Below are 43,025 nucleotides of genomic sequence, written 5' to 3'. Positions count from 1 at the left end.
CTGTGCTTGACTCTTGTGGTTAAAAACAGGACATTTTAAATGGTTTATCGCATAGACATTTTAATTGGTGAATAACAACAAATATAACTCCAAATAGATCTGGTTGCGCTGCTCAAGCAACTTATATTTTTAAAGCACTTCAAACTCAATCCGGCGATTTTTCTTGCGACCTTCAGCTGTTGTGTTGTCTGCTACGGGTTTACTTGCACCTAAACCTTCGGTATTCAACAATTGTGCTGGAATATTTTTTTCGATTAAATAAGCTTTCACTGTTTCTGCACGTTGCTGGCTCAGCACAAGATTTTTATTGGCATCACCCGAACTATCCGTATGTCCAATAATTCGGACTTTTTTGCCTCCCACCTTATTTAAGGCAATTACCATTTCATCCAGAATCTGTGCACCTGAAACAGCCAATACCGCACTGCCAGATTCAAACTCGATAATCCGGTTCTTCAATGCGGCATCAATAATTTGCTGCGAAGCCTGATTAACTGAAAGCTGTGTATTTAAACGATAATTTGCAGGCGTTAAACCCTGAAATTTTGCAGTTGTCTGCTGAAGCTGTTCGGGATTTGATACTTTACCTATCAGCTGAATATCAGCACCTTTTACTGTTAATTTTCCCTGTTTTACCTTTTTCAGGTCTTCATTAATTACATTGCTGACGGTATTTGACCAGCCTGCTGATGCCGTAACCTGACGGATCTGGATGCGATCTACTACATTTTCCTGTCCATAAGTTGTATATAATTTACTCAATATTTCCTGTTTAGTGTTTTCGTTTGGTACAGCACCTTCGATAATGACCGGTTGTGCATATACAGAAAAACTCACTAATAAGTATGATATTGTATTGATTTTTATAAGTTTTTTTAATTTTAAATTCTTGATTTTTATATTCATTTTATATTTCTACAAATGTCTGTTTAAATAATTTGATGCCTCGAGCCAGACTCATCTGACGCTCACTTAAGGACTGTTCCAGTGTTGCCAGGCCTGCATTATTTTCCAGGTATTGATCAATCCAGGTTGCATTGATAAGTGATACCCAATGCTGACTATCCAGATTTTCCGTGAAAATGTCGCTCAAAGCCTGTATGTCTGCACCTTTAAAGCCAAATAACAAGATTGGCTTTTCTTGATGCAATACACCAATCAATAGTTCTGTATGATGATGTTTCACAAACTGACTGATTAAACTGACCCAAAATGCTGCAATTTCATAGCAATAACTGATGTTATGAATGGGTAAAATCAGTACCTTATTCAAACGACTTGTGCCTTGCTGAATAACCGGTTGCAGCAATAATCCCAATCCAATCAGGCTTTGCGACAGCTGATACGCACTAAGATTCATCAGTCTAGCAAAGGAATGAATAGTATGAGGTTCATAAAATATCTGTGCCTCTTCATAGCTGGATACCATAATCTGGTTACTAAGCTTATTCAGTTTATCCAGCAAAATATCGCTATCTCGTATTGAACGCATTACACGATTGCACTGATAAAGCTCAACCAGTGCTGACTTATAACACAAGGGTGAATACACGATATTTTCAAATGGCTGTTCATGCTCAATCAGATGACTGACTACCATGGGAAACTGCCGGCCTGAGCTGTCTTCACTGGAAATCAGATTCGCTACCAGAAATAGCCTTGCCTTCGGATTGGCAATAAAGAAATCCAGCGATGGTAATTGCGCATAGGCCTGTTTGAACTCTGTCTTTTGCATGGCAAATTCCAATGCTTCCGTAATCCATTGATCAATCAGCTGAATCAGCTGATATTGTCCTCGTGACTTGAGAAAATCGCCACGAGCTGGACATTTACCATAATAAAGTGGTGTAGTTTTTAACTCATACATTACTCACCTCCACCATTTTCTTCAGTTTGAGTTGAATCCTCATCATGGTACAGCTGCTCCTGTATTGGCGAATGCCGTAGTCGGACCTGCTTGGCCTGAGCTTTGCTGAGGAGATATAGAAACACTTTGCGCAGCGACGACACGCACCGATTTATTGGAAACTACCTGATCTACCAGTTGCAGGTTGGCATAGTTCGGCTGGCCACCAATTGAATTGCTATTCTGGCCGCTAACCAGCCGGAAGTTTACTTTTACTGAAAGTTCCGGATTCTCCTTGCTCTTCCAGATCATTTCAAAGTTATTGCCTTTTTGGGTACGCTGGGCACTTTCAATCAGGCGGTTAATTCCATATTCACCTGGTTCATCAAAAATGGTGTGGGTCTTCCCTTCCAGATCCACCACGGTAATACGCGCACCCGGAATCGATCCCGGATTTGGCCAGACAAAGTTCACCCATTGTTGTACCCCATTTTCAAAAAGCATACGCTGCCCATCGATATCAAAGGTATAGGCTAAAAGTTTTGGATTTTCCAATGGGTAGAACTGGAAATTGGACTGGTTTACAGCCGGTACTATACGCTGCCCCTGATTCAATTCACCTGTTGCTACGCCATGACTAGGTGCTACATAGGTCTGGAAATTCGCTACAAAAGTTGGATTAAGGCTGATCCCCAGATCCTGCCAGCTTTTTGAAGTTAAGGTATAACCACGACGGATCACCAAAGGATCCAGATGCTCTTTTACAAAACGTGCAATACTGCCACTTTCACCAAAAATCTGATTAATTTCATTAGAAGTAGCTTGTAAATTTGCCTGACTGCTAAATGGATACTTCTGAGCCAGACTCTGGGTAAATGGCTGGTACGACTGCATGGTCCAAAGCTTGTTGATTTCTGCCTGTGCAGGAACAATCAGGCTTTCAAAAGACTGGATTAAGGGTGCAATCAGCAGGTTTTGCAGTAGCTGCTGATCCAGCTCTGTAGTGCCAGCCGACATTTTCTCGGCCACAAATTTATGGGTGGTGTTGAAAATGGAATTCTGCTCATGAATAGTTTGTTTTACTAAGGCCATACTTGCAGGACCAATATCACCAGAGCTTTTCAGGTCATTGAATTGACTGCGGATTTTGGAAATCGAAAGCATGTAGCCATCTAGCAGGGATTGATTCTGCAGATCATCCCGATGACGCGCCATCTGGTAGAATACCTGAAATTCACGTGCAATCACGCCATGGCCTAACTGGTTACTCGCCAGTTGTGCTTGTTTTTCTGCATCACGATTGAGCACTTTACGTTTGAACCAGGCAATAAAGCCTTTTTGTGGCACAGCCAGTTCTGCTTGAACCACCGGATTATCCCAGCTGGTTTCTTTGGCCACATGCTGGATCAACGTCCTGATTGGAGAATTTTCAGGTTCACCCAGGATATCAATCTGTTTGATTTGCTGGTTAAAATCACCTGCCTTGGCATAATGAACCGCATTCAGAAACTTACGCCATTCGGCAATATATTCCTTTTTATACAACTCAGTCAGCTGGCGACGGATCTGTTCAGGACTACCACTAAAGCTTAAGTCATCTGATTGTGTGGTATTCAACACCCAGTCTCGACTATCCGTTGAACTGGTTGCTGCCTGTTCAATCGCTTGCTGCACATAATCTTTCCAAGCCTGATAGGTATAAACTCCTGGCAAAGCATAGCTGCCCAGCATGACATTCTGGTTAGTTTCCCCCAGAATCTGTTTTACCGTAATTGCCGGGAAACGCACCGCAGCACGCATCTTGATTTCGTTATAAACGCGATCACGTGCAGAAACACCGGTGTTAATCGCTGTTAAGATCTGACGGGTCTGATCAACCAGTACCGCATCAGAATTCATCTGAGGGAAACCATTATGTCCTGACAATGTAATGGCATAGCTTAAAATCTGTTCAGCTTTCTGGATCATTTCTCCACGCGGCATTTCACCCCGGTTTTGCTCCAGCCATGTACGCCAGAAACGCGTCATCTGATCACTTAGGTGACTGGAATCCATATATTGAGGATTACTCAACATGAGATAGGTTTTCAGGGCATTGTAGGCATCTTGAGAATTTTGATCAGAAGGTTCTGAAGCAATCTGACGTCCTTGCGCCACATGGGTGATTTTCACCCGGATATGATTTTCTTTTAGAACTGCTTCATTGGCTTTAACCCGTTGCAGGTACTGTGCAATCTGTTGCTGGGTTGGCTGAAGAACCAGATGCTCAATGCCTTTCAGATATTCAGTTTGCAGTTTTTCCCGAATCTGATTACCTTGATACAAACTGAAACTGTATTTCAATGGCCGGTTTTGATCAAATTGATCCAGTTGCTGTAAATGACCTTGTAAAATCAGCAAGCTATCCAGTTGATGAGTGAGTGAAGGATTTGCCTGTACTTGCATCTTTACTACTTTATTAAGATCAGCCTGAACTTCAGCAATCAACTGCTGGTTATTACGGTAGGACCATAGCCATAAACTAAGAACAATTGATATGCTAAGAATCGCTCCTGTGAAGGCCATAAAGCGCTGGCGTTTTTTCGCAGGGTTAATATGCTGACGCACCAAATGCTTATCTTTTAGGATGACCTCAGAAAACAGATTTTTCAGAAAATAACCATGATCCTGAGAAATAGACTGTTTCGGCAGACCAATTTCACTATCATCACTGCGGATCAGATGAAAATCATCAGCGATCTGTTCCGTCATCGGACTTTCAATTACGCCGTCCTGCAAGGCACTGGTAAAGTAAAAGCCTCGGAAAATCGGTTTAAACTGGTAAGGATTTTCCTGAAATAGTGTAGAAATGAAGGTTTTTAGAACCGGTTTTAAGCTCTTAAACTCCAGCGGAAAAGTCATGACACTTGGAGAAATATGCTGTGAATGGCGACGGCTCAGATGTATTGTACTGACACTTTTCAGACCATCGTATAAAATGTTGTAATGTTGCTCGAATAATTCTACCGCCTGCTCGCTAGAATTGGCTGCATACGGTAAGGTTGCCCCCCAGACCTGATCAAATTCCTGTGCATCATAACAGTCAAAGAATTCAGTAAATCCTGCGATCAGGTCCATTTTAGAAAAGACTAGATATACAGGAGCAAAAACTTCCAGACGTTCGGTTAAATCCTGAATACGGGCACGAAGGTTTTTGGCTAATTTTATAGATTTTTCCGGACTTTGGCTGACCAGTTCAGCAATACTGACAATGACAATCAGGCCATTTACAGGTGTCTTAGAACGATTTTTCTTAAGAATGCTCAGGAAACCGAGCCATTCAGAATGATCTTCCGTATAGACTGAATAACGTCCTGCAGTATCCAGCAGAACACCTTCAGTTGAGAAAAACCAGTCACAGTTACGGGTTCCACTTAAGCCAGAAGACACCATTTTCTGGTGATGTTCTTCAAATGGAAAGCGCAGCCCTGAATGATAAATGGCAGAGCTTTTCCCAGCTGCCGGATTGCCAATCACCATATACCAGGGCAACTCATATAGCGCAGCATTGCCCTTACGATCTCCAAGTCTGGACTTGCGGATCAGTTGAATTGACTCCTTCATCTGCTGTTGGATCAGCTGTAACTCTTCCTTATTCTTATGCTTGTACTGTTCAGCTTCAGTGGTACTAGCAATCGCCTCGTAAATTTCTTCACCTTTTTTTGCATGTCGATAATGCTGGATGAATGCATAAATACCCCAGATCACCAGCATCAGGCTATAAACCGCCACCAGAATCCAGAACACACGCTCGGATACGGTATTTTTCATGGAAAAAATCACCACGAAAAATGACAATGCCATAATCGCTTTTGGATTGGTCACATACTGCCAGACATATCCCAAGATCGTATAAAATAATGTATTCACTGTAATCTCTTATATTTCTTTATTATTTTTCAGATTTTTAAAATTTTTCAGGCTGCGTTCTGTTCAAGTTCCTCAACCATACTGACGGGTTGATAGACAAAAAATGTCTGAGGATGCTGTACTGAATAAGCCAATGTAATGACATCTTCATTCATTTGCATACACAGCAATATTCCAAATAGTGCTTTCATCTCTGTTGCACCGCCTAGATAAGCATAACAATACAGGCCGTGATGCAGTTCTATTCCAAATTTACCCAGATACTGTTGAACCTTCTTTGCTGTGCTGATCTGTAAGGGATCATCCAGAAAAAGTATAAATGCAGCTTCCTGCTGTAGCTGATCAGCAAAGTTTGGACTTTTTTTCTTCAAATATTCACTAATATTTTTGACATGCTTAACGAATTTTATTGTTTTTATTTCTGTCAAATCTTCAATGCTTAACTGTAGTGAAGACAGGCATATACTCGCTGCATATTCTCCCGGCAGATATTGTTCCGACTGCCATAACTGCTGTTCCAGCCACTCCTGGTCAATTTCAGACTGTACAGCAATCACCAGACTGACCAGTTCATTTTGCTGCTGAATATCATTGAGCAGGTTCATCCAGAGTGAATAGGCATTGTTATGATCGACATAATGAAACTCGACATGAATCTGGCTCTGCACAATTTCATATTGCTGTTCTAGCTGTTCAATCAGCTTCTGTTGGGTTTCATCTGGCCAGAGATGAATTAAGGTTGCCGGCAGCAGAATATGCAGATTCAATTTATTTAATCGTGCAACCTGTTCAACTGGAATATCCGTTTCTTTCTCTTCATCAAACTGTTCATTGATCCAGCCCGGATGCATACGATATTGATAAGCTGTCTCTGCATCATAGAACATAGCTGACTTTCTAAGATGTGTAGCAATGTGATACAGGCTTTCACTATGTTGCTCCATCTGCTGCTGAATCAGTAAATTTATACGTTGCACTCGCATGCTGTGCAGGGTGTCATTCTCTTCTGCTTCGGGTAATAGCTCGTCCAGACTCCGAATACGATAAGACAGGATGGGCAGTCCATAGTGATTGGCCAAGGTTTCATCCAGTTCCGGGCTTTTAAACGCCTGCAAAGCATCAACAATGTCCTGATTTTCACCAAAGCTGTGGATTGCCGCAGATGAATAGACTTTTAGCGTCAGTTCTTCGACCGGTTTCTCCTTGTTTTTCTCTAGTTCACTTTGCTGTTGCAGATGTTGCTCTTTATTTTTAGCAGCTTCTAACTTTTGTGCTTTCCCTGTCTGATAAGCTTTTAGTGATGTGTAAATCAGCCATGGAGAAAGCAATAACAAGCCAGCACAAACCGGCAGCAGAATAAAGAATTGCAGCATATCCATGCCGGTTGGATCGTATTGCACATCACGCCAGTAGTAGATGACTAGACTACTTGTAATCAGGATCAACGCCAGAATAGTAGAGACAATGACCTTAATCATGCTGCTCTCCCCATCAGGCTATAACAGGTTTCCTGATTATCAGCAGATGCTTGTGGCATCAGAAAAGCGCCCTGTCCTAGCCCTACACTTTCATCACCAAGCCGGATGGGACGGATTTCTTCCTTGTTTAATATCAGCCGCAGATCCACCATCAAGGTCGGGCTGCACCAGGTTGCAATGATCTGTTTGAGTTTTTCGCTCTGCTTTTGTTGCGGAAGAAAGCTTAGATAGTCTTGCCGGTTTAATGGGCCAATTACGATTTCAATTTTTTCATCAATCTGGGTCAGCAATTCACCACAAAAACTATTGATTCCCAATAAAGCGGGAGTAGATCCACCCAAGGAAGATTTTTGAAAATCTTCCAGCTTGAACTGTTCTGGTAAATACTCCCTGATCTTCACCTTATGCTTGAACATGCAACTCAGCATGGTTTTCAGCACATAAGCACTATTATTTTGCCCCTGCATTAAGCCGGAAAATTCAGCAAAATAATCATCCAGATGATTCTGCTGATGCTGTTCACGCACATAGCCATTTAGCGCATGTAAAATTTCCAGATAATAATTGTCCTGTTCAATTTCATAGCGCAGTGGCAAATGATAGTTAACTGAAGCATCAATATATTGCGCGGTGAGTTTATGATTAAACAACCCGAGAAAATGCAGGGTTTCCTCACGCTGTTGACGTGGACTTTGCTTAATACGATAGGTATAGGCATAAGGCAATACTCCCTGTATACCGGTCAAGCCAATCATCGCGCTGGTCAGCTGAATTTTCCGATCTTTCCATTCCAGACATTCAATCTCGGATTTTGCAAAATTCAGGTTCAGTGAACTCGTAAAACTAAATCCCCTCTTCCAGTCCTGTAATTGATTTTGCTCAGGATAATGACGCAACAAACGAGTCGCCTGCACCAGTTCAAAGCGGGTTGGCTGCTGATACAGCTGCTCCACTACAGAAGTTTTTTGCCACCAACGTTCTGCACGCATTGGTATACCTCCTGTTCTGTTGCAGCATCAATTACAACCATTTCCACATAACTGTTCATTTGTACTTTCAGGTTAAAAATATGATTAAGCAATTGGACAAAGACATACAGACTTGATCCGCGAAATGCTTCGTTATTCATCTTGACCTTTGCACTTACACCACGGACAAACAGTGGAAAAGGTTTATGGTCCAATAATTTCTGGCTCAATGAAAAATCAATCGATTGAATTGCTTCAATCATCTGCTGATTTTCTTTGGAAGCTGGCAGGTTATACAGTTCCAGCAATTCCTTAAGATGCGTGACTGCATCGCCTTTCATCAAGGAGAGATTATTCAGGCAAAGATGGGAAATAATACGCCATTGTTCTTTTTGGCTCTGCTTGAATATATAAGGTAAAGATGGGCGCTTTAACAACACTCCACGTCGAGCCAGCTGACTGTCATTTAAGCTGAGTGCATTCTGATCCTTGTTATAGCTTTCATAAGGCAGATCGCGGTTACAGCACAGCAGCCGAGTACTGATAAAATCAGAGAAGGTATTCTGTGGCTCCAGGCTTTTGGAAATTAAAGAAAATTTCAGGTCATTCTTTTGCGTACTGGCAATTTCTGGCTGCAGATGATAGTAAAATTGCGCGCCGTCATGTCGATAATAGCTCATAGCAAAAAAAGGCAAAACTTGTTGAGTAACCTGTTCTTTATCACTCTTTTCACGAATCAGGTTCATCTCGGAGACCGAATACACTTGATAATATTCAGGATGATGCGCATCTGAAATGAGTGGATATTCCAGTCGCTGATGATTGATTTTCTGTGGTTCGGCCTGTTTCTCAAATAGATTAATGACTGGCGTAGTGAACAGCTTGAAATTGGCAAGATCCAGTTCTGAATAATTACGAATCGCGGCCTGATCATTCAGGTTCATTTTAAAGTGAACATGCAGCTCAAAATTTGACGTATCGGGTTCGACCTGATTGAGAAAATCCAGATTCAGGTTCAGGAAACTGAACTTGTCTGGAAAGCAAAAGTATTCAAGTAATAATCGATAGGCATGATGAGTATGCTGATCCACCGGCAGTAAACTCTCCTCCTCAGTAAAACCTAACAATTCAAATGGATTAGGAATTTTAAATTCTTGATCATGTATCTTGATTGAAAATTGGGTTTCAGACTTAAAGATCTGATCCATAACCTGTAAAGGAAAACTTGAAATTGCATCCAGATAAATGGGTAGCTGGTGCTGTTGCAGTAATTTCAGCTGATGATTAAAGATTTCAAAATCCAAAATCAGTGTGGCATTACGGTTTAAGTGAATATGCGCCGAAGGATGAGTTTTGAAATTGACAGCTTTCAATGCAATGGGGAGTAAAGTCACATTCTGCACAGTCCGGTATTCACATTGTACGCCGCGTACACTTTTAGACTTTAAAGATGTATTTTTAGGAATCAGATATGCATTACTTAGCTGTTTGATTTTATTGACATCTTCAAAACTAACAATAGAACATGCTGGAAACGGCTTTAAATACTGGGGAAACATCACCTCAAAAATTGATCGGGTGAAAATTTGATAGCTGTCATTCAGCTTTTTATCAATGCGTGCCGAGATCAGTGAAAATGCCTGAATCAGGCGTTCAATATGCGGATCGTCAATCTGCTCCTGATTTAAGGACAGACGCTGGGCAATTTTAGGATATTTATTGGCAAATTCTCGGGACTGCTGGCTAAATTCCTGCAGCTGTTTTTCGTAATAAGGTAATACTTCTTCAATCGCGCTCATTCTAATTATAATCTTGGCAAAATAACGTATTGTTGTGTGGTCGGCTTCAGTAAAGCATCAAAAACTACAGGTTCATATAAAGGATGGATATTTAAATAGGCATGAATGCTAAGGCAGAGACTACCCATATTGTTTTCATCCAGTAGCATTTCTACCCGTACATGCTTAAGCCGTGGTTCATGTGCTGAAATAGATGCTTCTATTGAGCGACAAATTTTGTCGCGATCCATTGGGTTTGCGGTTGATAAACCGACAAAATCAATAATGCCAAATTGCAGGATGGACTGTTTTACCCAAGCATAGTCATCAATAATATGATCCAGTTTGGCCAGGCGGCTATTTAATAAATCTTCCAGATCTGCCGCCACGGCTTCACGCAATTTCTGAATCGACTGGCCTTGTGTACTGACATCATCTTGTGGCAACAGTCGGTCAAACAAGGTTGGACGGAATCCATAAGGATAAAGCTGATCCAGATTCATGCGTTTCCATCATCCATTTGGAATATTCAAATTTCAGCTAGAGACTTGCATATGCAAGCCTCTAAACACAGAAGAATTAAGCTGCATAAGATGCGGTATTATTCGATAATGACCATTTTTTGGTTATGGCACCTTTCTGTGTTCCGTTAATATCTTGCTGGTTATAAGTCCACTCAACCGCAGCATATTTCAGACCAAATGCTTCAGTCGGTACACCTTCTTCATTCACGCTTGGCGTTACTTGAGAAACCAGCACGTGTTTCAGTTTGATCTGAAGGTATTTGATACGCTTGTCGCCGTTGGCACGATAGAAGTCAATTTGCACTTCATCAAAGGTATAACCAGCAGAGCAGGCTTCCCAAAGTTTGGGGCTGGTTGCATCCAGGTCTTTAACAAAAATCATGTCAGAATGTTCTACACGCTCAGCGGTATGGCCACCAACGCTAGAAGAAGTTGCAGATTTTGGCTGACGAATATTATGTGACCAGGAATTTACTTCTAGCCAGCTTTTATGTTCAGAATCGCGTGATTCACCATCTACTTTATATTTACCGCGAAATTGGACGTATATATCTTTCATTGTTATTTTTAACCTGTTTTATTATAAATAATAGAAAACACAACCGGCTTAGCTGCTCGATTGCGGCAATTCAGTGACCAGCCGCAGGGATACTGACAACTCATCAAGCTGGAAATGTGGTCGCAAGAAGACCACTGATTTGTAGTGACCAGGTTCAGCTGGACTTTCTACAACTTTGATTGACGCTTCACGTAATGGATACTGCGCCTTGGATTCCTGAGAAGCACCGTCATCCAAGAGCACATATTGTGATAACCAGTCATTCAGGAAGGCTTCAACATTACCAGCTGAAGCAAAACTACCGACTTTGTCACGCATCATCGCTTTCAAATAATGCGCAATACGCGAAACTGCCATAATGTATTGGATCTGACTTGATAAAGCTGAGTTGGCATTGGCTGCATCATTGTCATATTTTTTTGGTTTCTGGGTCGATTGCGCACCAAAGAACGCTGCATAATCTGTATTTTTGCAATGCACCAGCGGAATAAAACCCAAGTCGCTGAGTTCTTTTTCACGTCGGTCGGTAATGGCAATTTCAGTTGGACATTTGAATATTACATCACCATCATTGGTCTTGAACGTATGTACAGGTAGGCCTTCTACCACACCACCCCCTTCTACACCACGGATCGCTGCGCACCAGCCATGCATGTCAAATGCATTGGTCAAACGGGTACCGAAGGCATAAGCTGCATTCATCCATAGATATTCGTTATGATCTTCACCAGAAACCTCTTCAACGTAGTTAAACCCTTCAGTTGCAGTACCTTCTTTTGGATGATATGGCAGACGACCCAATACACGTGGCATGGTCAATGCGACATAACGTGCATCATCACTTTCACGGAAGGAACGCCATTGCACATATTCAGCGGTTTCAAAAATCTTGGAAACATCGCGTGGACGATCAATATCAGTAAATGATTCAAGACCAAACATGCTTGGACTAGCTGCCGAAATAAATGGTGCATGTGCTGCTGCTGCCACATGTGAAATCTGTTCCAGTAGAAACATATCTGATGGCGTACGATCAAACTCAAAATCACCAATCAAGGTCGCATAAGGTGCACCACCGAAAGAACCATATTCTTCTTCATAAATCTTTTTAAATAAGGTACTTTGGTCAAAATCAGTCGCACTTTGGAAGTCCTTGATCAATTCCTTTTTAGTGGTATTCAACATCCGGATTTTAATCAAGGAATTGGATGGCGTTTCCTGACAGAAATAATATAAACCACACCAAGTCGATTCAATTTTCTGAAATTGTTTATGATGCATGATTTTGCTGAGTTGGGTTGAAATCAGTGCATCGATTTCGGCAATACGTTTATCCAATGCCAGGATCATGTTGTCAGATACGGTGATTGTCCCTGCCATGACTTCGCGTGCCAGTTCACCAATCAGGCTTTTGGCACGATCATGCTCTTCATCAGTACGCGCGATACGACTACGCTCAACGATAGAGTCAAGTAATGAGTATTCTTCTACATTCGTATTTTCAGCAGTTGCTGCATTTAAATTACTCATTTTCAGCCTCCACACTCATCTTGCGAATCTGATCCGTACTTTTCAGCACTTCATCAAGAAGATCTTCCAGACGTTCATTATTGGAAATTTTGTTGCGTAAATCCGTTAAACGTTCACGTGCCTCAACCAGCCGACGTAATGGTTTAACCTGCTGTACCACCTGTTCTGGCTTAAAGTCACCCATGGAATTGAAAGTCAGATCTACAGACATCTTGCCACCCTCTTCAGTCAGCGTGTTCTCAACCTGAAAGTTGGCACGTGGCGCCAGTGATTCCATGACTTCATCAATATTGTCTAAATCCACATTGATAAATTTCTTGTCTTTTAGTTTGGTTTTTTCCAATTCGGATGCTGCTGAAAAATCTCCAAGTACCCCAACCACAAAAGGTAATTCTTTCACTTCACGTGCATCACCGACTTCTACATCGTAAGTTAATTGAACCCGCGGTGGACGAATCCGCTGTAATTTCTTCTGTACACTTTCACGCTTAGCCATGATGCTGATTCCTATATTATTTTTTATTAATTATTACGAAGTGCGCCAAATGGATTGGAGGTAGGCGGAACATTACGGGTGACGACAGGCTCATTTTTCTTGGCGACAACATTACTGGTAGATGTTTCTTTTGCTTTAGTCGGAGCACTTGGACGTGACTTGGTCGAGCTGGATTTTTTGCTCGAACTTGCCACAGTTTGTTTCTTGGTGCTTGAATTCTTCTCTGCACGTAGAGGCATTACAGTGACGGGTTGAGATAGACGCACATTATCGTTGAAGACTTTGGTAATGGCATAGGTTTCTTCAGTCAGCGGACGAATTTCGGTGCTGCGCATATAATTCACAGCTTTATTTGAAATCGCCACACTAGAAAAGAATGTGATATCTGTTAATTGACGTGTTGTATAATTTTCACGATTTAACTGATCTACAGCTTGAAGTGCCTTCAGATGCAGACCACGATCCAGATAAAGTTGTGCAATATTGGCTTTAATTTCACGCTGCAAATTAAGATCTTTCTGAGTTGGCTTGGCACAAAGCTGTTCATACTGTTGCAGTATTTCTGGATCAGTATCTCCGTTAGCCAATGGATACGCTTTAAGACATGATTTTTTCAGGGTTGCAGCATGCGTCTGCATCAAACTCATCGTGCAGACAGCCATCATCAGCACGAGTATGGAACTCATATTTTTTTTCAAAATAAGCCTCAATTTTTTCTTTTTCTGGTTGTTGATTTTTTTACTTGAAATGATTTTTCTGTATTTATTGTTCAAAAATCATCTTGCGAATTTAACAAAAAATGATCACACTAAGTCAACAACAAAAATTGACTTTTGTAAAATATTTTTTAACAGTCTTTCAAATAATGTTAAAGATTATATGACTTTGATCATTTTATTCTGTTAGAAAATATGCAACAACATGATCAAATAGATCAGTAAAAATGATTGGCTTGCAGTCATTCAAATAAATAATAAGAACAGCACAGTGGTATTTTTTAATTTTTAAAGACATTATGCCTTGCAAGAATAAATAATGAGAAACACATGAATAACCTAAAAATTTTAATTACTAAATTATCTGATCATGCACGCTTATGTCTTGAGAAATCTGCCAACACCTGTATTAACCAGCAAAACCACGAAATCGAAATTGAACATTTTTTCCTGGAATTGCTGTCGCATGAACAGCTAAATGATGTCCAGTTTCTGCTTAAAAATTACAAGCTCTCCAAAGATGCCCTGCTGGATGATCTAAAGGAAAGTTTACTCCAGCTTAACAAAGGAAACTCACGCACCCCTATTTTTGCCAAGTCAATTATCCGTTTACTTGAGCAAGCTTGGCTATTGGCATCTGCTGAAAAAGAACCTGTCATCCGTAGTGGACACCTACTGGTAGCTTTACTGACTGCTTCCGATCTGTATCAGATTGCGATGCGTTCATCCTGTATTTTTGAACTGATTCCGATCGATACAATGAAGCATCAGTTTCTGGCTTTATGTCAGGACAGTATCGAAAATGTGTCAACTCAAACTCATCCTTCTCTGCCAGTAAAAACTCCAAACTCTCAAACTTTACTCAAAAAAACACCAGCACTGGATCAATACACGATCAACCTGACCCATAAAGCTGTTGAAGGAAAAATTGATCCAGTGATTGGGCGTGAATTTGAAATTCGCTTAATGCTGGATATTTTAATGCGCCGTCGTCAGAATAATCCAATTTTGACGGGTGAACCGGGTGTCGGCAAAACTGCGGTGGTTGAGGGTTTGGCACTAAAAATTGCCCAGCAACAGGTACCTGACGCTCTGAAGAATGTGCAATTACATGTGCTGGACATGGGGCTGTTACAGGCCGGTGCCAGTGTCAAAGGTGAATTTGAGAACCGCCTGAAACAGGTGATCCAGGAAGTACAAAGTTCTTCTCATCCAATCATCCTGTTTATTGATGAAGCACACACCTTAATTGGCGCAGGTGGTCAGGCAGGCCAGAATGATGCTGCTAATTTACTCAAACCGGCACTTGCACGGGGGGAATTACGTACTATTGCAGCAACCACCTGGGCAGAATACAAACAGTATTTTGAAAAAGATGCAGCTCTCAGCCGCCGTTTTCAGGTCGTTAAAGTTGAGGAACCGACTGAAGCGGTCGCGATTGACATGCTGCGTGGCATGATTCCGGTGATGGCCCAACACTTTAATTTACAGATTGATGATGAAGCGATTATCGCTGCTGTATATAGTTCACATCGTTATATCAGTGGACGTCAGTTACCAGATAAAGCGATTAGTGTTCTGGATACTGCAGCTGCTCGTGTTGCACTGACTCAAAATGCGCAGCCGGCACAACTCGATCAACTACAAGCACAACTGCATAATCTGGAATTGGAACACAAGCTATTAACCCAGGAAAACCAGAACCTGCCAATTCATCATGCCAGACTAAATGATCTTTCTAAAAAAATCTCAGATCTAAAACAGGATATCCAGTGTCTTAAAGAGCAATGGCAACGTGAATTGCAGATTGTTCAGCAGATCCGGGATATTCAGGCACAAGAACATAATGAAAAATCCAGTCAAAAAATTGCAAAATTACGCTTAGAACTAATTGAAGTACAGCAAAAAAAACCACTGGTCTTTGAACGGGTCAATACCAGCATCATTCATGAAATCATTTCGGATTGGACAGGTATTCCAGTGGGCAAGATGGTCAATGATGAAATCCGGCAAGTATTACAACTTGAAGATCGTCTGGCTCAGCGCGTGATGGGACAGGATTATGCCCTGCAACAACTGGTGCAAGGCATTAAAACGTCTAAAGCCAAATTGGAAGATCCTAACAAACCACAAGGTGTTTTCTTATTAGTGGGACCAAGTGGGGTTGGTAAAACTGAAACTGCCCTCGCCCTCGCCAATGAACTGCACGGGGGCGAATCACATCTAATCACGATTAATATGTCTGAATATCAGGAAGCACATACCGTTTCTTCATTAAAAGGCGCACCGCCAGGTTATGTCGGTTATGGGCAAGGTGGCGTACTGACTGAAGCTGTTCGCCGTAATCCATATAGTGTGGTTCTGCTGGATGAAATTGAAAAAGCACATAGTGATGTGCAGGAACTGTTTTATCAGGTCTTTGATAAAGGCATGCTGGAAGATGGTGAAGGTCGTTTGATTGATTTTAAAAACACTACAATTTTGCTGACTTCAAATGCAGGATCATCTGCGATTATGCAGGTCTGTCTCAATCAGGAACCTGAAAACTGGCCAAGTGCACATGAACTTATTGAACAGATTAAGCCAAGTTTATATAAACAGTTCAAGCCGGCGTTCTTGGGGCGTATGCAGATCGTACCGTACTTCCCGCTGCATGATGATCTGCTGATCAGAATCATTGAACATAAACTTGGCAAAATTATTCAGCGTGTTCAGGCACAATACAAGACAGAAGTTACTTATAGCGATGATCTGCTAGAACTAATCCTAAGCCGTTGTTCAGAAGTTGATAGTGGTGCCCGTAATGTTGACCATATTCTCAATGCCAGCGTATTACCGGCTTTAGCGACTGAAATTTTGATGGCGTTGAGTGAGGAAAAAGTTCCTGAAAAAATTAAGATTGATGTTGAAAATGATGAAATCATTTATCACTTAGATCCACAGCAATTTAAAGCGAAAACTAAACGCATCCGGAAACAGAAAACGGATGCTGTATAAAGCTATATTTTAAAAGATAAAGAATTAAATAAGAAGAACAAGTTTCAGGTGAAGAATGATTCTAGATATTGAACAACTGCTTGCCCCAATCTCTGATCATCAGCCAGGTGGTGAGGATTGCTCGTTTTCAAATGACTTTCATGCCATTAAAAAGGCCAAAACTCAGGATGATCCTCTGTTAGATCAAGGCGACTGGATCTCTGAGCCACGTCAGGCAGACTGGCAGTTTGTGTTGAATAAATCAGTTGAGTTGTTAAGTGATAAAACCAAAGATCTGCGTCTTTATATCTGGTTAGCTGAAGCTTGGGCAAGAACTCACGGATTTGAAGGGGTTGCACGCGGCTTGGAACTGAGCCATCGCAGTATTCAGCAATATTGGCAGGACATGCATCCTTTAATTGAGGATGATGATCTGGATCAGCGCCTGGGTTTGCTACAAGGCTTAATCAACCAGATTCCAGCTTTGATGAAACAGGTTCCCCTGGTCAGTCAGGCGCCGTTTTATCATTTAGGAAATTATGAGGCATTTTTACATCAGAAAAATGTCCGGATACGCCGTAATCAGCAGGATGAAGATGGCGAATCTTCAAGTAGCAACGATGAGCTACAAAAGTTCGAGCAATTGCTACAGGCTACTTCCCACTCTGTAATAATAGAAAACTACCAGCAGGTTTTGGATATTCAACAGCACTGGCACCATCTAAAAACTATTCTGGATAAATTACTGGGTTTGAATGCACCGAGTTTTTCTGCAATTGACGAACAGATTGATTCGATCATTTCCCTAATTAAACGTCTATATAAAGTGGAACAATTAGCGAATCAAAATACTGAAAGCTTAATCTCGCCGACAGACTCAGGAATTCAGCAAGTTTATACAGATACTTCCTCCCCTGTTGTTCAAACTCAATTCCGGTTACAGCCACAAAATCATCTGGCCAATCGGGAACAGGCATTGAAAGTCTTAAATGAAATTGCGGATTATTTCCAGATGCACGAACCGCATAGTCCGGTAAGTTATATGCTGCAAAAAACCATTCGCTGGAGTCAGATGCCACTTCATGAATGGCTGGCACAAGTGATTAAAAATGAAAATCCCCTGGAACAGGTTCAAGAGTTACTAGGTGTACACGATATGAATAATTCCAATAATGAGTGGTAATACTGAATGTTTAAAGCAGAAAAAGTTCTTTGGGGTGAAGGCCTATTTTTAAGACCTCAGCATTTTCAGTTACAGGATGCCTATCACGAACAACGCCTGAACCATATCATTCAGGCGAGCTTGCCTTTTGCCTATGGAATTCAGTCAATTGAATTCGATGAAACCCAGTTAGGCATGAATATACTGGCACTCAGCCGGATTAAAATGGTCTGGCAAGATGGGGAAATTTATCGTGCACCTGAACTGGATCTATTACCTGAACCTATACAGCTTGATACTTTGAATCTGCGTACAGAAATGGCGATTTATCTTGCTTTACCGATGATTCAGGCAAGTAAGCAGAATCTTCATCATCAAGATCATTCTCAATCCAGTCGCTATCATTCCTATTTAAGTTCAACCCATGATCTGTTTACCAATGCGGCTACAGCAGAAATCACCTTGGTACGCCGTCGTGCGGAATTTAAGATTTTTGAAATAAGCCAAGGACCTGAACAGGCTTTGGATGGCTATTTTTATCTTCCGATTGGCACAATGAAACGGCAAAGTTCCGGGAATTTTGTACTGGATCACAAGTTTATTCCCCCCATCCTGCATATCGAAGCATCAGAAAATCTGTTGAATAATCTGAAGCGTACCTTGAATATTATCCGGGCCAAGATCAAAACCATTCAAAACAATAACCGTGAAAATGAACAGAAACTGATTGAATTCCGTTCTGGTGATATTGTGTCTTTCTGGCTGGTGAATGTACTCAATACTGCACATGCAACGTTGAATCACATCTTGCAGTATCCACGTATTCATCCAGAACGGCTGTATTCTGAATTATTACGTCTGACCGGCTCGCTCCTGACTTTTTCAACCGCTTATGCTGTCGATCATTTACCCCAATATCAGCATCATCATTTACAGGAAAGCTTTGGCCAGCTCGACGTGATTTTACGTGAATTGCTGGATACGATTATTTCAAACCGCTATATCAGTATTGCCCTGAAAGAAACCCGTCCATCCTATTGGGTTGGCAGTCTTGAAACAGACAAAATTTCCCGAGATACCCGTTTGTATCTTGCAGTATCGAGTAGTGTCATGCCAGCCCATGATCTGATTGCCTATGTGCCGATCCGTTTCAAGGTTGGCAGTACTGTCGATGTTGAACAACGCGTGATTGCAGCACTGCCAGCTGTACCTGTTCAGCATCTGATTCAAGTGCCGACCGCCATTCCAGTGCGTTCTGGAGTGAGCTATTTTGAAATCGAACCAAATAATGAACTGTATCAACGGATGTTGGAGTCCGAGACCATCTGTGTCTATATCCCAAGTGGATTCCAGGATATTTCAATTGAACTGATTGCTGTGGTAAATGGATAAGAATAATGAATAGTATTAATAATGCGCCATCGCTATTTGATGATGGACAGATTGGTACAGGTTTTCAGACCAATACAAAGATAGATAAGAATCAACACTCAGCAACTACCCATCTGGTCGATCTGTTACATGACGGATTCTATGTAGTTTTCCTGATTCGCAATCAGTATGTACCCTCTAATCCGGAGTCATTCCGCCAGAAAGTGCTAGATATGCTGTCACGTTTTGAAAATCAGGCAAGAAAACTGCAATTTTCTGCAGAAGATATTAATAATGCAAAATATGCATATTGTGCTTTGTTAGATGAGACCATTGTTACTCAACAGGATTCCCGTTTTTTTGATCTGAAAAATTTCTGGATGATGAGCCCGCTACAACTCAGTTTATTTGGATCACAACTGGCTGGTTATCGTTTTTTTGAACACATGGAAAAAATCCGTGATAAAGACAAGGAGTGCCTCGCCGTTCTTGAAGTTTATCATTACTGTTTATTATTAGGTTTTCATGGTAAATACCGAATTGAATCAATGAGCCAGTTGAACAGTCTGATTAGTCGTGTCGGTGATCAAATCGATTACCTCAAAGGGAAAAAGGCATTTTCTCCTTTTGCTGCAATTCCAGACCAGATTAAACATATCATTCACCGTGAATTGCCATTTTTCTGGATTCTGATTTTCTGGCTAGTGTTTGCTCTGGCAAGCTTTATTGGTCTGCACTATGTATTGTCCAAAGACCGTAATGCAGCATTTTCCCAATATCAGAATGTGATTAGTGTTCCTGTAGAACAAGCTCACATTACTATCCATTTACCATAAATATTATACTCACTATGGCAAACAAAAATAATAAACATATTCGTCTTTTACGGTCTATAAAGCCGGTTCCTCATTCTCCTAAATTTTACCTATTGAGCGGATTTGTATTGGGGGTGCTATCAGTAAGCTCTGTTTTACTAGGCTATGGTTATTATCAGAATCATTCGGGATCAAGCCGTACACGAGTTAATGCAGAAAATCATCAAATATCAGACTTAAATCATGCCGCAGAATCTGAGCAAATTATTCCAAAAGCCGCTACGCCGTCGGATCAGGATAATATCCAGAATCCAGAAGATGGTTTTGATCAGCATATTGAAAATATGTTTAAGGTAGCAAAGCCAGAAAGTAATGCAGAATCTAAAAACCATACTTCACCTTTTGAATCTGCGTTTGGTGCCCAAGAGCAAAAACCTTTAATTCAGGCCAATGATAAAAATAAACCACTTAAACCGGAAATTCGGACAATTCAATCTTCAGCAATAAAGACTAAGATAATTAAAGGTTCGCAAAAAAGTTCTTTAAATATAAATGCTGATCGTCTATCGCCAGCACAAACAGAAAAATCTGTTGAGCTAAAAACTACAAATACTTCGTCACAGGAACAGCCCTCAGCAACTACGCTACAGGAAAGTGCTGAAGTAGCACTGTCATAAACAGCATGATCTACTTCATTTTTTTCAGTTTTGTTTTGCTTAGCTTAGGTATGTTGCTGCTGGTTTCTTATGAATTCCGAATCCGGTTGATAAACCTGTGCATGCAAATTTTACCATATAGCAAGAACCGAATTTTGGCAGCCAGACAGGTTGCCTGGGAATTTAATCAGGCAGCATCTTCAGATAAAATCCAGTCACATTGGCATATTCAACAATGGTGGATTTTGCTGGCGGCCTTAGTGTTATTTAGCAGTATTGTAATTTTTACTTTAACCCGCCCCATTACTGCCAGTACTTTTGAAGCAAATTATTTACGTGAAGTTGATCCCCAAATTTATACTTTACTCGATGGTCAGGTGTTAGCACCGCCCCCAGAAGTAGAAGGTCATCTGATTGAAGAAGCCATACAGGGAGAAGTCCATTACTATACCAATGTTGTTTCTGCCCAAGTTATAAATCCACCTGATCCTACTGAAGATGTACATCTGCCTATGATCCATAATCATAGTGATCTCAATATAGTTAACCGGAAATGGAATAAAATTAATCCACGTTATAAACAGCGTTTATTGATGGTCTTCAAAATAATGCGTGAACAGTATGGATATGAACTGGTTTTACTAGAAGGTTATCGCAGTCCGGAACGTCAAAATTCACTTTCTGCAAATCCGAATACCACGCGTGCTAGAGGTTATCAAAGTTATCATCAGTTCGGTTTAGCAGCTGACGTTGCCTTTAAACGTCATGGTAAAGTCATCATCAGCGAACGTGATCCATGGGCAATGCGTGGTTATGAACTGTATGGTCAAGTCGCAGAATCGGTCGGACTCACATGGGGCGGTCGGTGGAAATCGATTAAAGATTATGGTCATACTGAATATCGTATGCCAGGTTTGAAAAAAACCGCTGAAATGGCAAACCAGTTGGTTAATGAAGGTCAGCTACAGGCAGCTGGATACTGACCTTCGATTCAAAGTTTCAAAGTTAACCGTGTTATTTATTATTGTGCATCTAGAAATGCTTGTATATGTTCCAGTACTTGTGCAGGATTTTCAGCATGCAGCCAATGACCTGCATTTTCAATGAGTTCAACTTTGGAATGGGTGAATTGGCGGTCAATCGCAGCGAAATGCTCTGGTTTAGAAATATAAAAAGAGTTACCACCTCTGAGAAAAAGTGCCGGAGTATCAATTGGAGTAATATCTTCCCAAAATAAAATATCCTGATAATGGTTAAAGAGCGCCTGTACATTAAACAGCCACTTCCCTTTGTTAAAAGATTTTAGCAAGAACTGAATTACCATTTCTTCATTCAGATATTCACGCATGATTTTTGTCGCTTCTAACCGGGAACTTAGGTTTGCACGCTCGACAGCAAATAAGGCTTCAAAAATTTCCGCATGATGATTTTCATGATATGGGATTGGAGTTATATCCAGAACCACAAGCTGCTCTACCCGATTACGCGCAATATCAGACAGTTTCATGGCAACTTTGCCGCCCATAGAATGCCCTACCACAACAAATTTGGTGATGTTAAGACTATCTAATGTTTCAAGTACATCTTTTGACATCAAGTGGTAATTATGCTCATCACTATGTCCAGATAAGCCATGGTTGCGCAGATCTAACTGAATGACGGTACGCTGGCTTGAAAAATGTCGCGCCAGCATTCCTAAATTACTCAAGCTGCCGAATAAACCATGAATGAAGACCATTGGTACAAGTGTTGAGTTATCATGACTGGTGATTTGGTAGTTGAGGATCATTTGAGAATTCCGTGATTTCATAGATGATGTGGTGATATTGGAATTTTATTGGGAATTAATCAATTGCTAAATTTTAAAATATGCTTAGGCTATTTATATGCAATAATTTTTGCTTAGGCTAAATAGGTGAAACTGGTACAATTTTTTAAAATCAGAGAGGTCTAAAAACTAGCTGTTATTATTCAAATAAGCTCAGGTAGCTTTAAAATTTTTAATTTTCTGACTATCACTTATTTACTCATTCATAATCAAAAACTGGATATGCATAATAAGCCACACTACATTTACAAGTCATATTTCGGGTGTATAAGCAGTCAGGTGGAATTTACTACCTAGCTTCTTACAAATTGGCTAAGCAGAAAATACTATTATTAAGTTTCCTCCCCTTTTCTTTTCATAGCTATTAACATTTATAATTCGCTTAGGCTATTTTACAAACTTTTAAAGATATTTGAATTATTAAATATGAGCTGCGTGCAGCAACTAGCCTAGCTCGGATGAAAATCATTTCTTATCAAATACTATTTAGTATTTCTAGGAAGTTTTTAGAAAAATAATTGCCATTACTTAAATATTCTAATTAATGAGATAATATCAGTGGATATATCCCCGAGATATAAGGTAATTCTATCAAATATATTTTAAATTAACTTAATAGTTTTATTGAAAATATATTAATAATGAACTTTTCGTATTTATAAAAGCCCGGTTATTCAAATTAGAATCATTTGCTTTATTTATATTTTCCAGCGAAAAACGTTCGAGAAAGAGAAGTGTTTTATAACCTATTCTACTTCCCTATTTTTACAAAATACACTCGCCGTCATTCCAGATTTAGTCAAACTTTGATCCTGCCGCTCCAGAAAGTTTCTGGCAATCATTGCCATCGTAGGTGCCATACTCAGATCACTATTTTCTTCGGACACCTTTTGAATATCCTCATAGGCTTTCAATCGATTACAGAAAGCCTGGCGTTGAGTTTGAGCATCTGCCTTTTGATCATCTTCATCTAAAATATGCTTGGTTTCATTCACGATTTTAGTCTGTACTGAAATAAACTGGTCGTAGGCACTTTGTGAAAGTGGCTCTGCAAAGAGCATACTATTTAGCCCTAATAGCAATCCAGCACAAATGAAAGATGATTTTTTTAGCATTTAGATTTCTTCTTTCCAGACATCTTCATAATCATCGGCATCGATCATGAAACGAAAACCTGTTTCCAGAGCCAGATACGGCAATACTTCTGGTGCAATATCCTGTAATTCACGTACGGTCATGGTTTCAAAAGCATCTTCACTTGAAGGTTCTCCCCCGTAAATATACCAGCTGATATTTTCAGCCGACTCAGGCTTTTTACGAATGCCGACAATTGGATCCTGTTTCAAGGTATGTACGGCCACGGCAACCACATCATCACCACTCACTGCAACATAAGCCGAACCAACTTCTTCACAGAGCAGTTTTTGTTCTGCGATCAGTTCTTGTAAAGGTGACAGGTTTTGCGTGTTTTTCGACATTCGGTTGTACTCATTAATTTTTTACATTAGCGCGCTATTTTAACTTAATTTTAATGAGGCTCATGAGAATTTCATCGAAATCTAAAAAATATCTACCCTTACACTGGTTAAGGGCAGATATGAATAAAGTTATTTAAAAACTTTAAAACGCTCTTCATCCGCAAGATAATCTTTGGCACGCGGCTCACCCTCTATCGAACCAAATACCAGCTGTGCACGAAGTTTCCAGTTTGATGGAATGCTCCATTCCGCATGAACCTGCTCATCTACGATCGGATTGTAATGCTGCAATGATGCGCCCAACCCTTCTGTATGCAATGCTGTCCACGTTGCAAATTGTGCGATTGCAGTCGAATGTTCCGCCCAGATTGGGAAGTTGTCTGCATAAGATGGGAACTGTTCCTGCAAACCTTTCACTACGTTGTGATCTTCAAAAAATAGGACTGTACCTACCCCTGCTGCAAAACTGGCCATCTTTGCTGTGGTCTTTGCAGCACTCTCTTCGTCTTTGGCATAGCTTTTTAATTTGTCTGCAACAAAGCCCCAGAACTTCTCATGTTCTGAATTGAATAAAATGACGGCGCGTGAAGATTGAGAATTGAAAGAAGATGGGCTTTGTTTTATCGCAGTCTGAATCAGATCAGTTAAATATTCAGGAGATTGTTCAACATTCTTGGCAATAGCATAAATAGTACGGCGCTTAGTAATTAAATCTAAAAACTGGTTCGACATTTTTCAAAATCCTGGGATATATCTTCGGGAAAATTTGAACCTTCAGCTATTTTTGTGAAGGATAACTAATTAATGAGGCTTTAACCTTATAATAAGCTAAAGCACCTATACCTTAAAAAATAATTGACTTAATTACTAGGCTATTTATTTGATATTTTTATATATTTTTTAGCTAAAAATGATCATTTTCATCTATTTTTTGAACAATCGTTAAAACATATGCACTGTTAAAGGGCCAGATGATAAACCATGATCTAGCATGCGCTATTACTGAGCAAAATTAAGATATTTATTTATAAAATCTCTATAGCTTAGGCTATTTTGCTAGACAAGGAATTATGAAAAAATTCTCATATTTCAGATAAAATTAATCCCTCAAAATTGAGGGATTAATTTTATAAATAAAAGCTAAACACCTGGTTTAAAACTTTGCATTCAAAACCTGAGCAGATACTTTGTTTTTCCAAAGATCGCGTAAAATCGGTAAATAGAATTTTTCACCGAGCTCAACCAGCTCTGCATCAATTAAAGCATGCATCTCATGCATAAAAAGATAATCCAATTCAACTGTGCTGAGCTTGGTTTGCTGCTTTTGATAATCTTTGCGTTTCTGTTGGGCTTGTTTAACTAAACGATCCGCAAATGCTTTATCTTTAAACTGCATAATCGCTTTCAAACGTAATTCGATGATGCCCCAACCGGTTAAAAACATCTGGAAGGTTTCAAAATCATCGCTGGTCGATTCCCAAGACATTTCTTCCAGATTTTCATTATCTGGCAGTACAGGTAAAAGAAGCTCCATAACACTTGGAAAAATCTTTTTGAAATTCAGAATAAATTTAACAGGATGCTCACCTGGATAATCCTTGAATTGCACCTTTTTTTGAACATCCGTTAAATAAATATCAAACATAAAACAATCATCAGTGGGTAATCTTATCTAGCCCCTATTGTACGCAAGTCTGCCCGAGATAAAAACCATTGCTGACTATTCCATGATAAAACAGCTAAAAGATTAAAAACATTTACCTTTATTTGGCATTCGGTGAAACCATCTGTTCAGGTCTGACGACTTCATCAAACTGTTCAGCTGTTACGAGATCAAGTTCCACAGCCACCTGTTTCAAGGTTTTACCCTCCTTATAGGCGGTCTTGGCAACTTTGGCTGCATTCTCATAACCAATGACCGGATTCAAGGCTGTAACTAGCATTAATGAATCATGCAAGAAATGTTCAATTTTTTCATGATTTGGCTCAATACCAACGGCGCAATGATCATTAAAACTATTACAAGCATCACCTAATAACTGGATAGATTGCAGCAGATTATAGGCAATGACCGGCATAAATACATTGAGTTCAAAATTACCTGATGCACCCGCTACACTAATGGTGGTGTCATTGCCGAGAACTTGCGCGACTACCATGGTCATCGCTTCACTTTGCGTCGGGTTCACCTTACCCGGCATGATGCTAGAACCCGGTTCATTTTCAGGAATACGGAGTTCCCCAAAACCACAACGTGGACCACTGGCTAACCATCGAATATCATTAGCGATCTTATTTAAGCTAACGGCTAAAGTCTTTAAGGCACCTGAAGCGAATACTGCAGCATCACGGCCAGCCAAAGCCTCAAACTTGTTTGGTGCTGTTACAAATGGCAAACCAGTTAAATATCCAAGAGTTTTAGCTACTTCAACAGCATAATCAGGATGAGCGTTCAACCCTGTACCGACGGCTGTCCCGCCCAATGGCAGTTCGTACAGTCCCCCCAAGGCCTGTTCTAGACGAAGAAGTGCATGATCGAGTTGAGAAACATAACCGCTAAATTCCTGTCCCAACGTTAACGGCGTAGCATCTTGCAGATGTGTCCGGCCAATTTTTACAATATCAGCAAATTCCTGAGATTTGACATATAAGGTATCGCGTAAACGTGTGACTGCCGGAATTAAAAGTTCATTGATCTGCAAGCTCGCAGCCACATGAATCGCCGTCGGAAATGAGTCATTGGTAGATTGAGCACGGTTAACATGATCATTTGGATGAACCGGTTTTTGTGCCCCTAAATGATTACCCAGTTTCTGGTTGGCAATATTGGCAATTACCTCATTACAGTTCATATTACTTTGCGTACCTGAACCAGTTTGCCAGACCACCAGTGGAAATTGACTGTCCCATTGACCACTGATGACTTCATCAGCAGCATCCACAATATATTGTGACAGTTCTTGTGAAATCTGGTTCAGCTCGGCATTAGTCAAGGCAGCCGCTTTTTTGACGAGTCCCATGGCACGAATCATTGGCCGTGGCAAACGTTCATTTCCAATTCTGAAATTTTGCAAGCTGCGCTGAGTCTGAGCGCCCCATAATGCCTCACCCGGTACAGCCACTTCTCCCATCGTGTCATGTTCAATACGTGTTTGCATGTTCAACCTCAATTCTTTTTGCTTATTAATAATCTTAGGAATCTGTATATCAATGATTTACTCTAATCATTTAAAGTAATCGATTACATTAAATATGTAAATGATAATTATTATCAAATATTAAATTAAAAATCTAATTTACTGCCCTTTGAGAATATTTTGATAAAATAACCATTCATCCTCAAGCATCTTTCTGATCGAGCGCTGCCGTTGCCAATGCAAAACCTGTTGTGCCTTTTCAGTATTCGCACCTAACTGGTCCAGTTCAGCATGGGGATAAGGTAAGGCATCCACAGTTTTAATTGCAGACTGGGTGACTTCAGCAAGCTGATCCAGTAAAGCCTGTATGGAAATCAGTTCACCAGCGATATTAAAGGCTTCACACTTTAATTCCTGCTGTTGTGACAACCACTGTAAGGATTTGATCACAGCATCACAACAGTCTGCGACATGCAGAAAACTGCGCTCTACTGTGCCATCTGCGGTATGGGCCTGACGGCGTAATTCAAGATATTCACGTTGCTGCGCAGCGACCTGCATTGCCAGAGGTACAATATTTTTCGGTAAAGGTGGTACTGCTTCCCCTAAGAGACCATGCTCAAAGGCACCGGCAATATTAGAAAGACGCAAGATCGCAATCCGCCATTCATTGTCAGTTTTAGCGGTATCCCGAATAATTTCCTCCACCATCTGTTGCGACTTGATATAAGGATTAGGATAAGTAAAGTTAAAAGGCAGATCTTCGCTTAAGTCTGTGCCAGATTGGCCATATACCGCCAAACTGGATAAATGTACCAGATGACGTACCCCGGTACGCTGCATGGCACGCATGAGACTCATAATACAGCTGACATTATCATTATAATATTCAAGTGGTTTTAATACTGATTCTTCCAGTGACTTAAAACTTGCGGTATGCACTACAGCCTGAATCGAATTCTGCTCAAAGACTTTATTCAATGCTGGTGTGTTGCGAATATCAATCTTGATAAAAGGTACATACATACCAGAAATAAATTCGAGGCGCTCCAGAGTCTGTAAGTTAGCATTGGCCAAATTATCGACCACAATGACCTCTAGTCCTTGTGCTAACAGACTTAAAGCAATATGTGAGCCTAAAAAGCCTAATCCACCCGTCACTAAAATCATTTATACTACCTACTTTCTAATGAAGCCAAGATCAATCTGTTGCTATTGATCAAGCCTGTAGTGAATTTCGATGAGTACCTTAATTCTTGTTACCTCCGCACCGACTTCCATTTATGCCTGGCATGCCCTAGGTTTAGCTCAGGCTTTGCAGGATAAGCAGGAAGCATTCCGTGTATTTTTCTATCAGGACGGCGTATCGGTTGCAAATGCACTGCAATGGGTACCCGACGATCAACGTCATCTTACACATGCATGGCAAGCACTGCAGATTCGCCTCCCGGTCTGTGTAAGTGCAGCACTGGCGCGTGGAATTACAGATCCGGATAATGCTCAACGTCACAATATTCAGCAGCATAATCTGGCAGATGCGTTTGAATTGGTCGGTTTAGGTGAACTTGCCGATGCTGTTCAATCCTCACAACGTCTGATTCAATTCTAGATGTTCCATTTTTTAGAATGTGTTGCTTTTCCAAGGAATCTTGTGTGAAATCTGTACTTGTTATATTAACCCAAGCCAATCTGACCAGCCTGCAGGTGCATGAAAGTCTGTCTGCGACAATGGTATTGGCGACATTTGGCTCGGAAGTTAAAGTCCTGCTACAAGGTGCTGCCCTTAGCCTTCTGCGTTCAGAATTGCAATTTGACCAGTTACAACATGCCTTTAAACTGGCATCAAATATGGTCAACAGTTTCGAGTTTTATGATCTCACTCCGATTCTGATTGAACAGAAAAACCAGAATTCCCCATTTGTAATCCAGAGCGAACACGACCTCGAGTTCATTGAACTAACTTCTGAGTTTGTTCAAAGTTTTAATCACGTGCTGTATTGGTAAGAAACGAGGATATACAAATGTCAAATCATACACTTTACCTGATTCAGTCTAGCTATGCGGCAACTGCACAGATCCTCGATCAATTGGCTCAGATTTATACAACGAGCGATCAGGTCGTGCTGATGGGTGAAGCCGTATTACAGCTAGAACACCCATTCCTGCAAAGCCTGCAGCAAGTCCACATACTGAAAAATGATGCTGAACTCTTGATACAGCCCTTACCTGATCAAGTAAAATTGTTGAATTATGCAGATTTTGCTGCTCTTTGCCTCCAGTTTAATCGCTGCATTTCAATGAAATAATGAATGGGTTAAATATGAATTTAGAATTGGATCAAGATGGTCATCTGGTTGACTACACCATCTGGAATGAAGATGTCGCTCAACTCCTAGCCAATAGCCTGGACCTTGACTTGACCCCATGGCATTTTGAAATTCTGCAAGCGGTACGTCAGTTCTATCAGCAGTTTGGCCATTCACCAGCAACGCGCCCTCTAATCAAATTTTTAATGAAAACTGTCAGTGCCGATATCAATAATGCCATGCTTCAGGAAAAGTTTAATACTGGTCTGGTGGCACGTCACTTAAGCCGTTTGGCCGGCGTACCCAAGCCTGCGAACTGTTTATAAAGCTGTCAAGTCTTCGATATTTTGTCTGTAAAAGCCTGACTTTTTATTCGGGCTTTTTTATGCGATCAATTTTCACTTCTAGAATAATTAAAGATACAAGTAGCCTGCAGACAGCAAATACAGGTTTAATCTAAAGCTCGTAAGGCCCGATGCAGTTCATGTTCCATTTCAGGCAAGACTTTGATCAGAAACTCAATCTGTGCTTTCGCCTCGGCCTTGCTGACCTGTTGAGCCTCTACCAGCTTCTGCTGCTGAGTGATTAGTAAGCTGACCTGTTGAAGATCGGGTCGTTGTCCTTCACTTAATGCATTAATCATCGTGGAAAAGTCCAGATATAATTGTTGCTGCTGCCTTAACAATTCACTTTGCTTTGCAGATGCATTATTTTGTCCGGTTTTATTGGTTTGACTATTAGCAGTAGAGCTGACAGAGGCATCATTTGCAGATTTTTCAGCTGGCTGGACGGGAGCAGAATGGGGTTGATTAGTAAGATGGGTTTGATAGATTTCTTTTCGTATTTGATAGCCAATACCCAGTAAGGCTCCAAACAAGAGCAATGTAATCAATACATATAACTGAATTGTTTTATTATTCATCTTTGTGTCCTCAGCTTAAAAAGACAGCCCCTGTTCAAAAGCTGTCTTTTCTACTCATCAACTACGGTGTTGACCAGTCTGCAGGCGCATAACCAATCCGGACACGTTGTGGGTGATTTCCTACTGGTACACTAAGCACTTTATTGCCAGTAGCAAAATCAATCACGGTAACCACATCAGTTTCACTTTCGGAAATCACACAGCTACGACCGTCCGGGCTACGCGTTGCCCAATACGGTTTACCCGCAGAAATCAGTTTCCCGGCAGTCAGCGTCTTGCGATCAACAATAGTGGCATAATTGTCCATAGTTCCCGCAACACAAAGCTTTTCACCATCAGCACTGATCGATAGGCCATGATGGCGCGAATCATTCACCCATTTTGTCCGATCTTTCGGAATACTGTCGCTCCCTGGCAACTGTCCAATCCGGCTAATCTTGTTCTGGTTCAGATCGTATTCAATCAAACCATTAAAGAATGAAACCTGGGCATACAGTTTGGTTTCATCCTTACTAAATACCATTGGTCGTACTGAGTTGGACAAATCTTTTCGGCCAAATGCATCCAGTGCGGGTCTGAAGTCAATTTTTCTCAACACCTGATGGGTATTGGCATCTGCGATGGTGATAAAACGCTTTCCTTTGGTAAAATCTTGCCATTGGGCATCCATCGAGGTTTCCACGTTGCCGATAGCAGAGTTCAGAATCTTGTTGCCGCCATCAAAATAAATATTTTCATGCGGTTTATCGCCCGTGCTGAAACGACCTACTTCCTTACCGGTATTGATATCCAGTACATGCACTACATTTCCTGAAGATGCAGATACGGCGACCCGTTGTCCATCTGGTGATACCGCCATATGGTCGGCACGAAAGCCTTCAACAGGTGTGCGCCAGTTAATCTTGCCAGTTTTGATATTGATTGATACGACATCGGCGAAACTTGGGCGTGATGCGACCACCGATTGCCCGTCTGGCGTAGAGTACATATCATCTACCAGCTGGTCATTGCCTTCACCCGCTGTGGCCTGAATGTAAGTATAGGCAATCAGCTTGATTGGATTCAGGTGAATTTCCTTAAGGCGCTCTTTCCGGTCAGGAATCATGTTAATGACGCCAATTTTGCCAAAATCACCTGAAGGACGAATCACAGTGACCGTACCATCCCAGTTATTTCCGACAAAGAAAACCTGCTGAGAATTGGCAGGTGCAGCTGAAGGCGTAGAAGCGGCCTGCACACTTGGCAACGCAGATAGCATCGCCATCGCAGACAAGGTCAGACAGAACTTTGGCCATTTTTTATTTTGAATTTTCATCCCTTATGCTCCGCATAATAATTTGTATTTTTGTTTTAATTCCTTGTTATAGACACAGTCAGGCTGCGTTTTCACGCCTCCAATATACAAATGTATAAGATAATTTACTGTTATTTCCGACCAAAAAACATGCAGCTCATTTAAGTTTATCGTTCTATATCCTCTGAATTTAAAAGAACATCTTGCTGTGATTTTATGTATCCAGCACATCGACAAACTGGGCATTGAGCACTTTGGCAAGATCGGCCGGTTTTAGTCCTATATCCAGTCCTCTTTTACCCCCACTCACATAAATTTTGTTCAACTGCTCGGCACTTGCATCAATTACTGTTTTTAACCGTTTCTTTTGTCCAATAGGGCTAATTCCCCCAACCAGATAACCAGTCAAGCGTTCTGCCTGTTTAGGATCTGCCATCTGGAGTTTTTTACATCCCACGGCCTGGGCTACTTTTTTCAGGTTAAGTTGATGATGTACCGGTAATACCGCAACGAAATACTGTTTATCATCCGTCACCAGTAAGGTTTTAAAAACTTCTTTTACAGAAAGCCCCAATTTTTCAGCAGCCTCCAGTCCAAAACTTTTGGCATTGGCATCATGTTCATATTCGTGAATGCTGTATTCAATTTTATTTGCTTTTAACAATTTACATGCAGGGGTCATGGAAAGTCTTATGGGTGATGAGGAATCCTATGATTATATAAATATTGGTTCGAGAAGTTAAATCAGATGAACTAACTAAAGAGCAAATTTTGCTTTAAATCCCAATTCTGGCCTCTTCAAACCTATTTTGTTTTATAGCCTTCATTTTTTAGTCAATCATTGTGGCTATCAGCACTTTTTAAGTTTTTATTACAAAGATGAAGATGAGCAAAATTACAGCAAATGTATGCGTTTTTGCCACTATCTAAGCGTTAGAGAGGTCATTTTTTGATTGCAAGAAAATATGAAGATGAACACATTCGTCACTTCATCTAGCTTATAAATAGGAAGTACATATTCCAAGGATCTTCTGTCAAACTTGCCGGAATACAGGCTTTATATCTCGGCAATAAAGTACCTCTTGAAATCATATTTATGATGCACAACTGAATTTACAGAGATATGACTAATTTTAGAATCTTAGAAAAAATGCAGATTTTACATCAAGTAAAATCCATTAAGATATTGTCTTATTTTAGGTTTTTTAAATTTCATTACATGACACTGAGGAAATTATCACTTTTATTTAAAAGAAATGAGCAGAAAAATTTTCAACATTAATCTGAAGTTTTTTTTACCGGATTCAACTTATATACCGCATTCAAATTTGTCAGGAAAAAGCTGGTTAAAATTAAAAATATCACTAAGAGGAAGAATTTAGCGTTAACATGAAGATACAGTTACACAAAGGATATTAACTGTTTTTGCCAATTGGGTTTACAATGAAAATAATATGAATACCTCGCGAATTGTAATTTTTTAACATTGCCAAATCTCTGCAAAGTTTTCATTATAGCGCCACTGTTTGCTATATGCTTTCTACGTCAATTCAAAGAAATTATAAATAGTAATGTAGAAAATCATGCAATAATAAGCAGAGTTTGCAGACATCTTGCAAACAAAACCCGATACTTTTAATTGGAGCATGCTGGATGAGTTCGACCATTTTGGTTATTCATGGACCGAATTTAAACTTGCTTGGGAAGCGCGAACCGGAAGTTTATGGTCACCTTAGTCTTGATGATATTAACCAGCAACTGACTGTCCAAGCTCAACAGGCCACATTACAACTTGAAACTTTCCAGAGCAACTGGGAAGGTGCCATTGTTGACCGGATTCATCAAGCCCAGCAAGACGGCGTTCAATACATCATTATTAATCCGGCAGCATTGACCCATACCTCTGTTGCGGTTCGCGATGCCCTCCTTGGCGTCGCCATTCCTTTCATTGAAGTCCATCTGTCGAATGTGCACGCACGTGAGGCATTTCGACATCATTCGTACTTGTCCGATAAAGCCATCGGTGTGATCTGTGGTCTGGGTGCAAAAGGCTATGCTGCTGCCCTCGATTATGTCATTGAAAAAATACAATCTTCTACACAATCTTAATTAGGAATACTGTCTCATGGATATCCGTAAAATCAAGAAACTCATCGATTTGATGATTGAATCTGACTTACAGGCGATCGAAGTTAAAGAAGGCGATCAATCGATTGCATTAACTCGTCGTAATCCAGTGGTTGCAGCAGCTGTTCCTGCGATGCCTGCACCAGCAGCCGAAGCGCCAGTGGCAAAATCTCCTCGCGGTGCTGTTGAAACTTCACCAATGGTCGGCGTGTTCTATGCAGCACCAAGCCCAGGTGAACCGACATTTGTTAAAGTTGGCCAGACCGTTTCTGCAGGCGATACGCTCGGTATTATCGAAGCAATGAAAATCATGAACCCGATTGAAGCCACTCAAAGCGGTGTGATTGAAGAAATTCTGGTGAAAAATGGTGAAGTGATTCAATTCGGTCAACCACTTTTCCGCTACCGCGCTTAATCACCCCGGGGATTTATAATGTTGCAAAAAGTTTTAATTGCAAACCGTGGTGAGATTGCGTTACGCATCACCCGAGCTTGCAGAACTTTAGGGATCAAAACTGTAGGTGTCTATTCTGACGCAGACAAGGACCTAATGCATTTGCGTTTCTGTGATGAAGCAGTATGCATTGGCCCAGGTGCGAGCAGTGACAGCTACCTGAATATTCCAGCGATTATTACTGCTGCCGAAATTACCGGTGCAGACGCTATCCATCCTGGCTATGGCTTCCTCGCTGAAAATGCAGAATTTGCCGAAATCGTAGAAAATTCTGGTTTTATCTTTATTGGTCCACGTCCTGAACATATTCGTTTAATGGGGAACAAAGTTTCTGCGATTATGGCCATGCGTAAAGCGGGTGTCCCGACTGTACCCGGTTCAGCTCATGCAGTGACGCCTAATAATGCCTTGGCTGAAGCGAAAGAAATCGGTTTCCCGCTGATCGTCAAAGCCGCTTCTGGCGGTGGTGGTCGTGGTATGCGTATCGTCGAAAATGTCGATACCCTGCTGGAATCAGTTCAGGCTGCACAGCGTGATGCAGAAATGTGGTTTGGAGATGATACGGTCTATATGGAACGTTTCCTGCAAAAGCCACGTCATGTCGAAGTACAAGTACTCGCCGATGGTAATGGCCATGCGATTCATCTGTATGATCGTGACTGCTCGCTGCAGCGCCGCCACCAAAAAGTACTGGAAGAAGCTCCAGCACCGAACTTGCCAGAGCAAGCACGTGCTGACATTCTGGAAGCTTGTGTGAATGCATGTAAGCTGATGCAATATCGTGGTGCGGGTACCTTCGAATTCTTGTTTGAAGATGATGAATTCTTCTTTATTGAAATGAATACGCGTGTTCAGGTTGAACATCCGGTGACAGAAATGGTTACGGGTATTGATATTATTGAACAGCAATTGCGTATTGCGGGTGGTTTAGGTCTCGATATCCAGCAAGAAGATGTCAAGGTTTTGGGGCATGCGATTGAATGCCGTATTAACGCAGAAGATCCCTCTACCTTCTTACCTTCACCAGGCAAGATCGAAAACTTTTATGCACCAGGGGGTGCGGGCATTCGCCTGGATTCACATGTTTATCCAGGTTATAGCATTCCACCCTATTATGATTCGATGATTGCGAAACTGATTGCACATGGTAAGGATCGTGAAACGTCTATTTCGCGCATGAGAAATGCTCTGGACGAAATGATTCTGACTGGTGTGAAAACCAATATTCCTTTGCATAAAGATTTAATCCTTCAGGACAAGAACTTCTGCAAACAGGCAATGGATATTCATTATCTGGAAAAACATTTGTTAAAGCAGCTTGAAAATGCTGAAGACAACGCCTAAAACCAAGCTTATAAAAAAACCGCTGTCATTCAGCGGTTTTTTTTATTGTTGACCATTTAAGGCAATACGCGTCTGAGGACGGCAAAACATTGCTCGGCCTTGTCATTGGCGCAGAAATTAATCGTATAAGGGTTTTGCCATTTCACAAAATACTGTGAAATTTCACCAGATTGGTCAACTTGGTTACCCGAGCAGTCTTTTTCATTATTATCATATTTCACTTGCAGAATTAGTGCGGGAATCTGCTGCGAAGGGTCTTGTGCGGGTTGATAATCATATAACCCTGATGTCCATTCGTCGCCACTTTTGATCACCACATTATTATTTCCCTTAAAATTATAATATTCGATACACTTTTTATTATTCGGAATTTCCATCCCCCACAAGCCGACAATTTCCGGACGGGTTTTAACAGTAAAGGTATTTGGAATTTCAGCAGTTTTAACTGGAGTATTCTCTGGTTTTTTGTTTTCTGTCGCCATTAGCCAAGGTGAGCTCATGATTAAGATAAGGCTAAGACATGTTTTTTTCATATTTACTGGCATCTTTTTAACAATTAATTCTAAATTATCATATTTATTGGGATCATGTCCCACTCTAACGCAATTTCAATACAGAGTCAGAAACTATTTATCACATTGTTTAAAAACATAGATTTCTTTTCTGATTTTTTTTGTATATATTTCGTATATAAGAATCTTAATAGTTCGTATTAATAACAGATTAATCAAACAATAAAATCATATTTTGGGTCAAACTTAGTTGCTAAACAAAGTGATCATTCACACTTAAAAATTTGAATATAGGATTTTAAATTTGCAATTAGCTCGAATAATAGAAAAACAATTAAATCATGAAACTCATGCTTATTTCGTTATTGTTTTTGCTGTTTTAGTATGTTGTCTTATTGGGATCGCAACCAGACCGCTAGAGTATCTGGCCTTATTATGGCCGGCGAACGCGGCTTTGCTGGCCCTATTTTTACGCTTTCCACATTTAAATAATCTGGGAGGCTGGTTAGGCGCGTTCAGTGCTTTTATGTTTGCAGATCTGGTCACCGGGAATGGTTTACTGCATAGCCTGTTTCTTACCCTTTCCAATTTGATTAGTACCATTGTTTCGATATTTTTTATTCGATATTTCAAGATTAATTACAAATACTATAATACCGGTTATACCTTTGTTCATTTATTTGGCATCTTCGCTTTTGCAGGCTGTCTGGCCAGTGCAGCCTTTGCAGTTCTCACCTTGCCGAATCTACCAAATTCATTCATGACTAAAGAAAATTTATGGATTGATTTTGGTCTGTGGTGGACCGGTGAAATGGTGAATTATATTGTGTTTCTCCCTTTAATCTTGGCATTCCCAAGAATAAAAGACCTGCGGTATCTATTTAAAAACCGTCGTCAAAAACGTAATTATTTCAGTTATTTTTTACCGGCATCTTCAGTCGTGGTCTGTGTCATCATTACCAATATTTTTGCAGGCCCGGGCGCAATGCTCTACCCATTGGCTGCACTGATCTGGGCTGCATTGACATATCGTCTGTTTACCATGACGATGATCAATGCTTTTGTCATCATTTTGACCTATTACAGCCTGACACAGTTTTATGCAACCAATCACACCACACTGGCCGATTCCACGATTTATATTTCACTGCGGATCGGGCTGTTTATGCTGGCCTTATCTCCGCTCATCCTGTGTATTATCAGCCAAAACCGCAATGAACTGTTTAAACGGGTTCTATATCTGGCTAATCACGATAGTCTGACGCGAACCATGAATCGTCATTTCTTCTTTAAGAAAGGTGAATATTTACTGCAATATGCCAAGACGATGGAATTTTCAGTGATCATGCTGGATATTGATTATTTCAAACGCCTGAACGATCATTTTGGCCATCATGTCGGTGATAAAGTCCTGCAACACTTTGCACAAATTGTACGTAACAACTTACGTGCCCAAGATCTATTTGCACGCATTGGCGGAGAAGAATTTGTACTCTTACTCTGGAATACTGAGCCTTCAGAAGCCCGCATCATTGCAGAACGGATTCGAGACCTTGTGGAGAAAACCCCGATGCATCAATCAGATGGCTCATCTTTGTATATTACAGTGAGCATAGGCATCACCCACCAAAATGAACCCAACTCCCAAGATCTGCAAAACCTGATTAATATTGCAGACCAAGCCCTATATCAGGCCAAACATCGTGGGCGCAATCAGGTGGTACTTGCATCTTAAGCATAAAACCTCTACAACCTTAAAACAGTATCAACGCTAGGGAAGGGCAATGAAATTAGAAGAATATCTACAATATGACGGTTTAGGGCTCGCTGAACTGGTCCGCAATAAACAGGTACATTCAAGTGAACTTTTATCTGCTGCCCTGGAACGTAGCTCAATTGCCAATCCCGAGCTGAATGCAATTATCATCCCGATGCATGAACATGCGTTAAAACGTAGCCAGCAAAATCTGTCTGGCCCTTTTGCCGGTGTACCATTTCTGGTCAAAGACCTGTTTCAGGAATATGCAGGCTATCCGACTTCTTATGGCTGTCAGGGTTTAAAACGGATCAGTTATATCGCCGAGACCAATGCCGAGATTGTCAATCGCTGGGAAAAAGCCGGAATTGTGACCTTTGGACGCACCAATACGCCTGAATTTGGCATTAAAGGTATTACTGAACCAGATGCTTGGGGCATCTGTAAAAATCCGTGGAATTTACAGCATAATAGTGGCGGCTCTTCAGGTGGTTCGGCTTCTGCTGTGGCAGCCGGAATTGTGCCAATTGCGGGTGCTGGCGATGGTGGTGGCTCGATTCGTATCCCTGCCTCCTATTGTGGCCTTTTCGGCCTGAAACCGAGTCGAGGCCGTACACCTTGGGGACCACAAATGAGTGAAGCCATGCATGGCGCTGCGATTCAGCATGTATTAACCAAAACGGTGCGTGACAGTGCTGCAATGCTGGATGCTACTCATGGTGAAGATCATAGTTCACTGTTTAAAATTCAACGTCCTCAACATCATTATCTGGATGTGATTCAGCAGCCACCCAAGAAGCTGAAAATCGCGTTTAGCACTTATTCTACGATTGGCACACCTGTCTCTCAGGATGCAATTCAAGCTATTAAACATACAGCAAAACTACTAGAGTCTCTGGGTCATGAAGTGATTGAAGACCGTCCAGCGATTGATGGGATGCAGTTGGCCAAGGATTTTATTACCACATGGTTTAGCCAGTTTTCTTTCATGCTGGATGAAATCCAGAAAGGCTATCCGTCTAGATCGAATGATTTTGAATTGGACTCTTTGGCACTGGCCGCCTTCGGAGCCAAGACCAGCGCGCTGGATTATATTCAGAACCTAAATAACTGGGGTCAGTATGTAACCCAGATGAATCATTTCTTTGATGATTATGATCTGTATTTGACGCCTGCAACGGCGACAGTGGCTCCGAAAAATGGTGAGGTCAAAACACCTGCTTGGCAAAAACCAATTTTAAAAGCTTTATTGAATGTGGGTAAAGCCCATTTGCTGGCACAAGGCAAACTGGTCGATAAAATTGTTAAAGAAAATCTGAAATGGGTGCCCTTTACCCAGCTCGCCAATATTACCGGCCTTCCGGCAATGTCGGTACCGCTGTACTGGAATGACCAGAACCTGCCGCTCGGTTCACAGTTTATTGCGCCGTTTGCACGTGAAGATCTACTGCTCCAACTGGCGGCCCAACTGGAGCAGGCACAGCCGTGGTTTGAGCAATACTCAAAAATCCGTATTTAATGTCAAGATAATATGTTCAAGCCTGTTTTTGCAGTTCGACTTTGTTAGGCAACCCGAAAACCAGCAATAAACCTGACAAGGTCGATGCCGCAGCAGCGATAAAGATAGATGTTCCGCCTATTTGATCCCAATAATGACCAGCCAGAATACTACCGCTTGCTACCCCGATCCCCCACATAGTGCTATAAAGTGCCTGTCCACGTCCTTGCTGCCCTGCAGAGAAGTTCTGGAAAATTACCCGCATCGCGATCATATGAAATAAACCAAAACTGAAAGCGTGAATCGTTTGAGCAAAAAACTGTGCCGTAAATGAAGCAGGAAATACCCCAACGATGAACCATCTTAATCCAGTCATTAACAAGCATAGCGTGACCAGATGACGCCATGACCAGCGTGTCAAAAAGAACGTCGCATAGGCAAACATGATAATTTCTGCAATAACTCCGACTGACCACAGCAAACCAATCTGGCTGGTACTAAATCCAGCCTGACTTAGATAATTGCTGTAAAAACTATAGAACGGTGCATGCGAAAATAACAGAATTAATTCGATCAGAAAAAAACTATACACGACAGGACGTTTGAATATCGGCCATAAAGGTTCGAGCTGTTTCTGTGCAGTGGGTGCCGTCCTTGGTTCTTTAATAGTAAATGACCAGAGAAAGGCCAGAAATGAAATACAGAGCAACAAGACTGGCAACATACTGATGCTGATAATTTCAAAGACGGTACCTAAGCCGAATACACCGATTATAAAACCGACAGATCCCCATTTTCGTACTTTGCCATAGAGCTCTGCTCTTTTTTCTCCGAGCCAGAACAAGGTTACGCCTTCAAACTGAGCAAGAATAGCATTCTGAAAGAAACTGAAAATCAGCATTAGCAAGGCTACAGATTGAAAGCTATTCGGAATAATGAAAATCATGAGCCAGATACAAGCTTCCATCCAGGTGGCTATACGCACCAGCAGCATTCGCTTACCCGACTTGTCTGCAATCCAGCCCCAAATCAACGGCGCAAAGAACCGGGTAATAATAGCAATAGAGGATAAAATCCCGATTTCCTGATAATTGAAGCCCTGATCTTCAAGATACAGACTCCAAAAAGGCAGGAACGCCCCGACAATTGCATAGTAAAAAAAGTAGAATCCACTGAGTCTATGCTGAATTGCTAGAGCTGGCATAGATATCTATATCCTTGTATTTTCAAAACTTGCAACTTACTAAAAGTGGTTCTTAACTGCACTGAATTGACCTTATTTTGCATTTCTACAATCTACAAATTTTATTTTTGTAGATTCCTTTCTAAATTGCTAATTCTTATAATTTTATCACTCTTGGAATTTTATATAATTCTTTTTAAAAATAATTTGGGATTCATAGATCTCGTCATTTTAATCAGTGATCTACGATATTTAAATATGGAAATTTATTTTGAATATGCACTTGATCTTATTTGGCATGAATTCAAATTGCCGCTTTTTCACATCTGAATAAGTTAGGTTAGCAATGGTTGTGATTGATGGCGAGATTTCTTCTTGGATAGAGGCTTATGGGTTAGGGTTTTAGATTAATGAGCGTCCATAAATTGCCACCATAAAAAAACCATCCGAAGATGGCTTTTTGTTAATCAGTCTTGAGTTATTAGCCACAAGATGCTTGAACGATAATTTTAGTTTGTGGATCAGTAACTACTGTAATTCTATTTGAACGGTAATCTAAAGTTACCGGCTGGCCAGGCGCCACCATACGTACAATTTCAGCTTTAGTCTTTGCCTTAATTGTCGCTTCAGATAAACCAGTTTGCCCAACAAGTTTTGCTGCTTCATCAGATATACAGCTGCTCATAGTATTTCCTTGGTGAGGAGGCATCTGTTCAGGATTATTTGCACATGCTGTCAATGCGACAGCAACTAACATTAAAGATAAATTCTGGATAATTTTCATAAAATTTTGTCTTTTCAGGATAAAAAAGGTAATCATACAGAATATGGTAGCCTCGACTACAGGCTTAACAACAATCTCTATACATTCTATTTAAACAGAAAGCTTAATAAAAAAAGTATTTTGCTTTCAGCTTGATGATTTGGCGAATTTCGTATTTTTTTAACAGTTATAATGGAAATAACCTCCCGAAGAAGATTCTGTAGACTATTGCTTTTTAGTTTTTAATCACAAAATGCCTTAACAATTTTTTGAGTTTGTGGATCAACAATTACATTGATTCGTCCTAGATGATAATCCTTAGTGATAGGTTGACCCAGTGCAACCAGTCTAACAACCTCAGCATTTGTTTTTGATTTGATATCAGCTTCACATTGCTAATGTCTTACGTGCTAATTTAGCTGCACTGTCAGGTACTTATTTTTTCATCATTTCAGGCTTGTAAACGACTTCTTTATCTGGAGTTCCGGCACAAGCATTCAAGGCCACTGCTGCAAGAATAAATGATAAATAAATTTCATAAACTTATATCTTTAATAAATAAAAGTAGGATCATACCTAAGACAGACGGTTTATATGAGCCTAGCTTTATCAACAATCTTAATACACATTATGAAATAGAGATTTAAAAACAGAAATTAAAACCTTGATTTTTTAACAGGCAAAAAATACCTCCTAATAAAGGAGGTTTAAAATAGAGAGACCCTAATGCTATATGACCCATCTATGAGTTTTATAAAATTCTGTCTTTTAAAGATGTTAAATATTCAATTGCTAGTAATTTATAATGATTATTACAGCCTTTTAAATTCGCCAATTAAATCAAAAAGATATTCAATATATAGCTTTTTATTAGATATTTCAGGCATATCGAATACCCAATAGGTTCTAGACCTAGATCTGTATTTGCATCGTACGGTCAAAGTCTTAATTTCAATAAGAGCTGCTTCATTCCTTAATTTTGCATACAATGATAAGTATTCTGCAAGAAACTTCAACTTACCGTTTATGTCATGCGTAGCTGAACCATGCACCTTCAGAGCTTCATCATATACTAAAACCAGTGTTTCCTGTGTCATGTGAATGCCTATATCTTCTGGTCGAATTAATAAGCATTAAAAGATAAAACATTTTTAGATTTTAAAATAGTTAGAAAACGTACTTAAACCTTTACTTTACGAAACTTAAATTCACATTTTGTTCGTATTAAAAAATCCCACTTAATTCTTATAAATTAATTAGGTGGATTTGCGCCATAATTTTATTTTTATTTTCCATACAAATTATTATTAAAGTATTTTATTTTAATGACATAATTTTATAATCGAATAATTATTAGCCTGCTTCTCCAAAAAAACATAAAACTCCCTATTTTTCAAATATTAACCTATTTATTTTTGAAAAAAAAGAAATAGTGAAAAGAATTAAAATTTAAGCGTTAAGATCCTATGTAAATCTTTAAAAATTACATTTTCTAATATAGATTTAGACTGATATTTGGTTCTTTATTCATTTTAATTAGTTTTTTCATTTCTACTAAAAATAGGCTTTGTTGCACAAACCTAGCCTATAAGGTTTATTCAGTCCTATAATTTCAAAATGAATAAACATACTCCTAAAA

General features: G+C 40.4%; 40 protein-coding genes and 1 pseudogene. 15 read left to right on the top strand and 26 right to left on the bottom strand.

Annotated features, from left to right (window positions below):
* Positions 1-129: 129 nt before the first annotated feature.
* From VXP95_RS13265 to VXP95_RS13215, 11 genes are all read right to left on the bottom strand, one after another.
* Positions 130-906, bottom strand: coding sequence for an OmpA family protein (locus VXP95_RS13265; protein ID WP_416712198.1), 777 nt, complete (start codon positions 904-906; stop codon positions 130-132).
* 1 nt (position 907) lies between these two features.
* The gene (gene tagF, locus VXP95_RS13260) at positions 908-1,867 is read right to left on the bottom strand and encodes a type VI secretion system-associated protein TagF (protein ID WP_064102156.1); all 960 of its coding nucleotides are present in this window, start codon (positions 1,865-1,867) and stop codon (positions 908-910) included.
* 42 nt (positions 1,868-1,909) lie between these two features.
* Positions 1,910-5,755, bottom strand: coding sequence for a type VI secretion system membrane subunit TssM (gene tssM / locus VXP95_RS13255; protein WP_416712197.1), 3,846 nt, complete (start codon positions 5,753-5,755; stop codon positions 1,910-1,912).
* 47 nt (positions 5,756-5,802) lie between these two features.
* Complete coding sequence (locus tag VXP95_RS13250) at positions 5,803-7,233, bottom strand: hypothetical protein (RefSeq protein ID WP_416712196.1); 1,431 nt, start codon at positions 7,231-7,233, stop codon at positions 5,803-5,805.
* The gene (tssG, locus tag VXP95_RS13245) at positions 7,230-8,222 is read right to left on the bottom strand and encodes a type VI secretion system baseplate subunit TssG (protein ID WP_416712195.1); all 993 of its coding nucleotides are present in this window, start codon (positions 8,220-8,222) and stop codon (positions 7,230-7,232) included. The genes VXP95_RS13250 and tssG overlap by 4 nt, the downstream gene beginning before the upstream one ends.
* On the bottom strand, positions 8,186-10,000 hold the full coding sequence (gene tssF / locus VXP95_RS13240; RefSeq protein ID WP_064096153.1) for a type VI secretion system baseplate subunit TssF: 1,815 nt from the start codon (positions 9,998-10,000) through the stop codon (positions 8,186-8,188). Before tssF ends, tssG begins: the two co-directional genes overlap by 37 nt.
* A 5-nt stretch (positions 10,001-10,005) precedes the next feature.
* Positions 10,006-10,482 carry a type VI secretion system baseplate subunit TssE gene (tssE, locus tag VXP95_RS13235; protein ID WP_064096152.1) on the bottom strand — a complete coding sequence of 159 codons (477 nt, stop codon included), beginning with the start codon at positions 10,480-10,482 and terminating at the stop codon, positions 10,006-10,008.
* Positions 10,483-10,558: 76 nt separating this feature from the next.
* Positions 10,559-11,062, bottom strand: a complete 504-nt coding sequence (locus VXP95_RS13230; RefSeq protein ID WP_064096151.1) for an Hcp family type VI secretion system effector — start codon at positions 11,060-11,062, stop codon at positions 10,559-10,561.
* A gap of 48 nt (positions 11,063-11,110) precedes the next feature.
* Positions 11,111-12,592 (bottom strand): type VI secretion system contractile sheath large subunit, encoded by a 1,482-nt coding sequence (gene tssC / locus VXP95_RS13225; RefSeq protein ID WP_416712194.1) that lies wholly within the window; start codon positions 12,590-12,592, stop codon positions 11,111-11,113.
* A complete protein-coding gene (tssB, locus tag VXP95_RS13220) occupies positions 12,585-13,088 on the bottom strand; it encodes a type VI secretion system contractile sheath small subunit (protein ID WP_064102153.1) in 504 nt (167 codons plus the stop codon). Before tssB ends, tssC begins: the two co-directional genes overlap by 8 nt.
* A gap of 26 nt (positions 13,089-13,114) precedes the next feature.
* Entirely contained in the window at positions 13,115-13,774 is a 660-nt protein-coding gene (locus tag VXP95_RS13215) for a hypothetical protein (protein ID WP_227509962.1), read from the bottom strand.
* Between the two features lie 360 nt (positions 13,775-14,134).
* On the opposite strand from VXP95_RS13215, the gene tssH reads away from it, so the two are divergent.
* Genes tssH through VXP95_RS13185 form a run of 6 tightly spaced genes read left to right on the top strand, consistent with a single transcriptional unit; the run spans position 14,135 to position 21,767 of the window.
* Positions 14,135-16,801: a type VI secretion system ATPase TssH gene (tssH, locus tag VXP95_RS13210; RefSeq protein ID WP_416712193.1), complete on the top strand. Its 2,667-nt coding sequence runs from the start codon at positions 14,135-14,137 to the stop codon at positions 16,799-16,801.
* Between the two features lie 55 nt (positions 16,802-16,856).
* Positions 16,857-17,963: a type VI secretion system protein TssA gene (tssA, locus tag VXP95_RS13205; protein ID WP_416712192.1), complete on the top strand. Its 1,107-nt coding sequence runs from the start codon at positions 16,857-16,859 to the stop codon at positions 17,961-17,963.
* Between the two features lie 6 nt (positions 17,964-17,969).
* Positions 17,970-19,334, top strand: coding sequence for a type VI secretion system baseplate subunit TssK (tssK, locus tag VXP95_RS13200; RefSeq protein WP_416712191.1), 1,365 nt, complete (start codon positions 17,970-17,972; stop codon positions 19,332-19,334).
* A gap of 5 nt (positions 19,335-19,339) precedes the next feature.
* Positions 19,340-20,149, top strand: coding sequence for a type IVB secretion system protein IcmH/DotU (icmH, locus tag VXP95_RS13195; RefSeq protein ID WP_416712190.1), 810 nt, complete (start codon positions 19,340-19,342; stop codon positions 20,147-20,149).
* Between the two features lie 14 nt (positions 20,150-20,163).
* Positions 20,164-20,805 (top strand): hypothetical protein, encoded by a 642-nt coding sequence (locus tag VXP95_RS13190; RefSeq protein WP_416712189.1) that lies wholly within the window; start codon positions 20,164-20,166, stop codon positions 20,803-20,805.
* 5 nt (positions 20,806-20,810) lie between these two features.
* Positions 20,811-21,767 carry a M15 family metallopeptidase gene (locus VXP95_RS13185; protein ID WP_064096141.1) on the top strand — a complete coding sequence of 319 codons (957 nt, stop codon included), beginning with the start codon at positions 20,811-20,813 and terminating at the stop codon, positions 21,765-21,767.
* Positions 21,768-21,805: 38 nt separating this feature from the next.
* Here VXP95_RS13185 and VXP95_RS13180 read toward each other — a convergent pair whose 3' ends face one another.
* From VXP95_RS13180 to VXP95_RS13150, 7 genes are all read right to left on the bottom strand, one after another.
* Entirely contained in the window at positions 21,806-22,573 is a 768-nt protein-coding gene (locus VXP95_RS13180) for an alpha/beta fold hydrolase (RefSeq protein WP_064096140.1), read from the bottom strand.
* Positions 22,574-23,358: 785 nt separating this feature from the next.
* Positions 23,359-23,727, bottom strand: coding sequence for a hypothetical protein (locus VXP95_RS13175; RefSeq protein ID WP_064096139.1), 369 nt, complete (start codon positions 23,725-23,727; stop codon positions 23,359-23,361).
* Positions 23,728-24,090 (bottom strand): hypothetical protein, encoded by a 363-nt coding sequence (locus VXP95_RS13170; RefSeq protein WP_064096138.1) that lies wholly within the window; start codon positions 24,088-24,090, stop codon positions 23,728-23,730.
* Positions 24,091-24,219: 129 nt separating this feature from the next.
* Positions 24,220-24,822, bottom strand: a complete 603-nt coding sequence (locus tag VXP95_RS13165) for a nitroreductase family protein (RefSeq protein WP_064096137.1) — start codon at positions 24,820-24,822, stop codon at positions 24,220-24,222.
* A gap of 421 nt (positions 24,823-25,243) precedes the next feature.
* A complete protein-coding gene (locus tag VXP95_RS13160) occupies positions 25,244-25,735 on the bottom strand; it encodes a hypothetical protein (protein WP_416712188.1) in 492 nt (163 codons plus the stop codon).
* 118 nt (positions 25,736-25,853) lie between these two features.
* Positions 25,854-27,248 (bottom strand): class II fumarate hydratase, encoded by a 1,395-nt coding sequence (fumC, locus tag VXP95_RS13155; RefSeq protein WP_416712187.1) that lies wholly within the window; start codon positions 27,246-27,248, stop codon positions 25,854-25,856.
* Between the two features lie 138 nt (positions 27,249-27,386).
* Entirely contained in the window at positions 27,387-28,397 is a 1,011-nt protein-coding gene (locus tag VXP95_RS13150; protein ID WP_416712186.1) for an NAD-dependent epimerase/dehydratase family protein, read from the bottom strand.
* Between the two features lie 70 nt (positions 28,398-28,467).
* Here VXP95_RS13150 and tusD point away from each other — a divergent pair, with 70 nt between their 5' ends.
* The 4 genes from tusD to VXP95_RS13130 are packed head-to-tail and all read left to right on the top strand — an operon-like array spanning position 28,468 to position 29,859.
* Positions 28,468-28,836: a sulfurtransferase complex subunit TusD gene (gene tusD / locus VXP95_RS13145; RefSeq protein ID WP_064096133.1), complete on the top strand. Its 369-nt coding sequence runs from the start codon at positions 28,468-28,470 to the stop codon at positions 28,834-28,836.
* A gap of 44 nt (positions 28,837-28,880) precedes the next feature.
* Positions 28,881-29,231, top strand: a complete 351-nt coding sequence (locus VXP95_RS13140; RefSeq protein WP_064102143.1) for a hypothetical protein — start codon at positions 28,881-28,883, stop codon at positions 29,229-29,231.
* 17 nt (positions 29,232-29,248) lie between these two features.
* Entirely contained in the window at positions 29,249-29,533 is a 285-nt protein-coding gene (locus VXP95_RS13135; RefSeq protein ID WP_064102142.1) for a DsrH/TusB family sulfur metabolism protein, read from the top strand.
* A 14-nt stretch (positions 29,534-29,547) separates the two neighbouring features.
* The gene (locus VXP95_RS13130) at positions 29,548-29,859 is read left to right on the top strand and encodes a TusE/DsrC/DsvC family sulfur relay protein (RefSeq protein ID WP_064102141.1); all 312 of its coding nucleotides are present in this window, start codon (positions 29,548-29,550) and stop codon (positions 29,857-29,859) included.
* Positions 29,860-29,984: 125 nt separating this feature from the next.
* Here VXP95_RS13130 and VXP95_RS13125 read toward each other — a convergent pair whose 3' ends face one another.
* The 3 genes from VXP95_RS13125 to ybaK all read right to left on the bottom strand — a co-directional run bounded on the left by VXP95_RS13125 (position 29,985) and on the right by ybaK (position 32,431).
* Positions 29,985-30,455, bottom strand: a complete 471-nt coding sequence (locus VXP95_RS13125; RefSeq protein WP_064102140.1) for a hypothetical protein — start codon at positions 30,453-30,455, stop codon at positions 29,985-29,987.
* A gap of 61 nt (positions 30,456-30,516) precedes the next feature.
* Positions 30,517-31,770, bottom strand: coding sequence for a YncE family protein (locus VXP95_RS13120; protein ID WP_416680064.1), 1,254 nt, complete (start codon positions 31,768-31,770; stop codon positions 30,517-30,519).
* Between the two features lie 193 nt (positions 31,771-31,963).
* Positions 31,964-32,431 (bottom strand): Cys-tRNA(Pro) deacylase, encoded by a 468-nt coding sequence (gene ybaK / locus VXP95_RS13115; RefSeq protein ID WP_416712185.1) that lies wholly within the window; start codon positions 32,429-32,431, stop codon positions 31,964-31,966.
* Positions 32,432-33,402: 971 nt separating this feature from the next.
* Here ybaK and aroQ point away from each other — a divergent pair.
* From aroQ to accC, 3 genes are read left to right on the top strand one after another with little or no spacing between them, the layout of a single operon-like run.
* The gene (aroQ, locus tag VXP95_RS13110; RefSeq protein WP_064096126.1) at positions 33,403-33,858 is read left to right on the top strand and encodes a type II 3-dehydroquinate dehydratase; all 456 of its coding nucleotides are present in this window, start codon (positions 33,403-33,405) and stop codon (positions 33,856-33,858) included.
* Between the two features lie 16 nt (positions 33,859-33,874).
* Positions 33,875-34,291, top strand: coding sequence for an acetyl-CoA carboxylase biotin carboxyl carrier protein (gene accB, locus VXP95_RS13105; protein ID WP_100355001.1), 417 nt, complete (start codon positions 33,875-33,877; stop codon positions 34,289-34,291).
* Positions 34,292-34,309: 18 nt separating this feature from the next.
* A complete protein-coding gene (gene accC, locus VXP95_RS13100) occupies positions 34,310-35,674 on the top strand; it encodes an acetyl-CoA carboxylase biotin carboxylase subunit (RefSeq protein ID WP_144725126.1) in 1,365 nt (454 codons plus the stop codon).
* Positions 35,675-35,730: 56 nt separating this feature from the next.
* On the opposite strand, the gene VXP95_RS13095 is transcribed toward accC, so the two are convergent.
* A complete protein-coding gene (locus VXP95_RS13095; RefSeq protein ID WP_180086462.1) occupies positions 35,731-36,174 on the bottom strand; it encodes a hypothetical protein in 444 nt (147 codons plus the stop codon).
* 316 nt (positions 36,175-36,490) lie between these two features.
* Here VXP95_RS13095 and VXP95_RS13090 point away from each other — a divergent pair, with 316 nt between their 5' ends.
* Positions 36,491-37,921 carry a diguanylate cyclase gene (locus VXP95_RS13090; RefSeq protein ID WP_416712184.1) on the top strand — a complete coding sequence of 477 codons (1,431 nt, stop codon included), beginning with the start codon at positions 36,491-36,493 and terminating at the stop codon, positions 37,919-37,921.
* 49 nt (positions 37,922-37,970) lie between these two features.
* Complete coding sequence (locus VXP95_RS13085) at positions 37,971-39,461, top strand: amidase (protein WP_416712183.1); 1,491 nt, start codon at positions 37,971-37,973, stop codon at positions 39,459-39,461.
* A 16-nt stretch (positions 39,462-39,477) separates the two neighbouring features.
* On the opposite strand, the gene VXP95_RS13080 is transcribed toward VXP95_RS13085, so the two are convergent.
* The 4 genes and pseudogenes from VXP95_RS13080 to VXP95_RS13065 form a co-directional block, all read right to left on the bottom strand.
* The gene (locus VXP95_RS13080) at positions 39,478-40,644 is read right to left on the bottom strand and encodes an MFS transporter (RefSeq protein WP_064096121.1); all 1,167 of its coding nucleotides are present in this window, start codon (positions 40,642-40,644) and stop codon (positions 39,478-39,480) included.
* A gap of 460 nt (positions 40,645-41,104) precedes the next feature.
* Positions 41,105-41,293 (bottom strand): annotated as a pseudogene (locus VXP95_RS13075) (I78 family peptidase inhibitor); the annotation flags it as partial.
* A gap of 335 nt (positions 41,294-41,628) precedes the next feature.
* Complete coding sequence (locus VXP95_RS13070) at positions 41,629-41,766, bottom strand: I78 family peptidase inhibitor (RefSeq protein ID WP_416705489.1); 138 nt, start codon at positions 41,764-41,766, stop codon at positions 41,629-41,631.
* Between the two features lie 432 nt (positions 41,767-42,198).
* Positions 42,199-42,483 carry a hypothetical protein gene (locus VXP95_RS13065; RefSeq protein WP_416712182.1) on the bottom strand — a complete coding sequence of 95 codons (285 nt, stop codon included), beginning with the start codon at positions 42,481-42,483 and terminating at the stop codon, positions 42,199-42,201.
* Between the last annotated feature and the right edge of the window lie 542 nt (positions 42,484-43,025).

It is taken from the genome of Acinetobacter sp. 226 (assembly GCF_048147925.1).
Classification (GTDB): Bacteria; Pseudomonadota; Gammaproteobacteria; order Pseudomonadales; family Moraxellaceae; genus Acinetobacter; species Acinetobacter pecorum.
The sequence above is the reverse complement of the archived record's forward strand: the minus strand, read 5'-3'. Positions and strand labels throughout refer to the sequence as shown.

Coding starts and splice junctions, on each gene's coding strand:
- VXP95_RS13265 (WP_416712198.1), bottom strand. CDS start 906: ATGAATATAAAAATCAAGAATTTAAAATTAAAAAAACTTATAAAAATC.
- tagF (WP_064102156.1), bottom strand. CDS start 1,867: ATGTATGAGTTAAAAACTACACCACTTTATTATGGTAAATGTCCAGCT.
- VXP95_RS13250 (WP_416712196.1), bottom strand. CDS start 7,233: ATGATTAAGGTCATTGTCTCTACTATTCTGGCGTTGATCCTGATTACA.
- tssG (WP_416712195.1), bottom strand. CDS start 8,222: ATGCGTGCAGAACGTTGGTGGCAAAAAACTTCTGTAGTGGAGCAGCTG.
- tssF (WP_064096153.1), bottom strand. CDS start 10,000: ATGAGCGCGATTGAAGAAGTATTACCTTATTACGAAAAACAGCTGCAG.
- tssE (WP_064096152.1), bottom strand. CDS start 10,482: ATGAATCTGGATCAGCTTTATCCTTATGGATTCCGTCCAACCTTGTTT.
- VXP95_RS13230 (WP_064096151.1), bottom strand. CDS start 11,062: ATGAAAGATATATACGTCCAATTTCGCGGTAAATATAAAGTAGATGGT.
- tssC (WP_416712194.1), bottom strand. CDS start 12,592: ATGAGTAATTTAAATGCAGCAACTGCTGAAAATACGAATGTAGAAGAA.
- tssB (WP_064102153.1), bottom strand. CDS start 13,088: ATGGCTAAGCGTGAAAGTGTACAGAAGAAATTACAGCGGATTCGTCCA.
- VXP95_RS13215 (WP_227509962.1), bottom strand. CDS start 13,774: ATGAGTTCCATACTCGTGCTGATGATGGCTGTCTGCACGATGAGTTTG.
- tssH (WP_416712193.1), top strand. CDS start 14,135: ATGAATAACCTAAAAATTTTAATTACTAAATTATCTGATCATGCACGC.
- tssA (WP_416712192.1), top strand. CDS start 16,857: ATGATTCTAGATATTGAACAACTGCTTGCCCCAATCTCTGATCATCAG.
- tssK (WP_416712191.1), top strand. CDS start 17,970: ATGTTTAAAGCAGAAAAAGTTCTTTGGGGTGAAGGCCTATTTTTAAGA.
- icmH (WP_416712190.1), top strand. CDS start 19,340: ATGAATAGTATTAATAATGCGCCATCGCTATTTGATGATGGACAGATT.
- VXP95_RS13190 (WP_416712189.1), top strand. CDS start 20,164: ATGGCAAACAAAAATAATAAACATATTCGTCTTTTACGGTCTATAAAG.
- VXP95_RS13185 (WP_064096141.1), top strand. CDS start 20,811: ATGATCTACTTCATTTTTTTCAGTTTTGTTTTGCTTAGCTTAGGTATG.
- VXP95_RS13180 (WP_064096140.1), bottom strand. CDS start 22,573: ATGATCCTCAACTACCAAATCACCAGTCATGATAACTCAACACTTGTA.
- VXP95_RS13175 (WP_064096139.1), bottom strand. CDS start 23,727: ATGCTAAAAAAATCATCTTTCATTTGTGCTGGATTGCTATTAGGGCTA.
- VXP95_RS13170 (WP_064096138.1), bottom strand. CDS start 24,090: ATGTCGAAAAACACGCAAAACCTGTCACCTTTACAAGAACTGATCGCA.
- VXP95_RS13165 (WP_064096137.1), bottom strand. CDS start 24,822: ATGTCGAACCAGTTTTTAGATTTAATTACTAAGCGCCGTACTATTTAT.
- VXP95_RS13160 (WP_416712188.1), bottom strand. CDS start 25,735: ATGTTTGATATTTATTTAACGGATGTTCAAAAAAAGGTGCAATTCAAG.
- fumC (WP_416712187.1), bottom strand. CDS start 27,248: ATGCAAACACGTATTGAACATGACACGATGGGAGAAGTGGCTGTACCG.
- VXP95_RS13150 (WP_416712186.1), bottom strand. CDS start 28,397: ATGATTTTAGTGACGGGTGGATTAGGCTTTTTAGGCTCACATATTGCT.
- tusD (WP_064096133.1), top strand. CDS start 28,468: ATGAGTACCTTAATTCTTGTTACCTCCGCACCGACTTCCATTTATGCC.
- VXP95_RS13135 (WP_064102142.1), top strand. CDS start 29,249: ATGTCAAATCATACACTTTACCTGATTCAGTCTAGCTATGCGGCAACT.
- VXP95_RS13130 (WP_064102141.1), top strand. CDS start 29,548: ATGAATTTAGAATTGGATCAAGATGGTCATCTGGTTGACTACACCATC.
- VXP95_RS13125 (WP_064102140.1), bottom strand. CDS start 30,455: ATGAATAATAAAACAATTCAGTTATATGTATTGATTACATTGCTCTTG.
- VXP95_RS13120 (WP_416680064.1), bottom strand. CDS start 31,770: ATGAAAATTCAAAATAAAAAATGGCCAAAGTTCTGTCTGACCTTGTCT.
- ybaK (WP_416712185.1), bottom strand. CDS start 32,431: ATGACCCCTGCATGTAAATTGTTAAAAGCAAATAAAATTGAATACAGC.
- aroQ (WP_064096126.1), top strand. CDS start 33,403: ATGAGTTCGACCATTTTGGTTATTCATGGACCGAATTTAAACTTGCTT.
- accB (WP_100355001.1), top strand. CDS start 33,875: ATGGATATCCGTAAAATCAAGAAACTCATCGATTTGATGATTGAATCT.
- accC (WP_144725126.1), top strand. CDS start 34,310: ATGTTGCAAAAAGTTTTAATTGCAAACCGTGGTGAGATTGCGTTACGC.
- VXP95_RS13095 (WP_180086462.1), bottom strand. CDS start 36,174: ATGAGCTCACCTTGGCTAATGGCGACAGAAAACAAAAAACCAGAGAAT.
- VXP95_RS13085 (WP_416712183.1), top strand. CDS start 37,971: ATGAAATTAGAAGAATATCTACAATATGACGGTTTAGGGCTCGCTGAA.
- VXP95_RS13080 (WP_064096121.1), bottom strand. CDS start 40,644: ATGCCAGCTCTAGCAATTCAGCATAGACTCAGTGGATTCTACTTTTTT.
- VXP95_RS13065 (WP_416712182.1), bottom strand. CDS start 42,483: ATGACACAGGAAACACTGGTTTTAGTATATGATGAAGCTCTGAAGGTG.